The sequence below is a fragment of the Candidatus Methanarcanum hacksteinii genome, assembly GCF_964305265.1.
Taxonomy (GTDB): Archaea; Thermoplasmatota; Thermoplasmata; order Methanomassiliicoccales; family Methanomethylophilaceae; genus Methanarcanum; species Methanarcanum hacksteinii.
The window spans coordinates 631,450-687,684 of sequence record NZ_CAYATA010000002.1 but is presented as its reverse complement, the minus strand read 5'-3'; the positions used below and the strand labels follow the sequence as shown (position 1 = coordinate 687,684).

At 46.4% G+C, this 56,235-nt stretch carries 63 protein-coding genes, 3 tRNA genes and 1 rRNA gene (2 of these 67 cut by a window edge); 39 read left to right on the top strand and 28 right to left on the bottom strand.

The features are described 5' to 3' along the window. Positions 1–772 carry the 3' portion of an FAD-dependent oxidoreductase gene (locus ACI2NF_RS04385; RefSeq protein WP_400151625.1) on the top strand. It extends 581 nt beyond the left edge of the window, so 772 of the gene's 1,353 nt are visible here — the last part of the coding sequence; its start codon lies beyond the left edge, outside the window; its stop codon occupies positions 770–772. Between the two features lie 4 nt (positions 773–776). Continuing rightward, a complete protein-coding gene (locus ACI2NF_RS04380) occupies positions 777–1,547 on the top strand; it encodes a C15orf41 family protein (protein WP_400146756.1) in 771 nt (256 codons plus the stop codon). A 91-nt stretch (positions 1,548–1,638) separates the two neighbouring features. Here ACI2NF_RS04380 and ACI2NF_RS04375 read toward each other — a convergent pair. From ACI2NF_RS04375 to rnhB, 5 genes are all read right to left on the bottom strand, one after another. After that, positions 1,639–1,716, bottom strand: a tRNA-Met gene (locus tag ACI2NF_RS04375). A gap of 103 nt (positions 1,717–1,819) precedes the next feature. Then, the gene (locus tag ACI2NF_RS04370; RefSeq protein WP_400146759.1) at positions 1,820–2,131 is read right to left on the bottom strand and encodes a YbjQ family protein; all 312 of its coding nucleotides are present in this window, start codon (positions 2,129–2,131) and stop codon (positions 1,820–1,822) included. Next, positions 2,112–2,345, bottom strand: coding sequence for a hypothetical protein (locus ACI2NF_RS04365; protein ID WP_400146761.1), 234 nt, complete (start codon positions 2,343–2,345; stop codon positions 2,112–2,114). Before ACI2NF_RS04365 ends, ACI2NF_RS04370 begins: the two co-directional genes overlap by 20 nt. A gap of 33 nt (positions 2,346–2,378) precedes the next feature. Continuing rightward, positions 2,379–2,711, bottom strand: coding sequence for an SCP2 sterol-binding domain-containing protein (locus ACI2NF_RS04360; RefSeq protein WP_400146763.1), 333 nt, complete (start codon positions 2,709–2,711; stop codon positions 2,379–2,381). Between the two features lie 4 nt (positions 2,712–2,715). Continuing rightward, positions 2,716–3,357, bottom strand: a complete 642-nt coding sequence (gene rnhB / locus ACI2NF_RS04355; RefSeq protein ID WP_400152029.1) for a ribonuclease HII — start codon at positions 3,355–3,357, stop codon at positions 2,716–2,718. A 116-nt stretch (positions 3,358–3,473) separates the two neighbouring features. Between rnhB and mptA the strand changes: the two genes are divergently transcribed. Further along, positions 3,474–4,343 carry a GTP cyclohydrolase MptA gene (gene mptA / locus ACI2NF_RS04350; protein ID WP_400146767.1) on the top strand — a complete coding sequence of 290 codons (870 nt, stop codon included), beginning with the start codon at positions 3,474–3,476 and terminating at the stop codon, positions 4,341–4,343. A 46-nt stretch (positions 4,344–4,389) separates the two neighbouring features. Here mptA and ACI2NF_RS04345 read toward each other — a convergent pair whose 3' ends face one another. After that, on the bottom strand, positions 4,390–4,896 hold the full coding sequence (locus ACI2NF_RS04345) for a tetratricopeptide repeat protein (protein ID WP_400146770.1): 507 nt from the start codon (positions 4,894–4,896) through the stop codon (positions 4,390–4,392). Between the two features lie 268 nt (positions 4,897–5,164). Here ACI2NF_RS04345 and ACI2NF_RS04340 point away from each other — a divergent pair, with 268 nt between their 5' ends. From ACI2NF_RS04340 to gatB, 5 genes are all read left to right on the top strand, one after another. After that, a complete protein-coding gene (locus tag ACI2NF_RS04340) occupies positions 5,165–6,802 on the top strand; it encodes a Na+/H+ antiporter NhaC family protein (protein ID WP_400148442.1) in 1,638 nt (545 codons plus the stop codon). Next, entirely contained in the window at positions 6,799–7,020 is a 222-nt protein-coding gene (locus tag ACI2NF_RS04335) for a hypothetical protein (protein WP_400148440.1), read from the top strand. The genes ACI2NF_RS04340 and ACI2NF_RS04335 overlap by 4 nt, the downstream gene beginning before the upstream one ends. Positions 7,021–7,106: 86 nt before the next feature. Continuing rightward, positions 7,107–7,379, top strand: coding sequence for an Asp-tRNA(Asn)/Glu-tRNA(Gln) amidotransferase subunit GatC (gene gatC / locus ACI2NF_RS04330; RefSeq protein WP_400211140.1), 273 nt, complete (start codon positions 7,107–7,109; stop codon positions 7,377–7,379). Beyond that, positions 7,376–8,692 carry an amidase family protein gene (locus ACI2NF_RS04325; RefSeq protein WP_400211139.1) on the top strand — a complete coding sequence of 439 codons (1,317 nt, stop codon included), beginning with the start codon at positions 7,376–7,378 and terminating at the stop codon, positions 8,690–8,692. The genes gatC and ACI2NF_RS04325 overlap by 4 nt, the downstream gene beginning before the upstream one ends. Continuing rightward, positions 8,689–10,026 (top strand): Asp-tRNA(Asn)/Glu-tRNA(Gln) amidotransferase subunit GatB, encoded by a 1,338-nt coding sequence (gene gatB, locus ACI2NF_RS04320; RefSeq protein WP_400211138.1) that lies wholly within the window; start codon positions 8,689–8,691, stop codon positions 10,024–10,026. Before ACI2NF_RS04325 ends, gatB begins: the two co-directional genes overlap by 4 nt. Here the strand turns inward: gatB and ACI2NF_RS04315 are convergent. The 3 genes from ACI2NF_RS04315 to ACI2NF_RS04305 form a co-directional block, all read right to left on the bottom strand. Further along, positions 10,021–10,923, bottom strand: coding sequence for a DMT family transporter (locus ACI2NF_RS04315; protein ID WP_400211137.1), 903 nt, complete (start codon positions 10,921–10,923; stop codon positions 10,021–10,023). The two genes, gatB and ACI2NF_RS04315, sit on opposite strands and share 6 nt — an antisense overlap. Before the next feature lie 69 nt (positions 10,924–10,992). After that, entirely contained in the window at positions 10,993–12,798 is a 1,806-nt protein-coding gene (aspS, locus tag ACI2NF_RS04310; RefSeq protein ID WP_400152024.1) for an aspartate--tRNA ligase, read from the bottom strand. Between the two features lie 96 nt (positions 12,799–12,894). Further along, a complete protein-coding gene (locus ACI2NF_RS04305) occupies positions 12,895–13,365 on the bottom strand; it encodes an Lrp/AsnC family transcriptional regulator (protein WP_400148431.1) in 471 nt (156 codons plus the stop codon). Between the two features lie 102 nt (positions 13,366–13,467). Here ACI2NF_RS04305 and ACI2NF_RS04300 point away from each other — a divergent pair, with 102 nt between their 5' ends. The 3 genes from ACI2NF_RS04300 to ACI2NF_RS04290 are packed head-to-tail and all read left to right on the top strand — an operon-like array spanning position 13,468 to position 15,276. Continuing rightward, positions 13,468–14,640: an alanyl-tRNA editing protein gene (locus ACI2NF_RS04300; protein ID WP_400211136.1), complete on the top strand. Its 1,173-nt coding sequence runs from the start codon at positions 13,468–13,470 to the stop codon at positions 14,638–14,640. Positions 14,641–14,680: 40 nt separating this feature from the next. Further along, entirely contained in the window at positions 14,681–15,040 is a 360-nt protein-coding gene (locus tag ACI2NF_RS04295; RefSeq protein ID WP_400150308.1) for a nascent polypeptide-associated complex protein, read from the top strand. 5 nt (positions 15,041–15,045) lie between these two features. After that, on the top strand, positions 15,046–15,276 hold the full coding sequence (locus ACI2NF_RS04290; RefSeq protein ID WP_177971027.1) for a HypC/HybG/HupF family hydrogenase formation chaperone: 231 nt from the start codon (positions 15,046–15,048) through the stop codon (positions 15,274–15,276). A 3-nt stretch (positions 15,277–15,279) separates the two neighbouring features. Here ACI2NF_RS04290 and ACI2NF_RS04285 read toward each other — a convergent pair whose 3' ends face one another. Next, a complete protein-coding gene (locus ACI2NF_RS04285; RefSeq protein ID WP_400152021.1) occupies positions 15,280–16,035 on the bottom strand; it encodes a winged helix-turn-helix domain-containing protein in 756 nt (251 codons plus the stop codon). A 215-nt stretch (positions 16,036–16,250) separates the two neighbouring features. Between ACI2NF_RS04285 and rrf the strand changes: the two genes are divergently transcribed. The 4 genes from rrf (at position 16,251) to ACI2NF_RS04265 (ending at position 19,284) form a co-directional block, all read left to right on the top strand. Continuing rightward, positions 16,251–16,372: ribosomal RNA gene (rrf, locus tag ACI2NF_RS04280) — 5S ribosomal RNA — on the top strand. A gap of 98 nt (positions 16,373–16,470) precedes the next feature. Next, on the top strand, positions 16,471–17,244 hold the full coding sequence (locus tag ACI2NF_RS04275; protein ID WP_400205345.1) for an isopentenyl phosphate kinase: 774 nt from the start codon (positions 16,471–16,473) through the stop codon (positions 17,242–17,244). A gap of 1 nt (position 17,245) precedes the next feature. Next, positions 17,246–18,298 (top strand): type 2 isopentenyl-diphosphate Delta-isomerase, encoded by a 1,053-nt coding sequence (gene fni / locus ACI2NF_RS04270; protein ID WP_400152019.1) that lies wholly within the window; start codon positions 17,246–17,248, stop codon positions 18,296–18,298. Beyond that, positions 18,280–19,284 (top strand): polyprenyl synthetase family protein, encoded by a 1,005-nt coding sequence (locus ACI2NF_RS04265; RefSeq protein ID WP_400150316.1) that lies wholly within the window; start codon positions 18,280–18,282, stop codon positions 19,282–19,284. Before fni ends, ACI2NF_RS04265 begins: the two co-directional genes overlap by 19 nt. Here ACI2NF_RS04265 and radB read toward each other — a convergent pair. The 3 genes from radB to ACI2NF_RS04250 all read right to left on the bottom strand — a co-directional run bounded on the left by radB (position 19,281) and on the right by ACI2NF_RS04250 (position 21,008). After that, the gene (radB, locus tag ACI2NF_RS04260) at positions 19,281–19,940 is read right to left on the bottom strand and encodes a DNA repair and recombination protein RadB (RefSeq protein WP_177970827.1); all 660 of its coding nucleotides are present in this window, start codon (positions 19,938–19,940) and stop codon (positions 19,281–19,283) included. The two genes, ACI2NF_RS04265 and radB, sit on opposite strands and share 4 nt — an antisense overlap. 62 nt (positions 19,941–20,002) lie before the next feature. Then, complete coding sequence (locus ACI2NF_RS04255; RefSeq protein ID WP_400211135.1) at positions 20,003–20,326, bottom strand: hypothetical protein; 324 nt, start codon at positions 20,324–20,326, stop codon at positions 20,003–20,005. Between the two features lie 4 nt (positions 20,327–20,330). Continuing rightward, entirely contained in the window at positions 20,331–21,008 is a 678-nt protein-coding gene (locus ACI2NF_RS04250; RefSeq protein WP_400150320.1) for a TIGR00266 family protein, read from the bottom strand. 66 nt (positions 21,009–21,074) lie between these two features. On the opposite strand from ACI2NF_RS04250, the gene ACI2NF_RS04245 reads away from it, so the two are divergent. From ACI2NF_RS04245 to ACI2NF_RS04225, 5 genes are all read left to right on the top strand, one after another. Continuing rightward, positions 21,075–21,695 carry a KEOPS complex kinase/ATPase Bud32 gene (locus ACI2NF_RS04245; protein ID WP_400195737.1) on the top strand — a complete coding sequence of 207 codons (621 nt, stop codon included), beginning with the start codon at positions 21,075–21,077 and terminating at the stop codon, positions 21,693–21,695. Continuing rightward, complete coding sequence (gene rdgB, locus ACI2NF_RS04240) at positions 21,692–22,261, top strand: RdgB/HAM1 family non-canonical purine NTP pyrophosphatase (RefSeq protein ID WP_400211134.1); 570 nt, start codon at positions 21,692–21,694, stop codon at positions 22,259–22,261. The genes ACI2NF_RS04245 and rdgB overlap by 4 nt, the downstream gene beginning before the upstream one ends. A 31-nt stretch (positions 22,262–22,292) precedes the next feature. Next, a tRNA-Pro gene (locus ACI2NF_RS04235) sits at positions 22,293–22,365 on the top strand. A gap of 180 nt (positions 22,366–22,545) precedes the next feature. Further along, entirely contained in the window at positions 22,546–23,772 is a 1,227-nt protein-coding gene (locus tag ACI2NF_RS04230) for an ATP-binding protein (RefSeq protein ID WP_400152015.1), read from the top strand. A 517-nt stretch (positions 23,773–24,289) separates the two neighbouring features. After that, complete coding sequence (locus ACI2NF_RS04225) at positions 24,290–25,552, top strand: ATP/GTP-binding protein (RefSeq protein ID WP_400211133.1); 1,263 nt, start codon at positions 24,290–24,292, stop codon at positions 25,550–25,552. A 331-nt stretch (positions 25,553–25,883) separates the two neighbouring features. On the opposite strand, the gene ACI2NF_RS04220 is transcribed toward ACI2NF_RS04225, so the two are convergent. Continuing rightward, a complete protein-coding gene (locus ACI2NF_RS04220) occupies positions 25,884–26,150 on the bottom strand; it encodes a hypothetical protein (RefSeq protein WP_400150329.1) in 267 nt (88 codons plus the stop codon). Between the two features lie 238 nt (positions 26,151–26,388). Continuing rightward, positions 26,389–29,985 carry an InlB B-repeat-containing protein gene (locus tag ACI2NF_RS04215; RefSeq protein WP_400211132.1) on the bottom strand — a complete coding sequence of 1,199 codons (3,597 nt, stop codon included), beginning with the start codon at positions 29,983–29,985 and terminating at the stop codon, positions 26,389–26,391. A 324-nt stretch (positions 29,986–30,309) separates the two neighbouring features. On the opposite strand from ACI2NF_RS04215, the gene ACI2NF_RS04210 reads away from it, so the two are divergent. Next, positions 30,310–30,441, top strand: a complete 132-nt coding sequence (locus ACI2NF_RS04210) for a hypothetical protein (RefSeq protein WP_400146872.1) — start codon at positions 30,310–30,312, stop codon at positions 30,439–30,441. 40 nt (positions 30,442–30,481) lie between these two features. On the opposite strand, the gene ACI2NF_RS04205 is transcribed toward ACI2NF_RS04210, so the two are convergent. Next, positions 30,482–31,477: a 4Fe-4S binding protein gene (locus ACI2NF_RS04205; RefSeq protein ID WP_400211131.1), complete on the bottom strand. Its 996-nt coding sequence runs from the start codon at positions 31,475–31,477 to the stop codon at positions 30,482–30,484. Then, positions 31,449–32,003: a cysteine hydrolase family protein gene (locus ACI2NF_RS04200; RefSeq protein WP_177972066.1), complete on the bottom strand. Its 555-nt coding sequence runs from the start codon at positions 32,001–32,003 to the stop codon at positions 31,449–31,451. Before ACI2NF_RS04200 ends, ACI2NF_RS04205 begins: the two co-directional genes overlap by 29 nt. A gap of 153 nt (positions 32,004–32,156) precedes the next feature. On the opposite strand from ACI2NF_RS04200, the gene ACI2NF_RS04195 reads away from it, so the two are divergent. Next, positions 32,157–33,566: a DHA2 family efflux MFS transporter permease subunit gene (locus tag ACI2NF_RS04195; RefSeq protein WP_400206570.1), complete on the top strand. Its 1,410-nt coding sequence runs from the start codon at positions 32,157–32,159 to the stop codon at positions 33,564–33,566. Between the two features lie 8 nt (positions 33,567–33,574). Here ACI2NF_RS04195 and ACI2NF_RS04190 read toward each other — a convergent pair whose 3' ends face one another. The 7 genes from ACI2NF_RS04190 to ACI2NF_RS04160 all read right to left on the bottom strand — a co-directional run bounded on the left by ACI2NF_RS04190 (position 33,575) and on the right by ACI2NF_RS04160 (position 38,717). Then, entirely contained in the window at positions 33,575–34,078 is a 504-nt protein-coding gene (locus ACI2NF_RS04190; protein ID WP_400152009.1) for a hypothetical protein, read from the bottom strand. Positions 34,079–34,182: 104 nt separating this feature from the next. After that, the gene (locus ACI2NF_RS04185) at positions 34,183–34,926 is read right to left on the bottom strand and encodes an amino acid ABC transporter ATP-binding protein (protein ID WP_400146913.1); all 744 of its coding nucleotides are present in this window, start codon (positions 34,924–34,926) and stop codon (positions 34,183–34,185) included. Then, the gene (locus tag ACI2NF_RS04180; RefSeq protein WP_400146885.1) at positions 34,916–35,614 is read right to left on the bottom strand and encodes an amino acid ABC transporter permease; all 699 of its coding nucleotides are present in this window, start codon (positions 35,612–35,614) and stop codon (positions 34,916–34,918) included. The genes ACI2NF_RS04185 and ACI2NF_RS04180 overlap by 11 nt, the downstream gene beginning before the upstream one ends. A 23-nt stretch (positions 35,615–35,637) precedes the next feature. Further along, the gene (locus tag ACI2NF_RS04175; protein WP_400146887.1) at positions 35,638–36,471 is read right to left on the bottom strand and encodes a transporter substrate-binding domain-containing protein; all 834 of its coding nucleotides are present in this window, start codon (positions 36,469–36,471) and stop codon (positions 35,638–35,640) included. A gap of 146 nt (positions 36,472–36,617) precedes the next feature. Beyond that, positions 36,618–37,169 (bottom strand): flavin reductase family protein, encoded by a 552-nt coding sequence (locus ACI2NF_RS04170; protein WP_400146890.1) that lies wholly within the window; start codon positions 37,167–37,169, stop codon positions 36,618–36,620. Between the two features lie 13 nt (positions 37,170–37,182). After that, positions 37,183–38,394 carry a lysophospholipid acyltransferase family protein gene (locus ACI2NF_RS04165; protein ID WP_400211130.1) on the bottom strand — a complete coding sequence of 404 codons (1,212 nt, stop codon included), beginning with the start codon at positions 38,392–38,394 and terminating at the stop codon, positions 37,183–37,185. An 83-nt stretch (positions 38,395–38,477) separates the two neighbouring features. After that, positions 38,478–38,717: a hypothetical protein gene (locus tag ACI2NF_RS04160; protein WP_177971949.1), complete on the bottom strand. Its 240-nt coding sequence runs from the start codon at positions 38,715–38,717 to the stop codon at positions 38,478–38,480. A gap of 55 nt (positions 38,718–38,772) precedes the next feature. Between ACI2NF_RS04160 and ACI2NF_RS04155 the strand changes: the two genes are divergently transcribed. Both ACI2NF_RS04155 and ACI2NF_RS04150 read left to right on the top strand, forming a co-directional pair. Next, positions 38,773–42,420, top strand: coding sequence for an AAA domain-containing protein (locus tag ACI2NF_RS04155; RefSeq protein ID WP_400211129.1), 3,648 nt, complete (start codon positions 38,773–38,775; stop codon positions 42,418–42,420). Between the two features lie 25 nt (positions 42,421–42,445). Beyond that, positions 42,446–42,916 (top strand): peroxiredoxin family protein, encoded by a 471-nt coding sequence (locus ACI2NF_RS04150; protein ID WP_400146897.1) that lies wholly within the window; start codon positions 42,446–42,448, stop codon positions 42,914–42,916. Here the strand turns inward: ACI2NF_RS04150 and ACI2NF_RS04145 are convergent. Further along, a complete protein-coding gene (locus ACI2NF_RS04145; RefSeq protein ID WP_400211128.1) occupies positions 42,908–43,606 on the bottom strand; it encodes a diphthine--ammonia ligase in 699 nt (232 codons plus the stop codon). The genes ACI2NF_RS04150 and ACI2NF_RS04145 overlap by 9 nt on opposite strands. Positions 43,607–43,651: 45 nt before the next feature. Here ACI2NF_RS04145 and rpiA point away from each other — a divergent pair, with 45 nt between their 5' ends. The 10 genes from rpiA (at position 43,652) to ACI2NF_RS04095 (ending at position 48,567) form a co-directional block, all read left to right on the top strand. Beyond that, positions 43,652–44,335, top strand: coding sequence for a ribose-5-phosphate isomerase RpiA (gene rpiA, locus ACI2NF_RS04140; RefSeq protein ID WP_400146902.1), 684 nt, complete (start codon positions 43,652–43,654; stop codon positions 44,333–44,335). 108 nt (positions 44,336–44,443) lie between these two features. Then, on the top strand, positions 44,444–44,722 hold the full coding sequence (locus tag ACI2NF_RS04135; protein ID WP_177971953.1) for a 50S ribosomal protein L44e: 279 nt from the start codon (positions 44,444–44,446) through the stop codon (positions 44,720–44,722). A 4-nt stretch (positions 44,723–44,726) separates the two neighbouring features. Next, positions 44,727–44,894, top strand: coding sequence for a 30S ribosomal protein S27e (locus ACI2NF_RS04130; RefSeq protein WP_177971954.1), 168 nt, complete (start codon positions 44,727–44,729; stop codon positions 44,892–44,894). After that, positions 44,894–45,679, top strand: coding sequence for a translation initiation factor IF-2 subunit alpha (locus ACI2NF_RS04125; protein WP_400153155.1), 786 nt, complete (start codon positions 44,894–44,896; stop codon positions 45,677–45,679). Before ACI2NF_RS04130 ends, ACI2NF_RS04125 begins: the two co-directional genes overlap by 1 nt. Before the next feature lie 5 nt (positions 45,680–45,684). After that, the gene (locus ACI2NF_RS04120; protein WP_400210343.1) at positions 45,685–45,879 is read left to right on the top strand and encodes an RNA-protein complex protein Nop10; all 195 of its coding nucleotides are present in this window, start codon (positions 45,685–45,687) and stop codon (positions 45,877–45,879) included. After that, positions 45,851–46,609, top strand: a complete 759-nt coding sequence (locus tag ACI2NF_RS04115) for a proteasome assembly chaperone family protein (RefSeq protein WP_400152004.1) — start codon at positions 45,851–45,853, stop codon at positions 46,607–46,609. The genes ACI2NF_RS04120 and ACI2NF_RS04115 overlap by 29 nt, the downstream gene beginning before the upstream one ends. 71 nt (positions 46,610–46,680) lie before the next feature. Further along, positions 46,681–46,791: transfer RNA gene (locus tag ACI2NF_RS04110), tRNA-Tyr, on the top strand. A gap of 41 nt (positions 46,792–46,832) precedes the next feature. Further along, a complete protein-coding gene (locus tag ACI2NF_RS04105) occupies positions 46,833–47,099 on the top strand; it encodes a hypothetical protein (RefSeq protein ID WP_400211127.1) in 267 nt (88 codons plus the stop codon). Between the two features lie 343 nt (positions 47,100–47,442). Then, a complete protein-coding gene (locus ACI2NF_RS04100) occupies positions 47,443–47,697 on the top strand; it encodes a hypothetical protein (RefSeq protein ID WP_400211126.1) in 255 nt (84 codons plus the stop codon). 84 nt (positions 47,698–47,781) lie between these two features. Continuing rightward, on the top strand, positions 47,782–48,567 hold the full coding sequence (locus ACI2NF_RS04095) for a serine protease (protein WP_400211125.1): 786 nt from the start codon (positions 47,782–47,784) through the stop codon (positions 48,565–48,567). A gap of 72 nt (positions 48,568–48,639) precedes the next feature. Here the strand turns inward: ACI2NF_RS04095 and ACI2NF_RS04090 are convergent, their stop codons facing one another. Then, entirely contained in the window at positions 48,640–49,983 is a 1,344-nt protein-coding gene (locus tag ACI2NF_RS04090; protein WP_400211124.1) for an ATP-binding protein, read from the bottom strand. A 369-nt stretch (positions 49,984–50,352) separates the two neighbouring features. Further along, positions 50,353–50,862: a 5' nucleotidase, NT5C type gene (locus ACI2NF_RS04085; RefSeq protein WP_400211123.1), complete on the bottom strand. Its 510-nt coding sequence runs from the start codon at positions 50,860–50,862 to the stop codon at positions 50,353–50,355. A gap of 131 nt (positions 50,863–50,993) precedes the next feature. Here ACI2NF_RS04085 and ACI2NF_RS04080 point away from each other — a divergent pair, with 131 nt between their 5' ends. Together ACI2NF_RS04080 and ACI2NF_RS04075 are read left to right on the top strand one after the other, a co-directional pair. Beyond that, positions 50,994–52,592, top strand: a complete 1,599-nt coding sequence (locus tag ACI2NF_RS04080; RefSeq protein ID WP_400211122.1) for an LA2681 family HEPN domain-containing protein — start codon at positions 50,994–50,996, stop codon at positions 52,590–52,592. 39 nt (positions 52,593–52,631) lie between these two features. After that, positions 52,632–53,330: an HFX_2341 family transcriptional regulator domain-containing protein gene (locus ACI2NF_RS04075; protein WP_400211121.1), complete on the top strand. Its 699-nt coding sequence runs from the start codon at positions 52,632–52,634 to the stop codon at positions 53,328–53,330. On the opposite strand, the gene ACI2NF_RS04070 is transcribed toward ACI2NF_RS04075, so the two are convergent. Next, entirely contained in the window at positions 53,293–54,411 is a 1,119-nt protein-coding gene (locus ACI2NF_RS04070) for a hypothetical protein (protein WP_400211120.1), read from the bottom strand. The two genes, ACI2NF_RS04075 and ACI2NF_RS04070, sit on opposite strands and share 38 nt — an antisense overlap. 202 nt (positions 54,412–54,613) lie before the next feature. On the opposite strand from ACI2NF_RS04070, the gene ACI2NF_RS04065 reads away from it, so the two are divergent. From ACI2NF_RS04065 to ACI2NF_RS04055, 3 genes are all read left to right on the top strand, one after another. Continuing rightward, positions 54,614–54,976, top strand: coding sequence for a hypothetical protein (locus ACI2NF_RS04065; protein WP_400211119.1), 363 nt, complete (start codon positions 54,614–54,616; stop codon positions 54,974–54,976). An 89-nt stretch (positions 54,977–55,065) separates the two neighbouring features. After that, positions 55,066–56,049, top strand: a complete 984-nt coding sequence (locus tag ACI2NF_RS04060) for a hypothetical protein (RefSeq protein ID WP_400211118.1) — start codon at positions 55,066–55,068, stop codon at positions 56,047–56,049. Continuing rightward, on the top strand, positions 56,046–56,235 hold the beginning of the coding sequence (locus ACI2NF_RS04055) for an ABC transporter substrate-binding protein (protein ID WP_400211117.1). 1,196 nt of this gene lie beyond the right edge of the window; only the first 190 of its 1,386 coding nucleotides appear in the window; the start codon lies at positions 56,046–56,048; its stop codon lies off the right edge, out of view. Before ACI2NF_RS04060 ends, ACI2NF_RS04055 begins: the two co-directional genes overlap by 4 nt.

Genomic DNA, 56,235 nt, shown 5'->3' with positions numbered 1-56,235 from the left:
TCTTGAGGACATGGGCATAAAGTTCGTCATGAAAGCACCGATCCAAGGTGTGAACGGAGAGAAGAAGGTCGAATCCGTCACAGCCGCAGGCGAGACATATCCCTGTGAGATGGTCATCTTCGCGACCGGAGTCCGTGCTAACCTCACATTGCCCAAGATGTTGGAGCTCGATATCGGTCAACTCGGAGCAGTTGCCGTATCCCCGACCATGCAACCATACAAGAGAGGAAGACTCGTTCCTGATGTGTTCCTCGCAGGCGATGTCGTACAATGTCAATCCGCCATACTTGCAGGCCCCACCATGAGTCAACTCGGATCGTCCGCGGTCAGACAGGGTCTCATCGCAGGCGCTAACGCCGCAGGTGCAAGGAAGTCTGCCGGACCTGTCGCCAGCCCGTGGGTGAGCGTCATAGGTGACAAACAGATCGCCGGAACAGGCATGTCAGAAGGACTTGCCTCGTGGTATGGCATCAAGACCGTTGAAGGAAAAGCCCGTGGGCTCACACGCGCCAGATATTACCCTGGCGGAAAGGAACTCATCGTCAAGGTGCTTGCGGATGAATGCTCACACAGGCTCATCGGTGCACAGATCATCGCTGGAGAGGATGCGACAGGCCGTATCAATTGGATCACGGAAGCCATCATCGATGGCGTGACAGCCGAGGACTTCGCAGTACGTTCAGAGAACGCATACTGCCCGCCAACATCCATGGTAAGGGATGTCGTCCTAGCTGCAGTGGACGACCTGTGTGAAAACCTGAAGAAGAATTGATAACATGGAATACCAAGAGTACAAAGCGATCTACAATCGTCTGAATTCCGTCAAGGATGTCAAAAAACTCGAGGACGAGGGATACGATTTCAGATTCGCTGAAACCTTGTACACTCAGAAGATGAGCAGGGATGTCAAGAAGAGATTCTACGTCGTCAAGAACAACTCTGCGAAACTGCTGAAGGAGTGGAAGAGGGGAAAATCCATGATGGAACTTGCCGAGAAGTGGAACTTCCCCCCGATACTCATGGCCATGTTCATCTTCCTCGAGGATGGTGCGACCAGGAAGGAGTTCTGGGATTACATCAACGATCCAGATCAACTTGTGGAAGAGGTATCGAACGAACTCAGAGAGGTCATCGAGAACGACATCATCTACTCGCCTGAAGGCAACAACAGGCAGAGGGAGAGAGGCATATGGGGAGAGAATCTCCTCCACGAATGGTTGGATGGCCAAGGCATCACATATCGTGTCGAGGATGACCTCAAGGGAGTGTATGAGAAGACCCCTGATGCGCTTTTGGATGAACCCATGCTGTATCACGGACACAAGATATATTGGGTCGAGAGCAAAGCATCGTTCGGAGACAATACCGAATTCAAATACAACTCCAGGAAACAACTTATCCCATATACACAGATATTCGGACCCGGTATCGTGGTCTATTGGACCGGATGCCTGGACGATCTTGAGTGTCCGAAGGATGTGTACGTGAGGGACATATCCATCATGGATGATCATCTTGATTGGATCGAGGAAGACGCTGAGGAGTGAGATCCTCCGTCCTCTTCCAATTAAATTTTTCTAAATGACAATCCGCGGGACAGAATGTGGGCTGGATGTCAATTGTTGTCTTGAAAATCAATGGTAGCGAGGAGTCGATTTGAACGACCGATCTCCGGGTTATGAGCCCGACGGGATATCCTGGCTACCCTACCTCGCTATGTTTCCACCTATTATCAAGTCATATTTATATTTTTGTTGAAGAGATCGGCGGACCGATCGAAAGGATAAAAAGGTCACAGAGGGCCGGAACGGCCCTATGTTCAAACGAATTTGACTGCTGTTCCGAATACAAGTATCTCGGCCGCACCAGCCATGACGGATGCTGATGTGTACCTAACACATACTATCGCATCCGCACCAAGTGCCTCTGCCTCCGCTACCATCCTCTTGGTAGCTGTCGCCCTTGCCTCATTCATCATATCGGAATACGCTTTGAGCTCTCCACCGACCAAAGATTTCAACCCTGCACCGATATCCTTCCCGAAGTTCTTCGTTTGGACCATATTTCCTTTAACGAGGCCGAGGACCTCATACTGCTTCCCAGGCACAACGTCAATAGTTGTCAACATCATCGTCTACACCTTCATCTATCTCTTTGATACGCTCCACAGCATAGTATACGATCATCGCCGAGAATATCAAGCATACCGCTACGACCACTATGGAGATGAGTGAAAATCCAGATAGCATGGATACTATCCCTGTGATCATGAACATGCAAACGAAGAGTACCGCAATCGCTATCACGACTATCCTCTTCGAACGATTAGACGTCGTATCACCCATCATGATATCGATTGTTCTTATTGTATAAATAATCTAGAATAGGGCCTTCAAGTGCATGATATCCTCAATCTTGCCCTTTATCCTGATCTTCTTGGTGACGTAGGCCTTCATAGGTCTCAATGTACCATCGATGAGTTCCTGCAGATATTCGCGCGTGGTCATCAAGGTCACATCAGGATCATCTATGAGTTCGGGTCTGAATTCGGTTATCTCAGCATGTTCGATCTTCATCGAATAGAATTCGTCTCCCAAGTCGATGTTGAGCGTTTTTGTTATGGGTTCCACCTTCGCTCTCGTCTCAGGATCCTTACTCATCCTTCTTCTGAATTTATCGATCATCCTCTGGATTTCGAGCTCCATACTCATATGTTCACCAATCCGTAATGCGCGTATTCTTTGATACCATAAGTAGTTTTTTTACTGGCTCCCATGAATTCCTGACATCAGGCGGGGATGAACCGTTCTTCCTTATCCAATTCTCGATGAAACCCATCGTCTTCCTGTCGCTAGGATACCCGCTTCCGATGTCCATTCCGAATCTGTCGGCTATATCGTCGATCATCCTATCGCGCGTCACTTTAGCCAATATCGATGCGGCGGATACGACAGGGTATGTGTCATCCGCTTTATGTTTTCCGATGACATACTCTCCGCCCGTCAACGATGACAGTTGCGATGAGAATCTTGATTCATTCACATCGGGACAGTCCGCATATATCGATGATACGGGCCTCTTGGATACCGATCTTGCGAACATCTCCAACTCTATCGTGTTGAGAGATTTTGTAGCCATCATCTCATCGATCTCGGCTGCGGATGCAATTTCTAAATGATAGTCATCGATCGTTTCGATGATCCGATCGTACAATTTCTCTCTAGCCTTAGGCGTGAGCTTCTTGGAGTCCTTCACACCCAAATCCTTCAATGCAGCATCACCCTCTACGAAAACGGCACAAACAACCAATGGGCCCATCACTGGACCTCTGCCAGCCTCATCGACACCGCACATCATGAATGAATATGTCATCACATGATGATAACATCTCCGTTGTCGACTGCTATACTCTTCTACTAAAAAAATTGTTGATAAACGAATTCTTTATTTATATCTAGTAATAGTGGCCACACATGATACCAGTTTGTGATGTTCAAAACCGTAAGAATGAGACGGGTTTCAGCCTGACCAAGGTCGGTGTTACCGGCGTCAGAAAGTTAGTCCATGTGAAAAGGCCAGATGAACATTGCAATGAACCTTTGGTCTGTATGATCGATGTGTTCGTGGATCTCCCTGCCGAGCAGAAGGGTTCACACATGTCCAGGAATCTAGAGGTCATAAGGGCCGTCGTATCGGAATGCACAGAGGAACCTACGACTGGTATCGAGGACCTTGCGACCATGATCGGCAAGATGCTCCTCGAGAAGCATGAATACGCTAAATTCTCCAATGTGAACATCGTCGCAGAATATTTCAAGGACAATGTCACACCACACGGCAAGAATACTACAGAGGTGTACAGACTCTTCGGTAAAGCGAAATGCGAGCGTGATGGCGGCATCACCAAGACCATAGGCGTAGAGGCTGTCGGTATGACCGCATGTCCGTGTGCTCAGGAGAATGTCGCTCAGACGCTCAACTGCTCCAAAGAATGGCCTGTCATCACACACAACCAAAGGAATGTTTGCACCGTGTACATGTCAATGGATGACAGTTGTATGGTGGAAGCGGATGATCTCATCGATCTGATCAATTCGTCATTCTCATCACCTACGTTCGAGGTGTTGAAGAGGGATGATGAGGCGGCTGTCGTCATCAATGCTCATAGGAATCCGAAATTCGTAGAGGATATGGTGAGAGACGTATTGAAGAAGATCGTTGACGAATACACCGAACTTCCTGATGATGTTGAAGTTGTTGTGAAGAGTGAATCCGAGGAATCGATACACAAACACAACGCATTCGCCGAAAGGACAGCTACCTTGGGCGAACTTAGAAACTGATTCCCTGATCGTCGTCCCCTGAGGACAGGGGACGACATCAAGATTCTCAAAGAAGTGATTTTGCCTCTTCAGGTTCGATCTCAAGGGCCTTGAGCATATATTCCAAAGCTTTCTTCGCGTATGGAGCCCTTGCTTTGGGATCCTCCATGATCTCACCGTATGATGCCATCACGTTGTTGAAGTACTCTACAGCGAACTCCGAATAGAGTGATGCTGATCTGGATTCATCCGCCTCTGCAGCCTCGCAGAATGCCTTCTCGGCCTCATCGTATTTGTTGATGGAGATGCAATAGAGTCCGTATGATTCATAGTAATCGCATTGTGGATCCAACTCTATGGCCTTGTTGTAAGCCTCGATGATGTCTTCATCCTTGACTTTCGCACCGAACATTCCAGCTGCCATGTTGCCGCATTCCGCCTTGTAATACCAACACTCAGCGTCGTTGGGATTCTCGTCACAGAGCTTCTTAAATGATGAGTATGCTTTCTTGAAGTCACCCTCATCCATGGCCTTCATTCCAGCCGCCAATTTCTTTGAGAGGTCATCTGCCATCTTTATCGTGGTCTCGTTAAGTTTTCTTCATTATAAACGATTACGGTGACTATTACGTCATTAGCGTAATAATCCGCATGCATCTAGTTCGAGTATATCCAAATTACAATAATCGTACTATAAACAATCATTTTCAACGATTTTTTCACGAAAATCGAATAATTATAATATTTATTCGTAAAAATTCTACGAATTCAATCATTAGGCTTCTACTTCTTTTATATATGTATAACGGCTACCGAAAGAACATATCATATTAAGTGATAATATGACAGTAGATAAGATCACGAAAGAGGCCACATCGAAGATGAGAGGGCTAGGCATATTGGTACTCCTAGTCGCTGTCATCGCATTGGCACTCATATTCGAACCTGACGGCGGATTCGTCGGAACATGGTGGTCACTAGTACCTCCATTCGTTGCGATCGTCCTTGCCCTCATAACGAAGGAAGTCTATTCCTCACTTTTCGTCGGAATAGTGCTAGGTGCATTGTTCCTGTCTAATTTCAATCTAGAGATGACCGTGGTCAACGCCACAGCCGGATTCGCACAATCCGTCGGTGATATCGATAACGCAGGAATCCTCGTGTTCCTTGTCGTTCTCGGAGTCATCGGTGTTCTGCTCTTCAAATCAGGCGGTTCCAAAGCCTATGGAGAATGGGCACTCAGACACATCAAGAGCCGCAGAGGCGCACAGTTCGCGACATTCCTCTTGGGAGTATGTATCTTCGTGGACGACTACTTCAACTGTCTGACAGTCGGTTCGGTCATGCGTCCGCTCACGGACAAGTTCAACATCTCACGTGCTAAATTGGCATATCTGATCGATTCCACAGCAGCACCGATCTGTATCATCGCACCTGTGAGTTCTTGGGCGGCTGCAGTCGCATCGAGTCTCGGTAACACCACACTTCCCGCAGGGATGAATGCGATGGATGTGTTCATCCAGTGTATCCCGTACAACTTCTACGCTTTGTTCACCATCGTGATGGTCGTATGCATCTGTTTCATGGATGTCGATTTCGGACCCATGAAGAAACACGAGGACAACGCGAAGAACGGTGACCTATACACAACGCCCGACAGGCCATATGAGAATGTGACGGACAACACGACATATGACTGCGAAGGACGCGTCGTAGATCTTGTGCTCCCGATTGTCCTCCTCATCATATCATGTGTCGTTTCACTCCTCTACACAGGAGGATTCTTTAACGGAGCTGGAATCCGTGATGCATTCGCTAACGCAAGCGCATCCACAGGACTTGCGATGGGATCGATCGTAGCTCTGCTCATGATCATCGCATACTTCATCGTCCGCAAGGCTGCAGCGTTCCCTGTGCTCTTGGATACGCTGCCCCAGGGATTCCGTAACATGGTATCCGCGATCCTCATCCTGATCTTCGCATGGACACTCTGTGCCATGACCAACAGTCTGGATGCCTCATCGTTCGTCAGTAACGCATTGGACGATGCAGGAAGCCTCAAGAACATGTTGCCTGCGATCTTCATGATCATCGCATGTTTCATCGCATTCGCAACAGGAACATCATGGGGAACCATGGGTATCCTGATCCCGATCGTTGTGCCTGTGTTCGAATCGAACCCAGATCTTCTCATCATCGGTATCGCGGCCTCTATGGCTGGTGCGGTCTTCGGAGACCACTGCTCACCCATCTCGGATACGACCATCATGTCGTCTGCAGGAGCTGAGTGCAGTCACGTCAATCACGTGTCCACACAGGCACCATACGCTATACTAGTGGCATCGGTGTGTTTCGTGTTCTACATAATCGCAGGATTCTGGAACTCATACATCGTCACACTGCTCGGTATCGTCGCGATGGTCGCTATCCTGTATGTGATCAAGATCATCAACGCCAATAAGGGAGGTGCTTGCGCATGAAGGGATCCAACGTAGTATTGGCACTCATGTTGGCTGCTATGATCGTCGTACCTGCGGTAGCGATCGCAGATGCAGACTTCTCGATGGCAGATGATACCCCTGATGCAGACGGTGAGAAGAAACAGGCCACATCGCCCTGGTTCGTCGGACTCTTCGGCATATTGTTCGTAATAGCCATAGCGGCCCCTGCCTACATCAGATATAAAGAGAAGAAATAACCCTTATCGCCCGGCTCTGCCGGGCTTCTTTCTTATTTACGCGATAACGTTTATAATGGTCCGTCGAAATCATATCCACGGTCTCAATGGACAGAGAAATAGTAGAAAAGGTCGCACACATCGCACATCTCAACCTCACGGAAGAGGAATTGAACAAATACAGTGTGGACCTTGGAGAGATCTTGGAATACTTCGAGATGCTCGACGAGGCACCTGGTATCGAGAACATAGGATTCAATCCTGTGGAGATCGCTGATGCATTCAGAGAGGATGAACCGATCATGGAGATCCCTGCTGAGGAGTGCACCAAGGACATGAAGACCTATGACGGATACATCAGGGGGCCGAGATTGGCATGAGGATCGGTGACCTTGGATCGATCAATGAGAAATATGAGATGTTCATCAATTTCTCACAGTCGAATGATATCGACGGTGAGTTCACATTCTCTGCCAAAGATAATCTCACGTCCATAGACTACGAATCCACAGCAGGCTCCAAGATCCTCGAAGGCTACAAAGCACCGTTCGACGCCACACCGATCAAGAGGATGAGAGAGGCCGGAGGAGCACTTATCGGAAAGACGAACATGGATGAGTTCGGTTTCGGGACATTCTGCACCAACTCCGCATTCGGTATACCGAAGAACCCGTTCGATCTGAACAGATCATGCGGAGGATCGTCCGGAGGTTCCGCATGTGCCGCCGCTGTGTTGGATGACCATGTATCGATCGGAGTGTCGACAGGTGGATCGATCGTATGTCCCGCTTCATTCTGCGGAGTGTATGGATTGGCCCCGTCATACGGCCGTGTCTCCAGATATGGTCTGATTGATTACGGCAACTCCTTAGATAAGGTAGGATTGTTGTCATTCAAAGCATCCGACCTCAGGAGATATCTGCCGATCATCTCAGGGAAGGATCCTCATGACCCCACATCGTACGTACAGCCTGAATTGAAGCTTGGACGGAAGAAGCTTAAATCAGTAGCGATACCAAAGGAGGCTGTGGAAGGAGATGGGATTAGCAAGGATGTTATGGAATATTTTGAAAAGAGCTTGGAGATGCTCAGATCCATGTCCATAGACGTGGAATACATCAGCATGCCCACTCTGAAATACTCCATCCCCGCATACTATGTCATCGCAACATCCGAGGCATCTACCAATCTTGCAAGATTCTGCGGAATGAGATACGGCCAACAGGATGGGGATCTTACACTCAAATTCGATGATTATTTCACATCGTTCCGTTCAAAGTACTTCGGGGACGAAGCAAAGAGAAGGATTCTGCTCGGAACGTTCACCAGGATGGTGGGATATGCCGACAGGTATTACAACAAGGCACTTCAGGTAAGAGAGGCCATCATCGCGGATTACAAGGAACAGTTCAAGAGATTCGATGCTGTGGTCACACCCACGATGCCTTTCATCTCGCCTAGATTCGATGATATATCGAAGATGTCCGCTTTGGATTCCTATAAGGCTGATTTCCTCACCGTGCCGCCGAACATCACAGGCATGCCGCATATGTCCGCACCATGCGGATATTCCGACGGAATGCCCATAGGATTGTTGTTCACATCCGACCATTGGAATGAGGATGTCCTCATAGATGCAGCGGAGAAATGGGATTCTGCATTCGATGTCAGACATGCGGAGGTGAAGGTATGAAGATAGGATTGGAGATCCACGTACAACTCCCCACGAAGTCGAAGATGTTCTGTTCCTGTCCCACCACAGGTGCGGATCTTCCCAACACGCATGTGTGTCCCGTATGTCTCGGCCTCCCGGGATCGAAACCGTCCCTCAACAAACAAGCCGTTGTCCTCGGATTGACGATAGCGAAGAAACTCGGGTGTTCGATACCCGATACCACATGGTTCTCGAGGAAGATATACTTCTATCCTGACCTCTGCAAACACTTCCAGATCACACAATATGATATGCCGATAGGTCTTGGTGGTGTGTTCTACCTCGGCAAGAAACCGATAAGGATCACACGCGTCCACCTCGAGGAGGATCCTGGTAAGACCAAGAGAGTAGGCGATGGATCATCGCTTGTGGACTACAACAGATCAGGGATACCTCTCGTCGAGATAGTGACTGAACCCGATATCTCCACGCCGATGGAAGCTAGGGAATTCCTGTCCGCGCTCCTTACGGAGATCAGAAGCGTCATAGACCTCACGGACAACGGAGAGAGGAGCGTCAGATGCGACTGCAACATCTCCGTTGGGAAAGAGAGATGTGAAGTGAAGAATGTGACGGGACTCAAGAATGTCGAGGCTTGTCTGAAATATGAGGTCGTCAGACAGACGAAACTCCTCAAGGCAGGCGGTAAGATCGAACGTGAGACAAGACGTTTCGACGAGGAGAAGAAGGTCACATTCTCAGCAAGGAAGAAGGAGTTCGAAGCAGACTATGGATACATAGGCGAACCTGACCTTGGGATATATCACATATCGAAGATAGCAGAATCCATTCAGCTTCGTGAATCGCCTCTTGTCAAGATCGCAAGATTCCAAAAGGAATATGGCATGGATGAGAAGATCGCCAAGCAGATCGTGAACACCTCCATGAGTCTTGCCGACATATTCGAGAGGATCGCGAAAGCGACTGACGTCGCAACAGCGACATCGTGGACATCCGGTACGATCGCCGCGAATTGGAAGAGCTTCGAATCGAAGGCCGATGAGAAGGGCGAGGAGCTCGTGGATACGGTCGTAGACTACCACAAGGGCAAGATGACCGATACCGAATGTAACATACGCATAAAGGCATTGATGACAGGAAGGATCGTTACAGAGATGTCTGCGAGCTGCGCCGATCTTGAAGCGTTGGTTAGGAAGACCATAGATGAGAACCCTTCCGTCGTAGAGGACTATAGGAAGAACGAGAAGGCCGCCAACAGAATCATTGGTCTCATCATGAAGGAGACCGGCGGACAATACTCATCATCCGATATCGTGGATACTACGAAGAGACTCATCGAAGAGAGATTATGAACCGTTCACCTCAGGTGAATTGGTCTCTGAACCCCTATCCAATGAACTGCACAATAGCGTAGAGCCTAGTATCAACGTTGCCCCGATCCATCCGGCGACACCGAGATCCTCACTCAGCAGCAATGCTGAGAGCATCAATGTCACGACAGGTTCCATGTATCCGTAGATGGCAGTGGTCTGTGCCGGAAGATATCTCATCGTACCGAAATACAGCAGGAATGTGCATCCTGTCGTCACCACACCCAATAACATCAAGCATACGACATCCTCCGTCGTGAATGTGAGCGAACCGATGTCCACGGATAATACGCAATACAACATGACGACCAACGTGGAGACAGATAATTGAACGATGGTCCTGTCACATGCCCCGATATCACCCAATCTCTTGTTACACATGACCATCCCGCAATAGCATATCGCGGCTAACAATCCAAGAGAGATGCCATAGAGATCGTTATCCCCTGTCATCCCTCCCTGTATGACGCCGGAAGCCATCGCCAACCCTAGGATGGAGATGATGACGCATACTAATTTGGTCACAGTGAATCTCTCCCTGAGTAAGAATGGTGATACGATCATCACGAACACTGGAGCCATGTAGTTCGACAGGGTCGCGAGAGATATCGTCGTCTGCTTGTACGCCTCGAACAATGCGAGCCAATTGAGTCCGAGGAATATACCTGAGAGCACCAACGGCTTCAGATTGGAACGGACATCCTCCGATGATATCCTCTTCCCTGTCGATAATATGACCAAGAGGATGAATAAGGAACCGATGAGTCCTCTGAATAGGACGATCACAGATGATGGTAGACTCACACCGGAGGCCAATATGCCTATGAGTCCAAACAGACACATCGCAAGGAACATCAACAGCCTTGGATACTTGGCCATCAGATTGTGTTCCGTACGATCACCTGATGTAAAAGAAGATTGCGGGAGACTGATCTCCCGCTAGATGTTTCATTCTATGTCCTCTTCCTCGATGTCGAAATCGACATCGTCCATGGCCAAGGACATGAGTTGAAGTTCTTCGAGCTTCTCATCATCGATCTTATCGGGAGATCCGTCGATGAGTGACTCCGCCTTCTTGTTCTTCGGGAATGCTATCGTATCACGGATCGTCTCCTTGCCGAGAAGGATCGCTATGACACGGTCGACTCCGATCGCAATACCTCCGTGGGGAGGTGCACCGTAGCCTAAGGCTTTGATGAACCAACCGAAGTTCTCCTCGATCCTCTCATCCGAGAGTCCGAGCTGATGGAGTACCTCGACCTGCATCTCAGGCCTGTTTATCCTCATGGAACCTGAACCAAGCTCGTTACCGTTGAGGAGTATGTCGAAACATGCCCCTTTCTTGAAGTTATCATACGGCAGCACGAACGGGTGGTGGAATGCATCCTTCTTCCCTGAGACGGGATCTACCTCGAACATGGGACAGTCCACGAGCCAATGGAACTGGAACGTACCCTCCGGAACGAGACCGAGATCGGCTGCGAGCTGTCTCCTCATGAGTCCTGCACCCTCGAGTGTCCTCTTCCACGGACCTGCCATCAGGAATATGAGGTCCCCTTCCTCGGCCTTCATCGTCTCTTTGATGCCTTTCTTGTTGTCATCGGTGAAGTATTTGACGATGTTGCTGTCCAACTCGCCGTTGACGACCCTCATCCATGTGAGTCCTCCGAGTCCGAACTTCTTCGCCAATGCGATGTATCTATCCACATCGTTCCTTCCGATCTTGTCGCCTGCGATATCTTTCTTGAGATTCATTCCGACGATGATGCCGCCTTCAGCGACGATCTTCTTCATGATGCCGTAGTTGGTCTCCCTGAACACCTCTGTGAGCTTCTCCAATGGTAATCCGTATCTGAGATCGGGTTTATCCGATCCGTATCTCTCCATGGCCTCCATGTAGGATATCCTCGGGAACGGGATCTGGAGCTCTTCGCCATACAATCCTTTCCAGATGTATGCCAACATCCTCTCCATGTTGTCCTGTATGTCCTTCTCCTCGATGAACGACATCTCGATATCGAGCTGTGTGAACTCGGGTTGCCTGTCCTTCCTCGAATCCTCGTCACGGAAGCACCTAGCCACCTGATAGTAACGGTCCATACCTGCGACCATCAGCATCTGTTTGTAGAGTTGAGGGGATTGCGGAAGAGCATAGAACGTACCTGGGTGGACCCTTGATGGTACGACATAATCCCTAGCGCCTTCTGGAGTGGATTTGGCGAGCATGGGAGTCTCTATCTCAAGGAATCCCTGTGATTCGAGATACTGTCTCGCAAGGTGGATGAACTTGCTCCTGAACTCTATGGCCCTGATCATCTCAGTCCTTCTCAGGTCAAGATACCTGTACTCAAGACGAACATCCTCCGACGGAAGGACGCCTTCCTTCTGATCGCCTATCTCGAAAGGCGGGACCTCGGATCTGCTGAGAAGTTCTGCGGATGTTATGAGCACCTCGACCTCGCCTGTCTTATTACGGGCGTCCTCGGTTCCATCGACCCTCTTCCTGACAATACCATTGACAGAGACTGCCGACTCACGGGTGAATGTCTTCATAACGTTGGCAAGTGCCTGAGCATCCGTTCCAGCAGGTAGATCCTCCGGATCGAATACGACCTGGGTGATTCCGTATCTGTCGGCAAGATCGATGAAAGCGACCCCTCCGTGATCTCTGGAGAACCTTACCCAGCCTTGCAGGCATACCTCTTTTCCCAGATCGGATGATCTGAGATCTCCACAGGTGTGCGTTCTTCTCATTTTTAATTACCCTCTCTTGAGGTTATATACGACCCCATCCTAGAGGGACAATAAAAGGATTTAGGTCGCGCGTGCGAGATATGCGACCGTTATCCGTCATTCATCTACGATTGGAGGGATGTAATCCATCGGATCCTTCATCATATTGAGGACGACAGAGGTGTTGGTCTTGTTCACACCGTCGATCATGAGGATCGATTTGACGATATTCGAGAACTCCTCCCTATCCCTGCAAGCGACCCATGCGATGGAATCACATTCACCAGTGACATCGAATACTGCGATGACCTGAGGTATGGCAGTTATCTTCTCTTGGACACCCAGCATGTTCTTGTCGACGTAGATCTGGATTATGCCCATGAAATCGAATCCCAGTCTCATGTAATCGATCTTGGCACGATAGCCGTTGACGACACCTTTGGTCTCCAACGCCTTGACCCTTTGGATCAATGTCGTCGGGTGTATGCCCAACTGTTTAGCGATCTGCCTATACGACCCCTGGCTGGATGCGGACAACAAGTCTATGATACGCCTATCCAATTCATCGAATTCGTTGATATCCGCCATATGTACACCTTGTTGCTTCATCTGTATGTCAAACGTCTAATTAATTATACCCCTCCGGACAGACGGTGATATTAACAAGAAGTGAGATGACGGTCCGATATCATGACCGACGAACTGTTCAAAGATGATGCATATGTTTCAGAATTCGAGGCTGAGATCACATCGGTCGACGGTGACTATGTGACCCTCGGCGGTACAGCATTCTACCCTGGCGGTGGAGGACAGGTATGCGATACAGGTATCATCGGAGGCGTCAAGGTCGTCGAGGTCAAAGAAGCGAATGGAGAGATCGTACACAAGGTGCCAGGTCACAGATTCTCTGTTGGAGATAGGATATGGTGCAGTGTCGATTGGGATAGGCGCTATGACCTGATGAAAGGACACACCGCAGAACATCTGCTCTTCAATTCATTGCATCGTCAGGACCCTGAACTCAACATCGTCAAGATATTCATCTCGCCGGAATCGAAATACGTCATAGTTGACAGGGACATAGGATGGGACAAGATCTCGGAGGCTGTACGCTTCGCCAATAAGGTCATCCTGGAGAACCATTCGGTGAGAAGAAGTGTCATGAGCAAGGATGATCCAGACATCTCGAAGATACGTGTCAAGTTGGATCGTATAGAGGAGGACGAGATCAGCGTTGTGGAGATCGAGGATGTGGATCTCGCTGCATGCTGTGGCATACATGTGATGGAGACCGAGGAGATAGGTGCGATCTTCGTAAGCAAGAAGACATCCGCCGGCAGGGATGGCGTCGAGATACACTTCGAGATCGGAGAGAAGGCCGTAGATGAATCCATGTCACTCGCCACATCATGCCTGTCGATCATCGATGGACTCGGAAGTAAACCGTCCGACATCGAGAGGACGATCTCCAACATGAAGCATGAGTTGGAATCCTGCAAGAGGATGCTGAAGGAATCCACGATATCGATGATAAGAACATTGAAGCCGGTGAACATCAGGGGCATCGATGTATATGCAGGCATATTCCACACATCCGACCGTTCCGTACTGACGGATGCTGCTGAGAGATACAAAGAGGATGGTGCTGTGGCAGCATTCATCGGTGTCGGGGACAACCTCACCGTACTGTTGGCATCCGGAGATAAGAGAGTCGACTGTAAGAAGCTCATCTCCGAGACCCTATCTGAATTCGGAGGTCGCGGTGGCGGGAAACCGGATTTCGCACAGGGCGGTGTTGCGGATACGGCTATGAAAGAGAGGATATTGGAGTCCTTGATGAAAGGGATCGAACACTCCCTTTGAATGAAAAACGTTTAATCAGAGCTACCGTATTGGTGATATTATGTCTGGAATGAAGGGCATCAACCCACGTCAGATGAAACAAGCCATGAAGAAGATGGGCATCACGAATGCATCCATCAACGCCATAGAGGTCATCATCAGGTGCCCCGATAAGGATATCGTCATCAGTGACCCCGATGTCAATGCGATGACGATGCAGGGTTCAACCACCTACCAGATCTCTGGGATCGTGTCCGAGAGAGCGCCTGGAGAGATATCCGATGATATTCTGTCGATACCTGAAGAGGATATCGAACTCGTGATCTCACAGACGCAATGCGACCGCGAAAAGGCCATTGAGGCTTTGGAAGCATGCGGCGGACAACCGGCAGAGGCCATCCTCAAGATAATGACGGAGTGATGACGATGTGCTTGGCCATTCCCGGTAAGATCGTCTCGATAAACGATGATATTGCGGAGATAGACTTCGGCGGCGTGATGAAGAAGGCCAATGTGTCGATGGTCGATGCCAATGTAGGTGATTGGGCCGTCATACACGCTGGATTCGCCATAGAGGTCATGGATGAGGATGACGCCCAAGAGACGATAAGACTTTGGAATGATGTCCTCGACCACGATGGCGTAGAGTTCAAATGAGGGTCACTGACCCTCGATGACGAACTTATGGTAATTGTTACCTGTACCGAATATCTCTGATTTCGTTATGACATAAGGTATGTTCGTCGCACCCGTCAACAATCCTGTGAAGAGTCCATGGTTGAATGATGCTATGGAATCTATCGGCAGAGGGAATGTTTCGCCATATCTGATTATTATGGTGAGTGGCATGAAGGTATAGATGCACACCTCTCCTATTGCATTCCTCTCGTAGAATTCCTGTATCCAACTGATGACATCCTCGACCTTGTTGGATGTCAATCTGGACGATATATGCATAGCGAACTCCCTCCCCATATCGAATGTGAGAGGAGAGAAGTCCAAACCTGAGAAATCCAATTTGATCAGGAACCTTATCAATGCATCCTTGAAGAAATCCTTCCCATCCATGAGCTTATCGAAGAAATCCTCGGAATCATCCTTGGGATGTTCTATGACATCCTTGGAAGATGCTATCTTCTTCGAGATCAATCTGAAGATCTTCCTCCTGCTGTCATTCTTATCGAAATCATACGATATCAGATTACGGTTGACCAATTGCTCCATGTGTACCGAAAGCGTGGACTGAGCCTTTCCGGTGATATCGGCCACCTCACTCATCGAAAGTGGTGATTCAGATAGCTCATTCAAGATGCGCATATGAAGCGGATCAGAAACCTGGATGATACTATTGATCGAACCATCATCGACAGCATAGATCTCAAATGCACCGTCAACAGCCTTCTTCGTTCTGGCCATGCGTAGCCACGGACGGACAGAGATATAATGATTGTCCTCATTCTGTCAAAAAAACGACGTTTTGACCATTGTATCATAAGTAGAATGGATTGTGTAATCCTATCCAAGAGCTTGTGTCGAACGGTTGGATAGGGGCATGATGTGTTTCATACCAAAACAACGGATTTCGGTTCGAACAAAACAGTTATATATGAAACAAACATGCAGAGTTCTGGTACGACGGTCATAGCGGCGGTGTAACACCCGGTCCCATTCCGAACCCGGCAGTAAAGCCCGCCTGCGTCTCTGACTGTACTGTATTGCGCAAGTGTACGGGAACTCAGAAACGCTGTCGGCCACTTCTTCATTCCTATTCCGTCCAGCACTGCGTATGTGTTGAAACTGGCCGATTGTTGTACAAATATTTTTTATTAAAGTAAACCTACACGACACTTGATGATAATAATCAAACTCGGTGGGAGCATAATCACTGATAAAACGGATTACCGTAAATTCAACAAGGATGTTGTTGCGAGATTATGCAAAGAGATAAAGGAATCCGGGCAGAAGGTTATCATCGTACATGGTGCAGGATCGTTCGGGCACATAATATCCAAGAGATTCAAACTGAATGAAGGATATGTCGATGATGCCCAGATACCTGCCGTAGCACAGGTCTGCTATGATACGAGGGACCTGAGTTCCATGATAATCAAGGAACTCATCGATGCAGGCATACCTGCGATATCCATCCCTCCGGGATCGGCATTCTATATGGAAGATAGGATCCTCAGGATCGAGGATGAATCCGTCATCAGGATGATGGTAGAGAAAGGGCTCATGCCGGTGATGTTCGGGGATGTTGTCCAAGATAAAAATCTTGGATTCGCCATATGTTCGGGCGATCAGATCACCGAACTCCTTGCGAAGATGTTCGATGCGGAACGCGTGATATTCGTTTCCGATATCGATGGACTATTCGATTCCGATCCGAAGACCGATCCGAATGCAGAACTGTTATCAAAGATCGATAAGGATACGCTGTCCGCCGTGAACACTGACATCAGTGTGGACGATGTCACTGGTGGCGTACGCGGGAAGATCGAGACGATGCTTGACATGTGTTCCAAGGAAAGGGACTGCATACTCGTCAATGGCATGGTCGAAGGAAGGCTCCTCTCCCTCCTGAAGGGCGAGGACGTCATATGTACAAGAGCTGAAGGTGAATGATATGGCTAGGATAGAGGGTAGGAAAGCGGACCACATCAATATCACATTGAACGAGAACGTCACCCCAGGATACAGATATTGGGATGACATCAGATTCATACACGAGGCTCTGCCTGAGATCGATTATGATGATATCGATACGAGTGATATGGTATTGGACAAGAGATTGGAGTTCCCATTCATCGTCAATGCCATAACCGGCGGTTTCGATGGCGCGACAAGGATCAATGAGAACATCGCCAAGGCGTGTGCCGAAGTGGGTGTCGGAATGGGTGTCGGTTCGCAGAGAGCTGCTGCAGAGGGCATCAGCAAAGAGAGCTATAGCGTCATCAACGACTACGACATACCGTTGGTCATAGGGAATGTCGGTGCACCGCAACTCGTCGAACAGAAGAAGAAGCATGCGCTTAAGGCGGATGATGTCATGGGATTGATGGAATTGATATCCGCGGATTACATGGCGATACACCTCAACTTCCTCCAGGAATCTGTACAACCCGAAGGGGATATGAACGGCAAAGGATGCTTGGAGGCCATAAGAGATCTTGCGAAGGAGATCCCCATAATCGTCAAAGAAACGGGCGCAGGGATATCCCATGATACGGCTGAACGTTTGAACGGCATAGGCGTGAGAGCGATAGACATCGGAGGTATGGGAGGGACCAGCTTCTCAGCCATCGAGATGTACAGGGCCATAGAGAAGAATGATCGCACCAAATCGAGATTGGGAAGGACGTTCTTCGACTGGGGCATACCTGCCACTGTATCGTTACTCATGATGGATTCCAAATTACCGATCATATCATCCGGAGGCATCATGAATGGCCTGGATGTGGCAAGATCGATCGCTATGGGCGCATCATGTGCGGGAGCATCGTTCGCGGTGCTGAAGGCCGCTACGGAATCGTATGAGGCTGTGAAGGAAACATTATTGACGATCAAGGAGGAGCTTAGGACGGCCATGATGCTGACAGGTTGCTCCAACATCAAAGAGCTGTCCGAGACCGGATTCGTGACGGTCGGAAGGACGAAGGAATGGATGGAAGGATTATGATGGATGCTAAACAAGAACTTGCAAGAATGTCCGAGGAACTCGACAGTGCGATAAGATCATACATAAAGGATGAGGAACCGAACAACCTCGTAGAAGCCTGCAGACAGTACCCGTATCACGGCGGAAAGAGGATGAGACCATCCATGGTGATAGCGGCATGCGGTGCAGTAGGCGGAGATAAGGATAAGGCTGTACCATTGGCGGTCGCCATCGAATACATACATAACTTCACGCTGATCCATGATGACCTCATGGATGGGGATGAGAAACGCCGCGGTATGACCACATCACACGTGAAATACGGCATGCCGACAGCTGTCCTGGCTGGTGACGGTCTCTTCGCCAAGGCGTTCGAGATCATATCGACGATGGATGTCCCGTCGGATGTCATGAGGAAGATCCTCAACATAGTATCCGTCGCTGTATGGGACCTTGCCCGCGGCCAGCAGATGGATATAAACAATGAGAATGGCGAGAAGGTCACGATGGAGCAATACATCGAGACCATCCGTCTCAAGACGAGTGTCCTCTTCGCATCCGGTGCTGCAGGAGGTGCATTGATCGGCGGTGCGGATGATGATGTTGCCATGGCCATACGCGATTACGCCATGTCCCTGGGTGTCGCATTCCAGATGTATGATGATATACTCGGTATCATCGGCGACCCTGCCAAGACAGGAAAATCCGCAGGCAACGATATACGCAAAGGTAAGAGCACAGTGATCGTATGTCACGCACTCAAGAACATCAAGAATAAGGAAGATCTCGACAGATTCGAATCGATTCTCGGTAAGATGGATGCGTCAGAGGACGAGATAGAGATTGCAAGGAATATACTGAAAAGGACAGGTAGCATAGATTATGCGATCGAGATGGCCGAGAAGTATACGAAGGATGCGATCTCCAAACTCGATTGTCTCAAGGACAGTAAGGACAAGGAATTCATGATCGCTCTCGCAGAGTATGCGATGAGCAGGGACGTCTAATCCCCTTCGATACCTGTCTCTACGATACGATAATTCGCGAATTTACCTTCGGGAAGGCTGCGGTGCTTCACTATGTTGGCCGTACGCCTCCCGTTGGCCCTCTTATCCAAACGTATTATGGTCTTCGCGTTGTGATGCAACGCATGACCACCGAGGAATTCTATAGAACCTGAGCCGATGTTGGTGTAGACCTGCGACGTTATCATTATCACGATATCGTTCTGTCTAGCGGCCTCCATAAGCACCTCTATCTGTCTGATGAATTCGTTCCTGACGAGCATATCATCGGAATGGAGACGATAGAACATAGTCATGGAATCCACGACCACCAATCCGATCTTATCATTCGCTTTGCATAATCTGCAGACCTTGTTTATCCTATCCGTCTGCTCATCGAAACTATGTACTTGGAATACCAACAGTTCCTTGATGGATTCAGGTTCTGTGAATATCTGCATTATCCTGTCGGATGACAATCCTTCTGTGTCGATATAGGCTACCTTCTTCCCGGATTTGACTACATTGTATGCGGTCTGCATACAGATGTTGGTCTTCCCAGTGCCTGCTTCGCCGTAGAACAGTGTTATGCTGCCCTTCTCGAGACCTCCGCCCAGAAGTGCGTCGAATGTACTGCATCCAGTAGGTATCCTTTCCACGATTGATGATAAAGATACAAAATAGAAAATAGTTTTCAAAGATGTTTAGGAAAGAGTGATGTTCACTCCTTCTTATCGTCACTGCGTACCTCTTTGACGGGTTTGATATCATCCATGTCATAACTCACGTCATCCTGGTATGATTCACCCTTCTTCATGTAGTATGGTACGGCCATCACGAGTGTGAACAACCATATCACAACAGCGATCACGACTATGGCACCGAAGATTATCAATGCGACATAGATCAGATTCTCGACCACGTCGGGATATGTCATGAACACCCATGCCACAACACCTACGACAGCAACGATCACGATGACCAACAGCATCAGGAACAATCCCGATCTCGTCGTCTTCTCCGTCCTTATCGAATTTGGATCCATGTTATCACGTATTCTTTGGCATGAATGGGTATAATGCCATCGCCATGTCCCCGAGGGTCATGGATTGTATCACTATCTTCCCCGGTCCTGTCAATGTGGTGACGAATAATCCCTCTCCTCCGAAGAGTGCTGTCTTCGCACCTCCGGTCGAGGTTATATCGTATCTTACGGTCTCCTCCCATGCGACCGCTTTACCGGTGGATACTTTGTATTGTTCTCCAGGCCTGAGATCGACAACGTTGAAATCACCGCAGGCTCCAATGAATGCGATCCCTTTCCCGCTGAGCCTCTCGAGTATCAATCCCTCTCCTCCGAAGAGCATATTACCGAGTTTCTTCTGGAAGGCTATGTCAAGATCGACAGTGGGTTCGGATCCAAGATATCCGGTCTTCTGGACTATCCATGGGCACCTCGTCACATCTATATCCATGATCTTCCCAGGTACATCCCCTCCGAGTCCGACGATACCGGATCCTCCTTCCGCATGATACTTCACTAAGAAGAGGGATTCTCCGGAGAACATCCTCTTGACGCCTTTGAACAATCCGCCTTCCATCTTGGCCTCCATCCTGACATTGCCTGTCATGTAACTCATGGAGCCGGCCGTGGACATCAGTTCCTCACCGGGCTCCAATTGGACGTTGACGAACTGAAGGTTATCACCAGTGATGGTGTATTTCATCCCTTATACCTCTATCGTGATAAGTTATTCACAATTAATAAGAATGACGACGTATTGACACGGGGTATGGAAAGCAACGAGATCGGGAGAGGGGCTGAGGCGACCGTGTATCGTACGACATATCGCAATCGTGATGCGGTCGTGAAGCACAGGGAACCAAAAGGCTATCGTCATCCTGACCTCGACAGACACCTCAGGATCGCAAGGACCAAGACCGAGGTCAGGGTAATGATCGATGCTAGGGCGGCAGGAGTGAGATCGCCTGTTGTGTACGATGTCGATCTGGAGGATGGAAGCATCACCATGGAGTATCTGAAGGGTACGAGTGTGAAAGATGCTCTTGATGAACATCCCGAGGATGCTGATGTCATCTGTACAATGATCGGACAGATGATCGCCAAACTCCATAACGGTAAGATATGCCATGGTGACCTCACTACATCCAATATGATGATCGATGAACATGGTAACATGTGTCTGATCGATTTCTCATTGGGGGATACACGCATCGGCTTGGAAGAGATGGGTGTCGATATACGCCTTCTGGAAAGGGCATTCACATCAGCGCATTCCACGATAGAGGGTGCGTTCCACAATGTCATCGAAGCGTATTCTAAGGACATGAAACAATCCAAACAGGTACTTGCGAAGGTAGAGGAGATCAAAGGCAGGGCGAGATACACATGAAGCTGAAAGTGATCACATCCAATCCAGGCAAAGTGAAGGAATTCCAGAGATCGTTCGAGGATATGGGAGTGGAGATGGAACATCTGCACCTACCATACGATGAGATCCAAACATCAGAATTGGAAGAGGTTGTGAGGAAAGGGATGGATGAGATCCGTTCCAAGGGTGTCAATGACTTCATCATAGACGATTCAGGATTGTTCATCAATGCTTTGAAGGGATTCCCTGGGGTGTATTCTGCCTACGGTCAGAAGACCATAGGCAACAAAGGGATCCTGAGACTCATGGAAGGGGTGAAGGACAGATCTGCAGTTTTCAAATGCTGTATCGGGTGCGATATCGGCGGTAGAACGATAATCGTCACTGGCGAGTGCCCAGGATACATACTTGATTCCGAAAGAGGGAATGAGGGATTCGGATACGACCCCATATTCACCCATGACAACGAGAGATCATTCGCCGAGATAGGTGTGGAAGAGAAGAACGAGATATCACATCGCGGTAATGCTGTGGCACTACTCAGAGAACGCCTGATATCCGAAGGTCTGATCGGACCGAAGAATTAATAACCATCTCACCATTCACTGCTTTGAACGTGGGCCTATGGGCTAGCTTGGTATACTTGTGGCTTTGGGAGCCATTGACTCCGGTTCAAATCCGGATAGGCCCACTCATTATGTGTCTGTCTGATTTTCAATAAAATGGTTGCTTTCAATTACATAATATAAAACTTATCTTATTTGGTTCACATTGAAGTTCGATGATCGATACCCATAATGGATTATTAGTCATTTCATACTTCTTTGAAATTTAAGGAAATTTTTTAATAATTTCAACGATATGTACAATCATGCCTTCAGAGAAAATCATGGTTCGCAACAAATATCTGGACAGGATAAGACCGTATTATGAAACTGATCTTATCAAGGTCTTGGTCGGACCCAGACGTTCAGGCAAATCTATGATCCTGAAGACTATCAAAAGTGAGATAGATGCTGATGATGAGCATAAGATCATGATAAACTTTGAAGACATGGATTATCATTCGATCAATGATGCTTCCAAACTCAATGATTTCATCAGAGAAAAGATCAAAGATGGAAGATACTACCTATTTTTTGATGAGATTCAGCATGTAAAAGAATTTGAAATGGCATTGGCTTCATTCAAAGTGAAATATGATTGCTCCATATTCGTAACAGGAAGCAACAGCACACTGCTCTCCGGTGAATTGGCAAGTCTTCTTGTCGGAAGAACAAAAGAATTCCTGATAATGCCCTTCAGCTATTCTGAAGCAAAAGAATACATGATATTCTTAGGAAAAGAATTGCCCAATCATTTTTTCAAGGACTATCTCCGCATGGGCGGATATCCGCAGCGTTTTCAATACACAGATGAAACTGCAGTCAGAGAATACCTGGAAGAATTATATGAATCAATAATAGTGACGGATGTTTTAAAAAGAAGAAGCTCCAGTGAAAAAGAGAAGCTAAAACACGTCGCATCTTTCGTTCTGTCCAACAGCGGCTCGAGATTCTCTGCTCAGAATGTTGTCGATTATCTGAACAATACACACAATTCGGACAAGTATATCTCATTACAGACAGTGTATAATTATCTTGAAAGGATGGAGAAGGCATTCCTCATAAAACGGACCAAAAAATACAATGTTTCCGGAAAAAAGATAATGGACTCTTTTGTAAAGAATTATGCTCTGGATAACGGACTGTCTTTCATTAACACCAATTCAATGGATCTGAGAGACACGTTCTTTCTGGAGACTTTGGTCTATGATGAATTGATATCCAGAGGATATGAGGTCTATGTAGGTGAGACTTACAAGGCAGAAGTCGATTTTGTAGTGATAAAGAACGGAAAGAAATGCTTTGTTCAGATAGCCTATCTGATGACGAACGATGAAACGATTGAACGCGAATTCGGAGCATTCTCGCCGATAAAGAGTGCAAACCCAAAATATGTTCTGTCATTGGATGAACTTGACATGTCCAGAGATGGGATCGTCCACTACAACATCATAGACTTTCTGGATGGGAGGGCAGATCTGTATCTGACATGATTCGCCTGTCTATTGATAGCACATATGATGTGTCCAACATACATGAATGGATTTGAACCATTTACAATGAGCCTTAAAATGACTCTATTGAAATTATTATCAGATTGCTGGCCATATAAAATTCAAATCCGGATAGGCCCACTCATCGATTCGTTTACATCTCCTTCCGATAGCTGCGCCTGTCGATCACATAATGTCCATGATTGATGTACGGACATGGTCTGATGGACGAATCCAGTCCTCGCCTAGCGTATCCTAATCTGAACACACACCGAACACCGCGTAAGTTCAGACGCTCGCTATGAGGGGCAGAACATCGAATCTACATCACCCGATGATCATCCATCAGAGAGATTCTCTGCCAACGATTCGATATCGATGCTCTGACGGAAAGATACATGTTCTGACATCATACGATGAATAATTATCAGAAGCGTTAAATCGCATTCTTTTGTATTTTATCATTTGATTTTGTAAAATAATTACAATTTTATATCTTAAAATTCATTGTGTTATTATGCTCATAGAGTTCAGCATAAAGAACTTCGGACCGTTCAAAGATAAAGCGGTGTTCTCCATGGAATCCACTGCTTTAGATGGTAACGAAGGCAATCTACTCAACAGCCCACTTAAAGATCCACTTCTTGGGGCTGCAGTGATCTTCGGTGCCAACGCATCTGGCAAATCATACGTTCTAAAAGCGATGGATGTGCTTCAGATAATGGTCCGTGCCCCTATGAACCCGAATATAACATATCCGTGGTACCAACCATTCCGTGCTTCCAACGAGACACTTTCTGCTCCGACTGAATTAGGGATCGCTTTCACCGTTGATGATGTCCGGTATGATTATTCGATATCATTCGACAAAGATCATGTTGTTGCAGAATCACTCTATCACTCCCCCAAAGGTAGAAAGGGCATGGTCTTCTCCAGAAAAGAACAGAATTTTAAATTCGGACGTACAGCGATAAGGGGCCTCAGATCCAGCTCTATGCTGACATCCCAGACATCATCCTTCTTATCAGTAGCTGCCCAATACAACAATGAAACCTGTCTCGCTGCCCACAAGGGCATAGTGAATGATATCAAGATCATCGGTGGGAACCTTTCGACGATGCTCAATGATGTGATAGAATACATCAACCTGAATAAAGGATTCAAAGAACATATGATGAAAGCTCTGAGGATCGCAGATCTTGGGATCTGTGGGATCTCTGGAACGGTGAAGACCAGAAATGCGGTGGAATTGATCAATCAAATCCCTCAACAGGTCATTGGTCTGATGATGGCCACAGGAAACACGGAGGTGGCAGAGACCTCTCTGTTCCTGGAACACGATTTCAAGAACAGCGACGTGGACAAGGGTATGCTTAATTTCCCGTTTCAGATCGAATCCAATGGTACGATGCAACTGTTCTGTCTGATGGGGCCCATTGTCGATGCATTGGAACACGGCTACACAGTGATGATCGATGAATTCGGCACATTCATCCACTCCGACATAGCGAAATGGATAATACGTCAATTCAGAAATGCTGCGAATCCTAACAAAGCCCAATTGATAGTGAATACTCAAGATCAATCGTTATTGTCATTGGAGCTCCTTCGCAGGGACCAGATATGGTTCACCCAAAAGAACATCGATACTGGTGCGTCAGAACTGTATTCACTATCGGATTTCAACGGCGTACGTGCAGACATCGATCTTCAGAAAAGTTATTCTGTGGATAAGTTCGGGGCCAAACCCTTCGTTTCCAATGAGGATGTGATGATTTGAATAAAAATTGACATAAAAATTCATTGAACCTACGCAATGAATCGCCCAATCATGAAGAAAATAGAACTCAAAACCGCACCGTGACAAACCACCATACGTATGCCTGAAATGACAGCTACACATTTTCCAAGCGACTTTTTCAATGTTCAGCACATTTTCCAATGGAGTTTTCTGAATATTAGCACATTTTCCAAGCGACTTTTTTGAATCGTGTAGATGAAGGTAAGATGTGTTATCAAAAAATCATTACAAGGCGATATGCTCAGTTCATGATTGTTCGCTCATGAGAGAGACATACGGAAAAAATTGTTATGAGAATGAGACTAATGATTCAAACGATGTCTTCGATCTCTCTTAAGAATTCGTATACAGCTTTACCTTTTGAGGTGAGTTCTATACTTGTAGGATAACCCGAACGGACATTGAGTAATCCGACCTTCTCCAATTCGCATAACTTGTCAGGCATCCTTGGATTCTTAGATACGTTCTCATATAACGTGGTCTTCGATGTCACACCATTCTCCCCAAGGAACAATATGGTCGACAGGATGTGTTTCTCTTCCAATGCTTTGATCTTGTATTGTTTCATCTCATCCATCTCTGTGCTCTCGCAAATAACGTTATAAGAACAATCATTTACATTTATTATAAGTGTATAATACTTAATAGTATTTATTTACAATTAGTGATTATAAAAAGACGAATGTTCTGGCAAAAACAGAAATGCACTAAATTTTCGCCCAACCAGACATATTCCATCGGAACCTAAAATTATTATTGCACTAGTTCACGCAATAAATCAATGAGGAGGGGTCTCCCCCTCCTGTTTAAAGTTTTCACTTCCTCTTAATGACAACTGCCAATAATAAGAGCGATGCGACCATTGTTGCAATGGCTGCCATGAACGTTACGTTCTGATTCGTTACTTCTTTAGTAACATTGACAATTGTATTATTGTCATCACCTGGTGTGATCGGAGGCACAGGGACGTCAGGTGCCGGTGTAGCATATACGATACCATACACTGAGTTGTGATTAGTCTGGAAAGTGATCGTTGATGTTGTTGCATCGATCGTTCCACCCATCAATACCTTGTCTCCACTCCCTGGGTAGTAGTACACTGAGGGCGTTCCCTTACCACTTGTGTAAGGCAATGTGATGCTCATGGACGCATTCATCGTAGTACCATCCTTATTGACGGTGATCTCGAACATATCGCTGGTAAGCTTGGTCACAGATGCCGTAATGTTACTGCCAGATACGGAATCCACCGTATTGTCTTCCAATGTTACACTGACATTGTTTGGAAGTTCGATTATGATCTTCGTCGCTACGGTAGCTATCGGGACATTGAAGTCGACTTTACCATCTTTGTATGAGATGACAATGACGTTTGAATCCTTGACCCATTTAGCCGTCAAAATGATATCATCATTTACAACTGTATTGAAATCCCACTTGCTTGTTCCATCGTACCATCCGCTGAATACGTAACCCGACCTGGATGGATCAGCAGGTTTGGTGACTTTATTTCCTTTGTCGATTGTTTCGATTGCCTTGTTTCCATTGTTATCAAAGGTGACAGTGACCAATTTGACGAATTCTGCTATGTATGTGGCATTGGTCATCGCCTTAAATGTCTTCGTGGCATCCGTTGTACCATCATTCCATCTGAGGAATCTGTATCCGTCGTTAGCAACAGCCTTCAATGTAACCATATCGCCATTGTCGTATGATGATGCTCCTGTAACAGTACCTCCATTAGATGGAGAGCATGAAGTTATAATCTTGATGGATTTTTCACCCCACTTTGCAGTAAGTTTGGTTGGAAGTCCTTCAAGTGAATTTACTTTTGTTTCCGTATACTTAGAATCACCATCATACCAACCATCGAAGTTAAATCCATCCTTTGAAGGTGTTGGAAGTGTGAATTGCCTATCAACGAACACAGGTACAAATTTATTCTCTGTTGCAACGTCGACCCTTTCACCGTAATTAAGTTTAATCAGACCGACCTTGTTGCTGTTTGTATTCCCAATTGATCCATAATCTGCTATAGTCCCTTGAGTATCAACAGAGAATGAATTGCTATCGATTGTGACATTGCTACCACCTTTTTCTATTGTCCCCTCGACAAAATAGAAATTCATATTGCACGAACCCCTCATTGTCTCCCCAGTTATAGGGTAGCCTTTCTGCTGGAAACAGAACAGATCGTTCGTCTGTATTATTTTTGAACCTTCGTGATTGTACCATGTGATTTTGTCAAATCCTGCTGTGTAGAGAATGTATGAGCTACCTGCTGCATTTAACCCCTCTATTGTACCATAGTTGTGTATCTCAACTGTTGTATTGACATAATCCGCACCAAGCGATGTTCCGACACTGATTTTGTGACCACCGTTAGATAGATACTCTCCTTCGATTTTTGCTCCGCTCTCATTAACAATGATGCCAGTTCCAACAAAATCTATTGTATAGATCTGACCAAAGTTACGGATTGTGTTGCCACTACCTCTTGTTGAAAGGAAGTTTTTGACAACTCCATCCTCTTTGTTGACAAATGTGTTATTATCTCCGATGACCTTTACTCCATAATATGTATCTGCATCAATAGTTCCAACATTGTTTATAGCGTTATTGTTGCCACATACATACACTCCAAGATTCGCTGTTTTAAACTCTCCTTTGAATATGATGGTATTGTTGCTACACCTTCTTGTATCGCTACCTATTGCTATACTTTCATTAACTTTACCAGAGAATACCATTTCATTCCCATCGCCGTAGAGGTAAAATCTTGTCAATTTACTGTCTTCAAGCAATGTTACTTTGATGTTGTTACAATGAACACTGGTCGTACCCTCTATTTCTCCATCGAACAAGACTGAAACATCGGTACCCTTAACGCAAACATTGATACCGTTTCCCTTATTGATTTTGAATGTGAATGTCGAACCATTCAATGAATCGATGATATTTATTGTGACATTGGTACCAATTGTTGATGGGTTGAAGTTGATTATTGTTCCTTTTGGACAAGTGACTTTATCGATAGTAAATGAGAATTTAAAGTCCACAGGGATATATTTCTCAATCTCCTCAGATGATTCTACGACCATGTCTGTTACTGTAATGCCGCCTTGGTTGAGTGCTATGATGTCTGCAACTATTGCATCACCAGTAGCAACTGTTCCTTTGTTATCACAATTCCTGATTACCAAATTCATGTAGTTGTGACTGATTATACCAGAACGAATGTATGCATCCCCAATTATCTTCCCATTATTGACACATCCACTGATCAATCCTGCAGTGTATTCGGAAATACCTGCAAGTGAACCTGCTTTACTGTTACTGCTATTGATGATCTTACCATTGTTAATACAATTGATTATGGATGTGGTTTGTTGTCCGTTAGAATGTCCAACGATTCCAGTGGCGGAGTTATTGCGGTATTTGCCGTCATCAGTATCTTCTGATTCAGTTTTTATTTTCTGAATAGAGACTTCTCCGTTGTTGACACATCCATAAATCAGCGTAGATGCAGGAGTATCAGCGATGTTACCAAGAATTCCAGCTGCTGATGCAGATGTGATATAAACCTCAACCTTTGCTTCATTGACTGAATTGATGATCGCACTGTTACCATTGTCACGTACCGCACCAACGATACCGCCGATGGAATAACCTCCTTTATCAACAGTACCTACAGTGTATTCCTTTTCAGTCGACACGTTGTTGACAACAGAACCTGATAAGAAACCAACCACGCCTCCGCTGTTACCCATTGTCAGGAGTGAACCACTTTTGACCTTGATGTTGTCTATGCAGGTGTTCGTTGCCTTACCGACCAACGCGCCTACAGTCTGTCCTTCGACAGATATTCCAACATCAGTGAACACGATGTTCTTCAAAACTGCACAATTCTTACTCCAATCGAGTATCTTCAACACATCTGGTTCGTAACCATTCAATACACTATCGATGGCGACATCAGATGATGTTGCACCAAAAAGGCCCATGTACATCTTATCTGCCTCATCACCACTACGGAGCACATATTTTATTGTCAAACCAGCGATCTTATGATCCTTACCATCGAATACACCCGCGAAGGGCTTATCTTCGGTTCCTATCGGCACCCACTCTTTTCCAGCCAGATTGATGTCAGAAATGAGCACATAGTATTTTCCAACATACTTAGCCTCGCCTGTGTTTATTTTCTCAGCTAGAAACGCCAACTCATTTGCAGTTCCAATCTTGTAGGGATTTGTTTCTGTTCCTTCTCCCGATAGTGATGTCACACCTTCGCTACTCCATGTGCCATCGGCGGCAGATACATCCCCGTCATCGAACATGATGAAAGCACAAGCGACGATTGCGAATACCGCCAACATCAGTGCGAATAGGACCTTCTTCTCCTTCTCCATTCTTCTCTCTCCATTCATGAATGCCCAACATACGCCAATGGCCTCCAAAGAAATAGAAAGCACGTGAATCGCAATGTCAATCCATTCATTCTAAGTGTAATACACTTAATTTAACTGCTATAAATTCAATGTACCTTATATATCTATGGGTGACGAACGGAACAGTTAGCAAAAACCTATGAAGAATAACAATCAATATTGTTGTAAAACAATGAATTACAATAATTATGTTTATAATATTTTATAACTAATTACAAAAATGCACAAATGATGACAAATAAACAGAAAAAAGTGTCAATAAGTGTAACTCTACCGCCAGAGGTCATGGACTACCTATCGAAAAAGGTCGAATCCCGCGAATTCGCAAGCTTCGCTCATGGGATCGAACTATGTGTGAGAAGATACATGGATGCCGATAAGAACGACGACATCACATATCTCAAAGGACGCAATTGAAAACACTCGTGTGCATGCATCATCGGCATGCACACGTGGATCACAACTTGTTCTTGTGGAAACGCAACGTGATATCGTCGCCTGCAGCTAAGCAGACCAATTCCGTGATGTAGAGTACAGGTACACCATCCTCGAATGCATCATACCTAGCGAAACATGATGGGCAACCGACAATGACAGCATCCACATCCTTCAAGGAATCCTGCCTCTCCCACATTATCTTCTCAGATATACCTGGCACTGCCTTTCCGCAGCAACCCTGTTCCACATCCACGACGGTGCAACCGCATGCCTCGATTATGTCCGAGAACTCTTCCCTGTGATGCCTGAGACTGCACCCGGGCAACGATGCCACCTTCAGGTCGATGCCTTTCAATCCCTTTATGACATCGATACTTCTATGCAACGGACCGATCACATGATCAGTATCGCACACTGATGACATCTCGTCCCTGCATCCAGGGCATATGTTGAACATCTGCCTTATGTTCTGATTATCGGCAATCTTATGCTTCATCGCATCCCTATCGCCATCAGACATCGATCTGTATGGTATCGGATACGTGCAACAACCGCCGTCGAATCTTCTGACATCATTTCCAACGATCCTCAATGCCTCTACAGCCGAATACTCAAGATACGGCGCCATTGCGACCGTCAGACATCCAGGCATCAATACGTTATCTGAATCTTCATCATAATCAGGAACAGGCAACCCTTCGACCGATGCAGGAGGGAGATTGTATCCCGTATCGTAGAATGTCTGAGGTATCTTCACATCGTTGGCGATACATGCGGCATACATCATGACCTTCTTAGGTATCGTCGAACCGCAGACATCATTGCACAATCCGCATGTAAGACATCCTTTGGCCTTCTCTATGTTGCCTGCCATGACCTCCAACGGGTCGCATCCGCCGTGACGGTATGATGGGCATACATCCCTGCATGCACCACAACCGACACACCTGTCCATCAGATTTGCGATATCCTTCCTGCAGATCATCTCAGAAGCCTCTGACGATCTCATCGACATCGGAGATCTCTGCGCCATATACCTCTTTGAGATACTTCAGACCTGCAAGATAGTCCTCTTCGGTGAATGAATCGACACCATCCGTCGGGACGATGATGTTGTATCCTCTGTAGTATGCGTCCGCTGCTGTGTGACGCACGCACATGTGTGCGTGCAGACCGGTGAGGATGACCGTATCCACATTCAGTTCCTTCAGCAGCATCTCCATATCGGTACCGTAGAATCCACTGTACCTTCTCTTGGGTACTATATAATCCCCTTCCTTGGGTTCCAACTCAGGGATCACTTCGGCACCCTCCGTACCGACTATGGCGTGATCGCCCCAAAGCTTCAACTCATGATCGATACCTTTGATGTGTGCATCATTGGAATAGATGACCGGTATGCCCTTCTCCCTAGCATTCTTGACAAGATCGACGAGATGAGGGACTATCCTCTGCGCACGATCGCATCTCAAGGAACCTGTAACGAAGTCATTCAATACATCGACTATGATTATGGCCTTACCACTGTTACCGCATACCATGTTCTAGGGATATCGCTACCGATATTATAGATTATGCGAACGAATGCTCAGTACAAATTTTAAGTAACGTAACGACGGTGAAACCCCCATAACCTCTGAAATGGATGGTGTGGCGACATCCGTCGCCCCAGATATCCGAAGAAGGACGATAAGATGGAAAGAAGGTACAGGATCATCCTATTCGCATTGATCCTAGGTTCATTCATGACAGCGTTGGATGCTACGATCGTCGCGGTCGCATTACCAACTATAGCGCATGACATGGGTGAAGCAGGTCACGACACATCCAACATCTCATGGGTACTTCTCATCTACACACTCATGCTATGTTGTTTCATCCTATTGTGGTCCAAGATTGGCTCCAACATAGGATACAAGAAGGTATTCATCATCGGAATAACGATATTCACGATATCATCCCTCGCCATAGGGATATGTGGACTGATGCCCGAACTCGGATTGATGTCCATAATCATACTGAGAGGCGTACAGGGTCTCGGCGCAGGTATGTCGATGTCCATGTCACTTGCCATGGTGTCATCGTACCTTCCGGCTGAGAGTAGGGGATCGTGTATCGGTGCGGTGACGTTGTCATCATCCGCAGGTACCGCGTTCGGACCTGCTATCGGAGGGATACTCACATCCGTTCATTGGTCATACATATTCCTCATTAACGTACCGATCGGATTGATCTGTCTGTTCCTCTGCCTCAGATACATGAAGGTGGATGAGGAGATACCTGCTGAGAAGAAGAGATTGGATGCCTTGGGTGCTGTGCTCATCTTCATCACATTGTTCTCGATGACGTATTATCTCAACGAAGGAAGGGACATCGGGTGGATGTCCGATATAGGTATTGCGATCCTTACGACGATGTTCGTCGGCGCAGGACTCGTCGCATGGTGGGAACAGAGAGCATCGGATCCATTGATCTCGATGTCCATGTTCAAGAATGAGAACATCCTGAAATCGAACCTCATCAACCTGTTGTTGTTCATGGCGATAAGCGGATGCTATCTTCTCTTGCCATATTATTTACAATATGTACAAGGCATGGAGACGATGGAGTATGGATTCATACTCATAGCGAACTCCGTCGGAATGATGGTCGCAGGACCGATCGTCGGCAGGATAACTGACAGGACAGGGGACAACAGGATATTCATCATCGCAGGTTCGCTCATCGCTGCCATCGGATTCATATTGATGACCAAGTTCAGCGAATCCACTGAATTGTGGTACATCATACTCACGTTGTTCGTGATGGGTGCTGGTATGGGTATGGCATTGGTCGCAGTCACCAACCATTCATTCGGATTCATAAAGAAGGGAGAGGATGGATTGTTATCAGGACTCACGAATACGTTCAGACAAGCAGGTTCCTCTTCGGGTGTAGCGATATTGAACGCAGTGTTTATGGCATTCATACTCACGCCCGCTGTCGGGATGACCGTTGGTCAGGTGCTCATGCCTGGATTCAAACATGCGTTCTTCGTTGCCGCTTTGATGTCGATGATCGCATTCGTATTGGCGATGAGCCTGAAACAGAAAGTGGAGGAATGAGTGAATACTCACTGTCCGGAGTACCAATCGAGGACTTCGGACAGATTCCTCTCATCTACCAGATCCTTGCCTGAAACGACCATCTCCAATGCGAGTTCCTCTTCAGGAGTCCTGTTCTCAATGGATTCCAATTTAGCCTTCATCTTCTTCAATACAGACTTCATGACGAATTTGTAGAATCCGCGGAGTTTGTTAGGGTCGAATCCACCCTGTAACGTGAATAGAGGGACGTCTACCGGGATCTTGGTCTTCTTCCTTACCTCCTCGAGTTGACTTCCTGTCGGCCCCATGCATACTCCGCATACTGCCTTCACCGTATACGATTTGGAAGCGACATCGAATCCTTTCACGACGCTTGCCGCCACCCATCCTAGGTAGATGACCTCGCTTCCCTTCGGCACATCCCTGGAACCGGATGGACGTACGGTCAATCCTGTCCTCTCGCCGAGGAGTTCGGCGTATTTTTTTGTAAAACCGGTGTTCGATGTGTATACGATGACAGATATCGTCATACTAGAACATCAATAACGGAATATTTCCACATATCGCATAAGATGCTTGGATCATATGGTGTGAAGATAATAGAAAAAGGATCGGGACGGTGTCCCGGATCCATTCAAAGTACTTTGGAAAGGAAATCCTTGAGACGTTCGTTCTGAGGATTTCCGAAAAGTTCTGCAGGAGTGTTCTCCTCTGCGATGACACCGTCATTGATGAAGAACACACGATCAGCGACCTCCCTTGCGAATCCCATCTCATGCGTGACGATGAGCATGGTCATATTCTCTTTGGCAAGGTCCTTGATCAACAACAACACTTCCCCGACCATCTCGGGATCCAAAGCGGATGTGGGCTCATCGAACAGCATCACATCAGGATTCATAGCGAGTGCCCTGATGATCGCGACACGCTGTTGCTGTCCGCCAGATAACCTCTGGGGACGCTGATCGGCCTTTTCCGACAGACCTATCCTCTTCAGCAAAGCATCGGCCTTGTCCGATGCTTCCTCCTCGGTCATGAGCTTCAACTGTGTTGGAGCTAGCATGATGTTCTTCTTCACGCTCATGTTAGGGAAGAGATTGAACTGTTGGAACACCATACCGATCTTCTGACGTGCCTTGTTCACGTCCACGCCCTCTCCCGTTATATCTGTACCTTCAAAGAACACGGAACCACTTGTCGGTTCCTCCAAAAGGTTGAGCGAACGTAAGAAGGTGGACTTACCGCAACCAGAAGGGCCAATGATCGCGACGACCTCTCCCTTTCTGATCGTGGTGTTGATCCCTTTCAATACCTCATGATCTCCGAAAGATTTGCGAAGATCCTTGACCTCTATCAGCACATCTCCATCAGATGGCATTTGCATTCAACCTCCTTTCGAGTTTATGCACCAATGCAGTGAGGATCATGACCATCGTCAGATAGATCAATGCGATACCGATCAACGGCACCATGGCCTGATAGGTGAATGACATGATGATCTCGTATGATTTTGTAAGTTCAACTACGCCGATCACACCACAGATGGATGTCTCCTTAAGGAGGCTTATCCCTTCATTACAGAGTGCAGGCAATATGTTCTTGACAGCCTGCGGAAGGATGACTGTAGTCATCATCGCGCCGAATGAGAGTCCAAGACTCCTTGCCGCCTCGAACTGACCTGCAGGCACTGCGTTGATGCCCGAACGTACAATCTCAGCGACATATGCGGCAGAGTTCAGACCGAACGCCAATGAACCTGTGATCAAAGGATTGATTCTGAATCCTATGACATTCGGAGTGAGCACCACCAAGTAGATGATAAGAAGTTGCACCATCACAGGCGTACCACGTATGACCGTGACATACGCTCTGCAGATGATGTTGAGGATCGGTAGCTTACCGTTCTTATCGTGGATCGTCCTTACGGATGCGATCATCACTCCAAGGATCATACCCAGGATCAGTGCCATCACTGTCAATATAATCGTATTCTCTAAACCGGATAGCACATACTTCCAACGATCGTTGTAAATGAACGCATCGTAGATATCGTCCCACAATGACATCAGACTACCTCTCCTCTTTCAGATCAGGCCTTTGTGATGACGACCTGAATTGACTTCGTGTACGGGTTGGAGAAGTCGACCTGCTTTGCTCTCTCATCCGTAACTGTCATTCCAGCTGCGATAACGTAATTCTCGCTTTCTTTACTTCCATCCAACGTTGTGATGAGTGTAACGAATTCGATACTCTCACATTTGAGTTCCATTCCAAGTATGTCACAGATTGCCTGCATAAGATCGACGTCGAAACCTACGATTGTTCCAGTGTCTCCGCCGTCTTTGAATGACTCATACGGTGGGAAGTATGCGTTTGTGAGCATCTTGAGGGTTCCAGCACTTCTATCTACATCTTTCTTGACATATGCTGTCCCCTTTCCCTCATAGTAGTAATCTTCAATTGCTTTGAGTGTTCCATCTTCCCTTAACTTTGCAATCGCATCGTTTATCTTATCGAGAAGTGCAGTGTTACCTTTCTTCACTGCGAGTGCGTATGATTCTTCGACATAGTTGCTATCAAGGATCTTCAATCCGCTGTTGAGCTCGATGAACTTCTTTGCGGGCTGCTCATCTATGATCACACAGTCGACATGACCGCTCTTCAATGATTCGATAGCCTGTGCACCAGTGGTATATGACAGGACTTTCGTTTCTTTGCTCAAATTACCATTCTCTATGTCGCCTAGGACGAATGTGTCTCCAGTGTAACCTTTGATGGTTCCGATGGTTGCTCCATTGAGATCGTCGATTGTCTCGATCTTTTTCGAACCCCCACCATTGTTCATAAGAACGACTGCTGCACCGATCGCTGCGATAACAACGACAGCAACTGCGACAATCGCGTAAATCTGCTTCTTTTCCATTGTATTTCCTCCAATAGGATTGATAATTCCCTATTATGAAAGGACGTGTATAAGTGTTGTCTAACTTACTTGTATGGATAATGACCTGATGTCTGATATTGAACAAATCTATTTGAAATCAGACATCAGAATGATGTTAAAAAAGATTATTTCAACCTATTTCCGTCTGAGAATGCTTTTCCGACCTTCTTACCGAACTCGATATAGTCGCGATTCAGACCATCGTAGATAATCGGCCTTAGTTTAGAGATGTCCACTTTGCCATCGGTCATGACATCCTCATCTACGGAGACGTTGACGATCCTTCCGATCAATTCCTCATTGGAATAACTCTTGACGACGCATTCGATCGACATCTTGAGTTCATTGATCAATGGTGCATCCACGAACTCACTCTTCATCGCTGTGAAACCAGCCTTTGTGAATTTATCCTTCACATCATTTCCAGAGACTATGCCGACATAATCGCATGCATCCAACATATCGACGGTTCCAAAACTCACTGTGAACGCCCCTCTGTTGAGAAGGTTCTTGACGGTCTTGTGATCATCCGATAGGCAGATGTAGATCTCGTCATCATTGTGTATGCCTCCCCATGCAGCGTTCATGGCGTTCGGCACACCATCCTCATCATAAGTGCCGATGATGAGCACAGGCTCAGGATACAGACATGGTTTGATGCCTAGGTTCTTTCTCATGTGAGAAGAAGAATCATCCGAGGTATTTCTCTTTACGGATTATCCTGAGGATCGTTCTATATCTCCTCATGCATGAGGGTGTCTTCGGCTCGACGCGATAGTATTTCCCATCGTATGTGATTCCACATCCTCCTCTCACGGCTACGATGTTGATGCGATCCTTCAAAGGGAAGTGCATATCCGTGGATCCGCCCTTGATCGTGATCTCATCATGCGTCATGGATATCGTCACATCGTCATCAAGAACTACTGCATTGTCACCGGACATCACTTTCAAGATACAGTGCTCATCGGTCGCGATCACAAGATCGGGATCATCCTCCCACGTCTGTGATTCCTTGACCAACTCCGACCTCTGCCACATATCCCAATCGTACAGATTATCGAATATCGCATCCTTGTCGAAGAAACCATACTCATCCACAGACACCGAATAGCCGCATGAATCACATGACAATACATCCACATGGCTGTGAAGATGCCCATCCTTCATGCATTTGGGGCATCTGAAGACCAATCTCTCCATGTGCTCCGCACGGCATTCACGGTCGTAGACCACCCTGTGCTCCCTGTTCCATTCGTAGTGATTCACGTAGAGGTCCCTGTAGATGATATCGTTGATCTGCTCAACGGTCATCTTCTCAAGGTCCTCTTTCTTGTAAATATTGATCACTTTCCCGGTCAACGGACCGCCTGAACGGTGGTCCGCCCACTTGGGTTTAAGGAAATATCCGCCATCCATCCTGAAAGTTATGAGATCGACATCGAGGTCCTTGATCATCTGACCCGTACGTTTCCTGATCTCTGCGGTGACACCATTCGGACATTCCTCGCCTTCGGCAGCCATGTTCACATTGATGCCTTTCGCCACGGTCGCTTTGGCCGCTTCTATAGCATCATCGGCAGATTCACCTTTACGGCGATATATCCCGTTGGTACCTACCTTCAATAACCATCTCAATGAACGCTTCCTCAGAAGAGCATCACTGATGATGAATCTCCCATAATATCTCATGGAATTCAGGACACCCAAGAAATCATAGTCGCATATGTGGTTGTATGTGAGGACATACGGACGTTCGATCTTCCCTTCATATCTCTCTGTACGGATGTTGAAACGTTTGATACATATCGCTATGATAAGACAATAACCCAACACCCATAGGGTGAAACGATACCACAGAGTATGTTTCGGATAATCCACGCCCTTATTCCTCGACCCCATATGATAGCCTCATTGAACAGGGAAGTATCTGCATATCAGATATAATGTAAACGGAAGGAGGATCTATGTTGCCGCATCATCGATCAGATATCATCACGTTGCGACATTATGCGATCATATGCCTCTGGACCTATGCATTCCCTCGCATGTTCGCAATAGAATATGCACGAATTCATATCGCTATAGGCTACGAATCCGCAATTGTAACATGATGCCTTGACATCGGTGGAGAACAGTTCGATGTCCGCACCACAGTTCGGACACTTCTTGATCTTCAATGAGGGCGTACCGAAGTTACCTCCGCCCGGACATTTGAACTCCATATTCGAAGGAACATCAACATGACTTATCTATCTTCCCGCGATATACCTGTTCGATATGGAAGACAGCCAAGGGATATTCGATGAGCTCATCGGCCTCAGGGATGCGTTACGCAAAGAGCATACCGTGAATGGCAGGGAACCGAAGATATGTTCTGATGAATCATTATCCGATATGGCTGAGAGGTTGCCGGCCAAGAAGAATGATCTGTTGATGATCAAAGGGATCGGGGAGACGTTCGTCGAGAAATACGGCGAGAGTTTCCTGATGATAACCCGTAAGCATATCAGGACTGCTGCGAAATCGGTACCTTTGGATGGAGCATCGGAGATTGCTCTGAAGGATCTACAGAAGAAGCTCACGAACATCAGCAAAGGCAATCCCTTGCTCTATTGCCCGAAGATGGTCAAGAGTAGGATGTGCGACCTTACATCATTCGGCATGGATGATCCCATGGAGATCATCAACGACAAGGAGATATTGCTCTGTGGTATCGACGATAGAGCAAGATACGAAGGATTGAACCTGATCTCTAGAGAGACTCTGCGTGATTTCAGGGAGAAAGGTTCGACCGATCTCTACATGGCATACCCTTTCATCTGCGGCCCCATAACAGATGATTTCCCTGTTATGGCTCCGCTGATATTGTTCCCTGTGAGATTGAGGAAACATGATCGCAGATTCTATCTATCATATGATCACACGAGGGATGCTGTGTTCAACAACACGTTGGTCCTTGCCAACATGAGATTCAACAACATCAGGAAGGACTTACAAGACTGTGTGATCGATGATCCATCCCATGCATTGGATGGGATGGATGATTTCTACAAAGACAATGGAATCACATACATCAACGAACATGATGATACACATCCATTCTCCTACCATGAAGAAAGTTCACTCAAAGTCGAACACACTCTCATTCTTGGTAAATTTCCGCTCTATTCCAACTCCATACAGAGGGATTTCGATGCGTTGGCATCGAAAGGGAGCATCAATAGGATCCTTGACAGACTGATATCTCCTCCTGAAAAAGAACCCATCGATCTCACTGAATCCGGTCCCGATGTGAATGAGAAGGATATCACATACATCAATCAGATAAACAGCGCACAGGAAAAGGTGATCGAGGTATTGACGACCAATGATGAATTGGTCGTCCAAGGTCCACCGGGCACAGGGAAATCACAGGTCATCACAGGGATGATCACTACCGCCATCAATGAAGGGAAGACGGTTTTGATGGTATCGGAGAAGAAGACAGCGTTGGATGTCGTCCATTCGCGTCTCGGAGATCTATCGAAATATGTGATGATGATTGATGACGTATCCGACAAGGATCTCTTCTACGAGCAATTGAGCATGATGCTCGACCTCCCTCCCAACGAGAATGTATCCCCTGCGGAGATCGACCCTATATCGGATAAGATAGAAAGACACCTCTCCGAACTCACACGTATCGCGGATGGTATGTATAGGCCGGACTCGTTCGGGATAGAGCCTTACAGGATGTATTCCCTGGTCAAAAAAGTGGATCTCAACGATCCCGATGAGTTCAGAAGATACCTTATGCTCAAGGACAACATCTCATCATCACTATTGAACATAGGTTATTCTGAACTCCATGAGGCGTACGAACGCTTCTGCGAGAAAAGAACGATCTCGGACATGAGATCATATTACCAATGCTTGGATTCGAATCCGTGGATGGCATACGTCAGAAGGGATCTCACCGATTTCGAATTGAGGAGTTTAGGAACAGATCTGCGTGAGCTATCCAAGGCATCCAACGAATACGATTCGATGGGATTCTCCGATAGGCTGTTCGGGAAGGGACATGTGACGAGGATGGCAACCACCATCCTCAACAGATACTTCACCAACTACAACGCGAAACATATCGATCAATTGTTGAATGATACGAAGAGGACCTTGGAATCATTGGAATCCTACCCGGATTATGTTGAGAAACTATCATCATACGAAAGATTGCCGAGGATCCAAAGGATGTATGGCGAGAACATAATATCCGTGAACACGAGGATGCCTTCAAGCTATGAGATGAGCAATGATGAGCTGTTCGCATTCATCATGATGGATCATCTCAAATCATTCGAGAGGGAGAATGCCGATCTCCTGAAGGATATCGATGATTTCGACATGATAAGGGATGAGGTTGATGCGGACATATCGGGAAAACGCAAAGCGACCAAGGATAGGGTCGAATTCATCCTGAGGGATTCCCTGAAAGCCGTCACGGATTCAAAGATGATATCCGAGATGCGCAGGATCACGGAAAGCAAACGCAGATGGTCTGTCAACAAATTCATATCGAAATTCGGTTCAGATCTCTTCAGAGGGATCAAAGTATGGCTTCTGACCCCGGAGACGGTATCCGAACTCCTCCCGTTGGATATGGGGCTCTTCGACCTATTGATATTCGATGAGGCTTCGCAGATGTATGTGGAGAAGGGCATACCATCGATCTATCGTGCGAAGAAGGTCGTCATAGCAGGTGATCACAGACAATTGCGCCCTTCGAGTCTTGGAAGCGGAAGGATCTGCTTCGATGAAGATGGTATCTCGGATGAGGACAGCCTATTGGATCTCGCCAGATCGAGATACGATTCCATAATGCTCAATTTCCATTATAGATCGAAGTATGAGGAACTGATAGCATTCTCCAATTACGCCTTCTACGGGGGAAGATTGTACGTATCTCCTAACGTGGATGTTCCTGAACTCCCTCCGATCGAGACGCATCTCGTGGATGGCGCTAGATGGGAGAACAAATGCAATCGCAAAGAAGCCATAGAAACAGTCTCTTTGCTGAAGAGGATACTATCCGAACGTGAGAACGATGAGACCATCGGGATAATCACATTCAACACCTCGCAGAGAGATCTGATCTATGATCTCATAGAAGAAGAATCGATCGATGACCCTGAATTCGGAAATGTCATAAGGAAAGAGGCCTCACGCAAAGAGAACGGAGAGGATATCGGATTGTTCCTGAAGAACATAGAATCCGTACAGGGGGATGAGAGGGATATCATCATCTTCTCCATCGGTTACGCCAAGAACGAATCTGGAAAGATATCAAAGATGTTCGGATGGCTCAACAACATCGGCGGGGAGAACCGCCTCAATGTCGCCATAAGCCGTGCAAGAAGGAAGATACACATAATCACATCATTCCGCCCGGATGAGTTGGATGTCTCCGATAGCAAGAATGAGGGTCCGAGACTTCTGAAGAGGTATCTCGAGTACGCATTCGCCGTGAGTTCCAAGAACAGGGATGAAGAGGAACAGATATTGAACTCACTATCCGAGAGAACGGATATCGTCGTCGATAGAACCGCCATCTTCAATGATCAGATATGCGAATCACTGAAGAGGAGGGGGTATGATGCTGAGACCAACTTCGGTATCGGAGGATACAGCATAGATGTCGTCGTGAAGGACGGTGACCAATACGTATTGGGGATCGAATGCGACAACTCACTCTACAGCGGAGCGACATCCACCAGGGAGAGGGATTATCACAGGCAGAAATACCTGGAATCAAGAGGATGGTCCATACGCAGAGTATGGAGCAACAAATGGTGGAACGACCCTGAGAAGGAGACCGATGCCATCGTATCGATATTGGAATCGGATGGACATCATCCTTCACGTGTACCCACTATACAAACATTATAATCGAATGGTGTCGGTTCACAGAACCATGACATTGAATGTTGGGGACAAGGCCCCGGATTTCACAGTGACCTCAACGGACAGGGATTCATTCAATTTGTATGAACAACTGAAGGATGGTCCGATACTGCTGAACTTCTACGTAGGGGATTTCGGCATCAACTGCACCAACTACATGGGAAAGTTCATAGAGCAATATGCTCGCTTGGAATCCACCGGAGTCAGGATGGTCGCAATCAACAATGACAGCTTGGACAGTCATAAGATGTTCAAGGACCGTCTCGGAGCGCCTTTCGAATTCCTCCATGATGCGGCTAAGACCGCAGCCAAGGAATATGGCGCGATAGTCGGCCCTGGTTTCATGGTGACCGGATTCACGAACAGAGAATTCTACCTCATCGATAAGGATGGGATCATCAGATTCATCTGGAGATCACCTGAACCCAAGGTCCTTCCAGAATTCGATGATATCATCAAAGGAATCGAGTCATCACTCTGATGCCTTATCCTCAAGAATGACGTCGGTCACATCCAACGTACCGACGCCTTTCTTGACATTCTTATTGGATGAGTTTATCACCAACCTCTTCTTGAACATTGGCGAATCCAATGTCATGGATTCGTACTCTCCGCCTTCTCCCATTATGCTGATGCCATATCTTGACCTGAGGATCTTAAGCTCATCCTTGGATGCATTATCGATATGTCTCCCCAACCATCTCTCATCCAGACCTTCAGCGAAAACACCTACGATGATGGCATCGATACCAGCGGACACCATCTCGTCATAGACCATGTCCTGATCCTTTCTCCACAATGGTGACAGCATGATAAGATCCAATTCTCCCAACACTCTATTCATACGATCCCATTGGTAATCCGACCACAGTGCGCCGACGACGACCCCATCGATATCAAGACCCTCCAATGCATCCTTCAATGCATCCATATCCCCCTCTTCAGTACCATCCGATACAACAGATATCATGGGGATGTCCATAGCTTCGGCCATCTTCGGAACGATAGAGAGATTCGGAGTATGGAAGATCCATGACGCCTTATCCATGGGAACGATGTTCACCAAGAAGGATATCTCATGACCCATCTGATGTGCCAGATATGTAGCGAACGTGGAGTCCTTCCCACCGGAGTACAATGCTGCCAATCTCATCGAAAGGATAATGTTCATCAGCAATATATAGGCGAAGGATATAGTGAGGATGAAGGCGACACCATGGCAGAAGTCAACCTCAAGAAGATCGTAGCGGAAAAGGCAGTGGACGAATACGTCAAGGATGGAATGAATGTAGGACTCGGAACTGGCTCTACAGCATATTATGCCATCCTCAGAATCGCCGAGAAGGTGAAGGAGGGATACGATCTCACATGTGTCGCAACATCCGTACAGAGCGAGGAACTTGCGAAAGAGAACGGCATCAAGGTCGTATCGCTCAGCGATGTGGATCACCTGGATGTCACGATCGATGGTGCCGACGAGGTGGATGATGATATGCAACTCATCAAAGGCCTTGGAGGAGCGCTGCTGAGAGAGAAGATCGTCGCCGCATCATCAGTCAGAGAGGTCATCATCGTCGACAGTTCCAAGAAGGTCGATATCCTCGGTGTCAAGACGCATCTCCCGGTCGAGGTCCTCAGGTTCGGACACGAGAAGACGAGGATAATGCTCGAGAAACAGGGATGCAAAGCAACACTCAGGATGGATGGTGACACACCATTCATCACAGATGGCGGCAACTACATCTACGATTGCAAGTTCGACGCCATAAGCAGCCCGTTCTTCCTGGAATCGAGGATCGATGTCATCCCAGGTGTCGTCGAGAACGGATTGTTCCTGAACGTCGCCACCACCGTGCTCATCGCATCAGGTGATGGCCATGTCGAGAGGATCGGGGAGTGATTGCTCCCATATTATATATGAAGGAATGAGAGGTTACTATAACGCCCAATCCCTTTTTATATAACCTCGATATTAGCAACTTTCCACGCATAATCAAGGGTGAATCAAATGAAAATGCCCAGAACGATCAAAACATATTGCCCCTACTGTGAGACACACACTGTCCACGACGTAGAAAGGGTCAAGAAGAAGAAAGCAAGCGAACTCAAATGGGGTCAGAGGAGATTCAGAAAGGTAACAGCAGGTTACGGAGGTTTCCCGAGGCCTAAGCCCGAAGGAAGGGAGAAGCCCACCAAGAGGGTCAACATCAGATACAGATGCACAGAGTGCAAGAAAGCGCACCTCACATCCTGCATCAGAGCAAAGAAGTTCGAGCTTACGGAGTGATCCCATGGTTAACGATTTCGTAAAGATCAAATGTGCCGACTGCGGCAACGAGCAGGTTACATTCAGCAAAGCAGCGACCACAGTCACATGCAACGTCTGCGGTGCGACACTTGTCAAACCAAAGGGCGGAAAAGCCGATATCAAAGGCGAAGTGGTCGAGGTATACAACTGATGTCTCGCGCCAGAGAATTTCCCGAGAACGGAGAGTTAGTAGTCTGCTCCGTTACGAATGTGAAGAACTTCGGTGCCTTCGTCACCCTTGATGAGTACGACGGCAAAGAAGGATTCATCCATGTAAGGGATATTGCCTCTGGTTGGGTGAAGTACGTTAGAGACTTCATCAGAGAAGGACAGAAAGTTGTCTGCAAAGTTCTGGGCGTAGATTCACAAAAAGGTCACATCGACCTTTCCTTAAAATCTGTCAACGACCACCAGAAGAGAGAGAAGGTCCAACAGTGGAAGAATGAGAAGAAAGCTGAGAAGCTTGTCGAGATCATAGCCGAGAGACTCTCGATCTCCGTTGACGAAGCTTACGACGAGTTCGGTAACGAACTCACCGAAGCATACGACACACTCTATGGCGCATTCGAGGCCATAGCTGCGAACCCCGACGAACTCCGTGACGACTATCAGGGAGATTGGGTCGAGACATTTATCGAAGTCGCGAAGGAGAATGTCACATTACCATATGTGGAGATCGACGCGATACTTGAGATGAGGACGCTCAAACCTGAAGGAATAGAGGACATCAGGAAAGCATTGGATGATGGACTCGAAGTCGCAGGCGATGAGGCCAAGGTATCGATTACATCCGTCGGTTCGCCGAAATACAGAGTGGTCATCACAGCCGACGAGTACAAGACGGCAGAGGACGTCCTGAAGAGGATCTCCACTACTGCGATAAAGTCGCTCACGAAAGCCGGTGGTGAAGCGACACTCAAGCGTGAGAGCAAGTGATACCCATGAGATCATCCCTCAGGAGGTGTCCTAAATGTGGACGCTATTCCATGAAGGAAAAATGTCTCGATTGTTCGGATGATACCGTAACGGCACATCCGCCGAGATATTCTCCAGATGATCGCTATGGCAAGTACAGAAGAGAGTCCATAATAGAGGAGTATGGAGAGAATGGGAAACTGCACAACGATCGTATATGATTGCATACCTGAACTCGATAAACCCATATTGATCGAAGGGCTCCCTGGTGTTGGTAATGTCGGCAAGATAGCTGCTGACTTCCTTGCGGAGAAACTCAACGCCAAAAGATTCGCTACGGTCTATTCAGACAGTTTTCCTCCACAGGTCATGTTAGATAGCGATTGCGTCATCGACATGGCATGCAATGAACTGTATTATGTGAACGATGTCAATGGAAAGGACATCATATTCTTACTTGGTGAATACCAAGGAACGACACCAGAAGGACAGTATCTGATCTGCGAGGATCTCATGAAGGATGTGTTCATAAGGATGGATGTATCCAAGATGATAACGCTCGGAGGATACGGAACGGGCAAGATGACCGATACTCCAAGGGTACTCGGTGCTGTCTCTGACATAGACATGAAGGTGGATCTCCAGGATCACGGAGTAATCTTCTCTCCAGGGGAACCTGCAGGAGGGATCGTTGGAGCATCCGCATTGTTAGTTGGGTTCGGCAAGATATATGGGATCCCTTCGGTGTGCTTAATGGGCGAGACATCAGGTTATTTTGTGGACCATAAGAGCGGTATCGCATTGTTGAAAGTGCTTGAGTCGATCATCGGGATCGAATTGGATCATGCTGAACTTGATTCGAAATGTCAACAGATCGATGAGCTCACCGCTAAGGTCAAAGAGATGGAAGCTGAGCAACAGAAAACTGTCGATCTCGGTTATATTGGATGAGCCAGTCCATCAGCCTGTGACGGATTGGCCAATCAGCAAGTTTAAATAATCTATCTATATTGTCAGTCTGTCCTCACTTAGCTTAGCCTGGCTAGAGCGGCTGACTGTAGAGAGTTCCCGGCAATGCCGGTACAGCCGCTGAAATCAGCAGATCCCCTGTTCAAATCAGGGAGTGGGGACCATACCTTTACATTTTAAATATAATGAAACTAAATGGTTACATATGAAATCTGTACGTCAATTGACGGATTTTGTTGTTCCCGTCTCCGATCTCAAGATGATGAATTACGCCTTTTTGGTTTGGTTCATGGAAGAGAATGCCGGACTTACATACAAAGAGGCCCGTGTGGTCCTCAGGGACATCAGAGGAGAGTCCGTTTCCGATCTTGCGGAGCTGTTTGGGTGTACGACGCAGGCAATTCATAACTTCGATAGGAAGGGAACGAAGAAGCTTATAGATGCCGGTATCCTGTTGCCGGAAGAAACCTGATGGTTACACTTTTTCGCTCTCCCCCTACTAACTGCTAACTCTCTAACTTGGGGAAAACATCGATTATTGATGAAAAATGATGATTTTCATAATTTCGGACCGAGTTTTTCGGTCCATCCATATTTAAAGCGATATACCGCCGTCTATGACAATTGTCCTTTCAGACGAATTACGATTCGATGGTCCCTTCAAAAAATCGATGTGGGGCAGTATACAAAGTGGTTTTTCTCTAAAGATAATGATTGTGATACTCTTCTTTCGACAATCAAACCATACAAAAATAATTGTCACAATCCCTGTCTGAAGGGATTACTTTAAAGGCGATCAATCACATTGAGTCACCATGAGTTTCATCAAAGACAATCCTTGGGCAATTGTTCTAAGCATCATAGGTGTTCTTGTTGCTCTTTTATTGTTTGTAGTTGAAACTGGTATCGCAGATGCATTTACTAGTATTTTCAGTTGGTCTGCTGATAATGCTGATCATTATGGGTTCTATTCTGCCGGAACGATGATCAGAATTATACCTCTGATTATGTTTGGTGTCGGAATACCATTAGGAGTGGTAGCTGCCGCTCTCAGATTAGTTCGCCAATGATCACAAAGTGTATTGGTAGATTTTATTTTGAAAAACATCTTTTTTTAAACCTACAACAGTTCAATTCATCATTGGTGCTAAATTATGAAAAATGACACTTCAGAACTATTAACGTACACAACGGTGAGGATAGTATGCGATGATAAATCGATTGGTACAGGATTTGTTATCGAACTGTGTAAGAAGGGTAATGAGTGCAAACCTGTGATAGTAACAAATCGGCATGTAATAAACGGTTTCAAAAAATACCAGTATGAAATGTGTATTGCAGACCAAGATGGACAACCAATTGATACTGAAGTAGTTTGTTTTGAAGGAGAAGTTACTGAATGGATTTTACATCCCAACCCTGAAATAGACCTGGCATGCCTACCAATTGCCCCCCTTATAAGAGAATCTAACAAACGTGGATTGAAACCATATTACCGTTCATTCGACACCACACTTATACCAACAATAGAACAAATGAACGAATTGTCTGTAATCGAAGATATTTTTGTCATAGGATATCCCACTGGGCTAGAGGATACAGTAAACCACAAACCACTAATTAGAAAGGGAATTACATCCACACATCCTAAAAACGATTACATGGGCAAACCACATTTCGTAATTGATTGTTCAATTTTCCCAGGATCAAGTGGTTCACCCGTAGTAATATACAATCGTGGAGGTTATCCAATACCTGAAGGAATACAATTTGGAGAGAGATTGATCCTGCTTGGGATAATATGTCAAACTTTCCTTCATGATTTAATAACAATCTCCGTAGATACAACCTCCAAGCAAATGGATAAGATACCAAATGATCTCGGTTTGGTGATAAAATCATCCCAGATATTAGAATTTGAAAAACTATTGGGTGAATAAACCTGATAATAACCTAGCACCATCTTTATTAGTTACCCCACATTATTTCTCGAATCTGGGAAACTAATCTTATCATATCAAGGAAGTCATGTATATCGGAATATACAGGATCTTTCCATCGGCCTTCATATTCCTAGAATGAACGACGATTGTTTCATCGATTCTTTTTGAATATCTTTCCATAAAGATATCCAGAGACCTGTGCTTAGATGATACTGAAGATTTGACCTCCACCGGGATTATCTTCTTTCCTTTCGGCAGGATGAAATCGATCTCGTGGACGTTCTTGTCATTCTCCTTCTCCTTGAATTCAACGTAATGCAGTTCCTTTCCAGAAGAACGGAGCAGCTGTGCAGCTACGTTCTCGAACAGCATCCCTTCATTGATGGATAGCTTTCCTCTGGTGAATGCAGAATAGACTTCAGGCATTGACAATACGCCGTTATCAAATGCTAGGGACATCAGGAGGCCTGTGTCGAGAAGATAGCATTTGAACGGCTCGCCATTGTTCAGATTGCTCGTTATATCCGGATCCGTCGTTGCTTTGCATCTCTCACATATCCTTGCCGATACAAGCCACTCGATACCGGGTGTGAAATAAGTCTGACGGCTGTTCTTCTTTATCATCCCTGGACGGAAGTTCTTCCTGTGGGTGGACAGCATCGACGGTATCTCCTCGAATATCGCTCTGGCCTTCGTTCCCGCAGAACCTCCGATCTTGGACATGTCATCCCTGTACAGATCAAGGATGACTTTCTTGACCGTTTCCACGTCGGCCATATCGTGCGTCTCCACGTATTTGGAGACGGCCTGCGGCATCCCCCCTGTGAGCATGTATGTCTTGAACTGCTCCATCACCGATCTGTGAACCGGCTCTATCAGCGGTCCCCTCTTCTCATACGCTTCCCTTATGATCCCGATCATGTCCTCGAACCCGCAGGCCCAACACCACTCTTCGAAATCCATGGGGTACATGCGAAAGTGCATCTCCTCCGACGGGATTTGGATCTTGCGCGTATTCTGTTTGAGTGTGATGAGAGAGCCGGTTTCTATGTAATCAAAACGTCCGTCCTTCACCAGATACTTGATGAGCTCTCTGGCCTTTGGGTACTTCTGGACCTCATCGAACACGACAAGACTCTTTCCCGGCTTTAGCCTCACATTGCAGACCATCTGAAGTGTGGACAGGAGTTTATCGATGTCGTGACTGTAAGTCTTGAACACTGATATGATGTCTTTCTCCACATGATTGAAATCGATCAACAGGTAGGAGTCGTATTCATTCTTGGCGAACTCCTCTACGATCGTACTTTTCCCGACACGCCTTGCACCTTCAAGCAGCACGGCGTATTCGCGTGCCCATTTGTTCTTCCAATCGAGCAGCTCATCGTAGATCTTGCGCCTGAATACGTTCATGACGATGCATGGTCGTACGTTTATTTATACAATCCCTTAGTTCTTTTTTCATTGAAAAATGACAATCCCTTAATTCCTGAATATCAAATTTTATACAATCCCTTAGTTCAATTTTTATTGAAAAATGACAATCCCTTAGTTTCTTTTCCGGTCATTAAGCACTCATTAAGCAAATAATATCGTGTTTTTTTCATTAATATAGGGTTTTTTACAGACTTCTTTATAAATAAGATTACCAAAAAAATAGCTTTTCAAACCAACATTAGGACAGTCAATTAAGCATCCATTAAGCACTTCAAAAAATCGATGTAGGGCTGTATACAGAGGGCTTTTTTCATTAATGGAGTAAAAGAAAATGAAGGCCGAAGGTCAGTTCAAAATCCCTCTTAATTTGAGTTCAATTCTTGCAGATTCAGCATCCTTGAACAACAGATCATCCCCTCCTGCCTTTCTCCACGATTCGATGTTGTTCGGAGTGTCATCAATTAAGAGATAGTTGCTGCCTTTAGCAAACTTGGGCTTGTCCCTCCTAAGAACGATGTTGACTTTCACTTCATACCCCAGATACTTCCTTACCCATTCCAGTTTGTCCGTATCTGCACCGATAATGTTCCTAATCGCCTTAGGGATGGCAGTCAGTATCTCAACTTTATCCCCACAGATATCCTGGACTTCCTTGAACAGACCCAATGTATTCTCGATAGGATCTAATCTGAAGTAGAAGCGATCCACCTTCCTCATAGCACTGAACATCCGCTCATCGTATTCCGGAGTATTTGGGTTCTGTGTGGGAGCTTCCATCTTACATAACTCAACGATTCCTTTGTTGAAATCCGACAGGACACCGTCCATATCGAAGTAGATCTTCTCGTAATTCACTATATCACATCCATTATATCTTGAACACACTACATCGCAAGAACTCATTCTTAATGCTATCTAATTGATTTTTAATTCAATCATCCTTATAATACTGAGAAGTGATTATTACAACCAAGGAATCAGAGCACATGGCCGTAAATTTGGATTCACATGCTGAATTCGACAAACACAGAGACGATTCCGTTTTCATGGAATATCTGTTGAAGCATCATTCTGATATCATCGATCAGAAAGAAGGTGTGGACAAAATCCTCTATTCTATGGAAATTGCACGTTTGCTAGCCAGAGTTGCCGTTCATGAAAGATGCTTAGCTGATTATGAAAAACGGCCCAGAGATCAAGACAAATACATCACTTATCACAAAACAGCTCTTTATGTTGCCAGAAAAGGAATTGACATCGGAACGAATATGGCATACGATGCCCACGAAGAAGGAAAAGATGTCCCCGATATTCTTTACAATCACTACATGGGTTGGATTTTTGTTCAGTATTCAATGATGTTAACGGAAACACACCGCTACTTTGCTGCCATGAATGCAGTAACATTTGCACAAAATTTCCTTGGTCATGATATAACAAGAATCGCTTCTCAATTGGATCAAAAACAAGTTCTACAACAATTGAAGAAAATACCCGAACTTGAAAAAGTTTCTTTCAATGTTTCTGCAAAACAATTACCTACAAAAATTCAAGACACCCTCAAGTTACTTTTCTCCGACCTAGCTGAAGCGATTACTGAAAAACAGTTGCGCATATTATTCAAAATCTACAAAGAGGTGCCTGATAGATACCGCGATCTATATGTGGGGTACATCTACACCTTCCTGGCACATTTCTTGGAAGTATATGATGAAGAAAAATACCGCAATTCTTTCGGCGAAGTAGCTTTAACACTGCACAAAGAATATCCAAAGAAGCCTGAAAAATACCTGGATCTTCCTGATTTATCACTCAAAGATATAGAACATAAAGATACTCTGGAGGAACAGGAATACGCCATTTGGGTCATTAGTGGCGGATTGGTATTGAGTTATCTCGATTTTGTTCCCGATCTTCGCCTCCGTCTTCAGTACGTCTGTGACGATCTCGAATTTGATTTCCACACGCCTGAATTGAATCTGATGATGGAAGATGCGATGGAGACCTACGCTCATTGCAGATATCTGGTCTACAGAGCAACCCATTTTGCGAGTCCGGAAGCCGATCTTGCATATTGTATAAGTCCAAAGACCAAACGTATCTTCAATCAGGAATTGTTGCTGGATGCATATCCGCGTCTTTATTCTGTTCTTGATAAGATTTCACACATTGTCATGAAAAGTTGTGGGATTGTCCTGACACCGAATAAGGAAGGGTATATTCCACAGCCCTCGTACAATCAGATCGTCAAAGAAATACGCAGCCATTCTGAAAGTAACCCTTATCTTCTGACATTATGCGAAATATTCGACGAGATCAATCCGCGTTTCATTTACAAAATCCAAAAAGATCTACCATTCTACGCAATGCTTCCGGAAGCAGAGGACATGGACAGGATTAGACATCACATCATCCATTCCGGAGTATCACTGACAGAGAAAAGCACTGGTAAGAAATCGAATAAGGACATCAGCTACATTTCAGAAAGAGAATTTGCGATTAGGTGTCACGATCTGCTATGCCTGACGAAAGAAGTAATCATGAATACTTGCCTTGCCATCGAGTACAGAAACCAGCAGAAATGAAAACATATTTGTTATATCATAAAGCAAATTCGTTTTACGATGTATGTTCACCTCGCTTTTGCCGGAAGAGAACCAGATCCAACTCTGAATACGATTAAGGCAATACCGAATGCAATCGATAAGGTCGTTCTTTTGTACAGTATTTCTGAGGATCACGCTTATGAGAGAACAACAGAGGTCCTGAAGGAAAAATTGGGAGAAATGGGATACGCATGTGAATCCAAGGTGATTAAACCATTCGATTTCCTCAATATTGTGGATACCATCTACAACATCTATGAAAAATACAGCGAGGATGATAGAAAAGCCAAATTCTCTGTGGATATAACCAATGGCACCAACCTTATGTCAGCCGCAGCATGTAATACGGCATTTTTCATGAATTCAGAGGTATACTACATAATGGATCGGCGTAAATTCGAGGATAAACCGTTGGAGGATCTATTGGTAACGATTCCTTCTCCAAAGATACCTGATGTCAAACATCTTGGAGAACTATCCCTTAATATGCTGAGGTTCATTGCTGAAGAACAGGATTTACATCATGAAGTATGTAATGCAGATGTTGCTCGCCAATTTGACATGAAGCCCCAGGCGGTAATGTACCACATCAATAGGCTTCTGAATGCGGGTATCATTGAGCTGGAGGATGCATATACACCTAAGGGTAAGATTGACAAACGCAGGAAAGCGATTAAGATCAAACGCGAGGGGCGGTTTGTTTTACGGTGGGTATGATTGGACTGAAGATCCTTTCCATTAATTTATCGCTAGCCGGCATCCATCTGACAGAATCAACCTTGTATGCCGCCACTTCCTTGTCACAGTATTCCAGTTTATTGACTATGTCTTCAATCTCCCGATCCTTAGCATAGAAAAGTTTCAGAATCAGACATCTAGTAAGATCGAATGCCATCGGGACGCATTCCTTGTCGAACACTTCGTCCTTATCCTTGTGAACGATAATGCTACGCTGTCTGTAAAGATATCCGACTTTCTTGTAGAGGTTAGTTTGTTTTTTACCTCTTACCTCCCCTCCATTGCGAACCATACGGGAAACACTCTGTCTGATTCTTTCGCTTACGCCATCCCCGATGGGAGATCCTATCTCCGGGAATTGCTGGGAGAATAATTCCCATATTCCCGAAATTGATATGAATGCTGTTTCAACATCGTTGCATCTGTATGCGTTTCTGAAAAGATCAAGCATTGTTTTTATAAGCTTGTCTTTGCTGCTCATATTCCATTGGAAATACCATTCACGGAACTCTTTGTAGAACTGTTGGAATTCCTTCTTTTCCTTATCCTCTAAGGTAAATATTGGAAGTATCCACAACGACATATTGGTTTCATAGTGATAAAGATCATTGACACCTATGCCGCCCTCTGGCAATACGCCCAGTCCAAATCCGGCACGATTGACCTTGAACAATCTGATGGCATCAAGAAGGCATTTCTCTTCCTCTTCCCAATCCCTTTCGGTCTCTAATTTGAAGTACCTGAATTCCTGATAATCCGCACAGCAAGTGCCGTCATCTTTCTTTTTCACAGCATAATCAAAATAGATCCTGTTCGCAGTGGAGAACGGTGCGAACAGATGGTGAAAAAAGTCAAAGAGCGTATCGACCGTAATTGTTTCTCTCGGCTCGTTCGTTATCTTACCGTCAGGACCCTTCCTGTTGTAGAGGTAGGACATCTTCTTCTCTTTAATAGGCTTCACATCATGCGCTGAAACGGTTCCGTATTCGAAAGGAGTTAAATCTACATCAAGTAGAGAATCGTCCATTCCATTGCACAAAATGATTGCCAAGTTCCACATAGTTATGGTAAGAATGTGGGCCTTATTCCACGTTTCTACAAATAGCCAAAATTAATTTTTTATTATCAAAGAATTTTACTTTATAATTTGCAGATTGTCATACAATTATGAAAACAGAAACTACCTCAGTCAGGAAGTTCAGGTCTGCAAACATCCACATCTACGGAAAGTGCAACTACCACTGTGAACACTGTTTCGACAGATGCCTGACGATGCCGCACTGACCGTCAACGTACCTCCGAGCACCACCGCCTCTTGCAAATCGGTCGTCGGCGAGTACAAGAAGGTTCACCCCGACGCCAATCCGGACAGCCTCAGGATCTATCTGAAGGGCGACGGCGTCCATCCCGACCTCACCTACACGGTGAAGATCGAGGTCGGATCCAGCCACAACGGCGAGACGTACGATGTATGCTATTTCGATGAGACCAAATCCGTCAGGGTCACAGGCACGGTCACCGACGGCAAACTGACATTCGAACTGAAAGGTGATGACGAAAGCAGAGGCGAGATCTCGATCACCTTCGCGACCGATTCCGCGTTAGGGATCAAGGACAGAGTGTGATTGAAATGGAAGGGAAGATGAAGATCGCATTCATCGCCATAGCCATCGTGGCCACGGTCGCGGTCGCCGGCGTGGGTGTGTCCGTATTCATGAACAACGACGGCGGCTCTGCGGAGAGACCCACATACAATGCCGACGTCAACGTGAAGATAGATGACGAATACAAATCGTTCAGCGGAACGGGGAAGACCGTCAAGGAGATCCTCGAATCCGCTCTGGGAGACGATGTGAAAGTAGGTGCCAACGGCAACGTGTCATCCTACAAGGAACAGAAGAACAACTCTGACCACTCCTGGGTAGTGTTCAGGTACCAGACGCCCAAGGGATGGGTGAACGCCACGGATGACAACCTGGCGGAAGGTGCCACGCTGGCACTGGAATTCTCGGAGAAGATCGTGGAGGGCGGGAAGACCACTTACAAGGTGCCGACCCTCGAGGTCAAGAAGACCGTGTGGTTCTTCATCCAGATCCCCGCATTGGACGACATAAAGGAATGCGTGGAATCCGGTTCCTTCAAGGTCAGGGAGGACTCCAACGGAAATCCGCTGAAGAGCGTCGAGGACTGCTATAACGAACTGAAGGCCTGGACCGTCAATGCCGGGCTGAGCAACAACGACCTCAAGAACGGATTCTGGATCAAGGGAACAGGATCGTACATGAACGAGGCCCTGGCCAACGGGCTGCACGACACGTTCTTCTCCGGCGAGACCATGACGGTCGAGGATGACGGTGTGACCATCGACTACTGCATCAACGGCGATGTCATGCATTCCTCGCTGAAGAAGAGCGACCTCTACGGATGGTTCGTGGATTTCCTCGGATGGGGCGACACCCAGCTGAACAACGGTGATTGGACCTACTGGTCGCAGTACACGTACAACCCCAACGCGAAGACCCTGGACGACGCACGCCAGTGGGAATACGACCAGTGGGCGCTCGGATTCTATGACATGGACCTGTACAAGTATGTCGCACTGGTCCTGCAGACCACCCCGCAGAAGGACGGAGGGGACTTCGATGTCGATGTCCCCATTCCGACGCCTTCGGCGATCCCCGAGGAGCTCAAGGCATGAAGATAACCCGCACCAAGATCACCCTGAGCATCGTCGTGATGCTTGCCGTAGTGATACTCACCCCTGCCATGGGGCTGACCAACGCGGAGCGCGACGGAAGGAGCGGCGTGGTGCTGGACTTCGGATACTGGAACACCGAATGGGTGACGATGGACTTCGGCGACGGGATGAACGGCTACCAGGCAC

Bases quoted from the DNA above. Each gene is read 5' to 3' on its own strand.
- ACI2NF_RS04380 (WP_400146756.1), top strand. From the start codon at position 777: ATGGAATACCAAGAGTACAAAGCGATCTACAATCGTCTGAATTCCGTC.
- ACI2NF_RS04370 (WP_400146759.1), bottom strand. From the start codon at position 2,131: ATGATGTTGACAACTATTGACGTTGTGCCTGGGAAGCAGTATGAGGTC.
- ACI2NF_RS04365 (WP_400146761.1), bottom strand. From the start codon at position 2,345: ATGGGTGATACGACGTCTAATCGTTCGAAGAGGATAGTCGTGATAGCG.
- ACI2NF_RS04360 (WP_400146763.1), bottom strand. From the start codon at position 2,711: ATGAGTATGGAGCTCGAAATCCAGAGGATGATCGATAAATTCAGAAGA.
- rnhB (WP_400152029.1), bottom strand. From the start codon at position 3,357: ATGATGTGCGGTGTCGATGAGGCTGGCAGAGGTCCAGTGATGGGCCCA.
- mptA (WP_400146767.1), top strand. From the start codon at position 3,474: ATGATACCAGTTTGTGATGTTCAAAACCGTAAGAATGAGACGGGTTTC.
- ACI2NF_RS04345 (WP_400146770.1), bottom strand. From the start codon at position 4,896: ATGGCAGATGACCTCTCAAAGAAATTGGCGGCTGGAATGAAGGCCATG.
- ACI2NF_RS04340 (WP_400148442.1), top strand. From the start codon at position 5,165: ATGACAGTAGATAAGATCACGAAAGAGGCCACATCGAAGATGAGAGGG.
- ACI2NF_RS04335 (WP_400148440.1), top strand. From the start codon at position 6,799: ATGAAGGGATCCAACGTAGTATTGGCACTCATGTTGGCTGCTATGATC.
- gatC (WP_400211140.1), top strand. From the start codon at position 7,107: ATGGACAGAGAAATAGTAGAAAAGGTCGCACACATCGCACATCTCAAC.
- ACI2NF_RS04325 (WP_400211139.1), top strand. From the start codon at position 7,376: ATGAGGATCGGTGACCTTGGATCGATCAATGAGAAATATGAGATGTTC.
- gatB (WP_400211138.1), top strand. From the start codon at position 8,689: ATGAAGATAGGATTGGAGATCCACGTACAACTCCCCACGAAGTCGAAG.
- ACI2NF_RS04315 (WP_400211137.1), bottom strand. From the start codon at position 10,923: ATGGCCAAGTATCCAAGGCTGTTGATGTTCCTTGCGATGTGTCTGTTT.
- aspS (WP_400152024.1), bottom strand. From the start codon at position 12,798: ATGAGAAGAACGCACACCTGTGGAGATCTCAGATCATCCGATCTGGGA.
- ACI2NF_RS04305 (WP_400148431.1), bottom strand. From the start codon at position 13,365: ATGGCGGATATCAACGAATTCGATGAATTGGATAGGCGTATCATAGAC.
- ACI2NF_RS04300 (WP_400211136.1), top strand. From the start codon at position 13,468: ATGACCGACGAACTGTTCAAAGATGATGCATATGTTTCAGAATTCGAG.
- ACI2NF_RS04295 (WP_400150308.1), top strand. From the start codon at position 14,681: ATGTCTGGAATGAAGGGCATCAACCCACGTCAGATGAAACAAGCCATG.
- ACI2NF_RS04290 (WP_177971027.1), top strand. From the start codon at position 15,046: ATGTGCTTGGCCATTCCCGGTAAGATCGTCTCGATAAACGATGATATT.
- ACI2NF_RS04285 (WP_400152021.1), bottom strand. From the start codon at position 16,035: ATGGCCAGAACGAAGAAGGCTGTTGACGGTGCATTTGAGATCTATGCT.
- ACI2NF_RS04275 (WP_400205345.1), top strand. From the start codon at position 16,471: ATGATAATAATCAAACTCGGTGGGAGCATAATCACTGATAAAACGGAT.
- fni (WP_400152019.1), top strand. From the start codon at position 17,246: ATGGCTAGGATAGAGGGTAGGAAAGCGGACCACATCAATATCACATTG.
- ACI2NF_RS04265 (WP_400150316.1), top strand. From the start codon at position 18,280: ATGGATGGAAGGATTATGATGGATGCTAAACAAGAACTTGCAAGAATG.
- ACI2NF_RS04255 (WP_400211135.1), bottom strand. From the start codon at position 20,326: ATGGATCCAAATTCGATAAGGACGGAGAAGACGACGAGATCGGGATTG.
- ACI2NF_RS04250 (WP_400150320.1), bottom strand. From the start codon at position 21,008: ATGAAATACACCATCACTGGTGATAACCTTCAGTTCGTCAACGTCCAA.
- ACI2NF_RS04245 (WP_400195737.1), top strand. From the start codon at position 21,075: ATGGAAAGCAACGAGATCGGGAGAGGGGCTGAGGCGACCGTGTATCGT.
- rdgB (WP_400211134.1), top strand. From the start codon at position 21,692: ATGAAGCTGAAAGTGATCACATCCAATCCAGGCAAAGTGAAGGAATTC.
- ACI2NF_RS04230 (WP_400152015.1), top strand. From the start codon at position 22,546: ATGCCTTCAGAGAAAATCATGGTTCGCAACAAATATCTGGACAGGATA.
- ACI2NF_RS04225 (WP_400211133.1), top strand. From the start codon at position 24,290: ATGCTCATAGAGTTCAGCATAAAGAACTTCGGACCGTTCAAAGATAAA.
- ACI2NF_RS04220 (WP_400150329.1), bottom strand. From the start codon at position 26,150: ATGGATGAGATGAAACAATACAAGATCAAAGCATTGGAAGAGAAACAC.
- ACI2NF_RS04215 (WP_400211132.1), bottom strand. From the start codon at position 29,985: ATGGAGAAGGAGAAGAAGGTCCTATTCGCACTGATGTTGGCGGTATTC.
- ACI2NF_RS04210 (WP_400146872.1), top strand. From the start codon at position 30,310: ATGGACTACCTATCGAAAAAGGTCGAATCCCGCGAATTCGCAAGCTTC.
- ACI2NF_RS04205 (WP_400211131.1), bottom strand. From the start codon at position 31,477: ATGTCGATGAGATCGTCAGAGGCTTCTGAGATGATCTGCAGGAAGGAT.
- ACI2NF_RS04200 (WP_177972066.1), bottom strand. From the start codon at position 32,003: ATGGTATGCGGTAACAGTGGTAAGGCCATAATCATAGTCGATGTATTG.
- ACI2NF_RS04195 (WP_400206570.1), top strand. From the start codon at position 32,157: ATGGAAAGAAGGTACAGGATCATCCTATTCGCATTGATCCTAGGTTCA.
- ACI2NF_RS04190 (WP_400152009.1), bottom strand. From the start codon at position 34,078: ATGACGATATCTGTCATCGTATACACATCGAACACCGGTTTTACAAAA.
- ACI2NF_RS04185 (WP_400146913.1), bottom strand. From the start codon at position 34,926: ATGCCATCTGATGGAGATGTGCTGATAGAGGTCAAGGATCTTCGCAAA.
- ACI2NF_RS04180 (WP_400146885.1), bottom strand. From the start codon at position 35,614: ATGTCATTGTGGGACGATATCTACGATGCGTTCATTTACAACGATCGT.
- ACI2NF_RS04175 (WP_400146887.1), bottom strand. From the start codon at position 36,471: ATGGAAAAGAAGCAGATTTACGCGATTGTCGCAGTTGCTGTCGTTGTT.
- ACI2NF_RS04170 (WP_400146890.1), bottom strand. From the start codon at position 37,169: ATGAGAAAGAACCTAGGCATCAAACCATGTCTGTATCCTGAGCCTGTG.
- ACI2NF_RS04165 (WP_400211130.1), bottom strand. From the start codon at position 38,394: ATGGGGTCGAGGAATAAGGGCGTGGATTATCCGAAACATACTCTGTGG.
- ACI2NF_RS04160 (WP_177971949.1), bottom strand. From the start codon at position 38,717: ATGGAGTTCAAATGTCCGGGCGGAGGTAACTTCGGTACGCCCTCATTG.
- ACI2NF_RS04155 (WP_400211129.1), top strand. From the start codon at position 38,773: ATGGAAGACAGCCAAGGGATATTCGATGAGCTCATCGGCCTCAGGGAT.
- ACI2NF_RS04150 (WP_400146897.1), top strand. From the start codon at position 42,446: ATGACATTGAATGTTGGGGACAAGGCCCCGGATTTCACAGTGACCTCA.
- ACI2NF_RS04145 (WP_400211128.1), bottom strand. From the start codon at position 43,606: ATGAACATTATCCTTTCGATGAGATTGGCAGCATTGTACTCCGGTGGG.
- rpiA (WP_400146902.1), top strand. From the start codon at position 43,652: ATGGCAGAAGTCAACCTCAAGAAGATCGTAGCGGAAAAGGCAGTGGAC.
- ACI2NF_RS04135 (WP_177971953.1), top strand. From the start codon at position 44,444: ATGAAAATGCCCAGAACGATCAAAACATATTGCCCCTACTGTGAGACA.
- ACI2NF_RS04130 (WP_177971954.1), top strand. From the start codon at position 44,727: ATGGTTAACGATTTCGTAAAGATCAAATGTGCCGACTGCGGCAACGAG.
- ACI2NF_RS04125 (WP_400153155.1), top strand. From the start codon at position 44,894: ATGTCTCGCGCCAGAGAATTTCCCGAGAACGGAGAGTTAGTAGTCTGC.
- ACI2NF_RS04120 (WP_400210343.1), top strand. From the start codon at position 45,685: ATGAGATCATCCCTCAGGAGGTGTCCTAAATGTGGACGCTATTCCATG.
- ACI2NF_RS04115 (WP_400152004.1), top strand. From the start codon at position 45,851: ATGGGAAACTGCACAACGATCGTATATGATTGCATACCTGAACTCGAT.
- ACI2NF_RS04105 (WP_400211127.1), top strand. From the start codon at position 46,833: ATGAAATCTGTACGTCAATTGACGGATTTTGTTGTTCCCGTCTCCGAT.
- ACI2NF_RS04100 (WP_400211126.1), top strand. From the start codon at position 47,443: ATGAGTTTCATCAAAGACAATCCTTGGGCAATTGTTCTAAGCATCATA.
- ACI2NF_RS04095 (WP_400211125.1), top strand. From the start codon at position 47,782: ATGAAAAATGACACTTCAGAACTATTAACGTACACAACGGTGAGGATA.
- ACI2NF_RS04090 (WP_400211124.1), bottom strand. From the start codon at position 49,983: ATGAACGTATTCAGGCGCAAGATCTACGATGAGCTGCTCGATTGGAAG.
- ACI2NF_RS04080 (WP_400211122.1), top strand. From the start codon at position 50,994: ATGGCCGTAAATTTGGATTCACATGCTGAATTCGACAAACACAGAGAC.
- ACI2NF_RS04075 (WP_400211121.1), top strand. From the start codon at position 52,632: ATGTATGTTCACCTCGCTTTTGCCGGAAGAGAACCAGATCCAACTCTG.
- ACI2NF_RS04070 (WP_400211120.1), bottom strand. From the start codon at position 54,411: ATGTGGAACTTGGCAATCATTTTGTGCAATGGAATGGACGATTCTCTA.
- ACI2NF_RS04065 (WP_400211119.1), top strand. From the start codon at position 54,614: ATGCCTGACGATGCCGCACTGACCGTCAACGTACCTCCGAGCACCACC.
- ACI2NF_RS04060 (WP_400211118.1), top strand. From the start codon at position 55,066: ATGAACAACGACGGCGGCTCTGCGGAGAGACCCACATACAATGCCGAC.